57 protein-coding genes and 2 tRNA genes (2 of these 59 cut by a window edge) are annotated in these 54,650 nt (G+C 73.4%); 41 read left to right on the forward strand and 18 right to left on the reverse strand.

The genetic code is table 11. The features are described from left to right. The 12 genes from ACIBPC_RS03635 to ACIBPC_RS03690 form a co-directional block, all read left to right on the forward strand. A protein-coding gene (locus ACIBPC_RS03635; protein WP_362956079.1) for an AMP-binding protein crosses the window boundary here: on the forward strand, positions 1-1,053 show its 3' portion. 261 nt of this gene lie to the left of the window's left edge; 1,053 of the gene's 1,314 nt are visible here — the last part of the coding sequence; the start codon falls outside the window, past its left edge; the stop codon is at positions 1,051-1,053. Beyond that, the gene (locus tag ACIBPC_RS03640) at positions 1,050-2,792 is read left to right on the forward strand and encodes a prenyltransferase/squalene oxidase repeat-containing protein (RefSeq protein ID WP_398841002.1); all 1,743 of its coding nucleotides are present in this window, start codon (positions 1,050-1,052) and stop codon (positions 2,790-2,792) included. The genes ACIBPC_RS03635 and ACIBPC_RS03640 overlap by 4 nt, the downstream gene beginning before the upstream one ends. A 10-nt stretch (positions 2,793-2,802) precedes the next feature. Then, entirely contained in the window at positions 2,803-3,240 is a 438-nt protein-coding gene (locus ACIBPC_RS03645; RefSeq protein ID WP_362956084.1) for a hypothetical protein, read from the forward strand. Beyond that, a complete protein-coding gene (locus tag ACIBPC_RS03650) occupies positions 3,237-3,530 on the forward strand; it encodes an acyl carrier protein (RefSeq protein ID WP_398841004.1) in 294 nt (97 codons plus the stop codon). The genes ACIBPC_RS03645 and ACIBPC_RS03650 overlap by 4 nt, the downstream gene beginning before the upstream one ends. After that, positions 3,527-4,570 carry a class I adenylate-forming enzyme family protein gene (locus ACIBPC_RS03655; protein ID WP_362956090.1) on the forward strand — a complete coding sequence of 348 codons (1,044 nt, stop codon included), beginning with the start codon at positions 3,527-3,529 and terminating at the stop codon, positions 4,568-4,570. Before ACIBPC_RS03650 ends, ACIBPC_RS03655 begins: the two co-directional genes overlap by 4 nt. Next, the gene (locus ACIBPC_RS03660) at positions 4,560-6,062 is read left to right on the forward strand and encodes an aromatic amino acid lyase (protein WP_398841007.1); all 1,503 of its coding nucleotides are present in this window, start codon (positions 4,560-4,562) and stop codon (positions 6,060-6,062) included. The genes ACIBPC_RS03655 and ACIBPC_RS03660 overlap by 11 nt, the downstream gene beginning before the upstream one ends. Then, the gene (locus ACIBPC_RS03665) at positions 6,059-7,108 is read left to right on the forward strand and encodes a 3-deoxy-7-phosphoheptulonate synthase (protein WP_398841009.1); all 1,050 of its coding nucleotides are present in this window, start codon (positions 6,059-6,061) and stop codon (positions 7,106-7,108) included. Before ACIBPC_RS03660 ends, ACIBPC_RS03665 begins: the two co-directional genes overlap by 4 nt. Position 7,109: 1 nt before the next feature. Continuing rightward, positions 7,110-8,396 carry an MFS transporter gene (locus tag ACIBPC_RS03670; protein ID WP_362956098.1) on the forward strand — a complete coding sequence of 429 codons (1,287 nt, stop codon included), beginning with the start codon at positions 7,110-7,112 and terminating at the stop codon, positions 8,394-8,396. Between the two features lie 50 nt (positions 8,397-8,446). After that, positions 8,447-9,814, forward strand: a complete 1,368-nt coding sequence (locus tag ACIBPC_RS03675; RefSeq protein WP_398841011.1) for an acetyl-CoA carboxylase biotin carboxylase subunit family protein — start codon at positions 8,447-8,449, stop codon at positions 9,812-9,814. Beyond that, complete coding sequence (locus ACIBPC_RS03680) at positions 9,808-10,500, forward strand: MBL fold metallo-hydrolase (protein ID WP_398841013.1); 693 nt, start codon at positions 9,808-9,810, stop codon at positions 10,498-10,500. The genes ACIBPC_RS03675 and ACIBPC_RS03680 overlap by 7 nt, the downstream gene beginning before the upstream one ends. Before the next feature lie 620 nt (positions 10,501-11,120). After that, the gene (locus tag ACIBPC_RS03685) at positions 11,121-12,254 is read left to right on the forward strand and encodes a hypothetical protein (protein ID WP_362956110.1); all 1,134 of its coding nucleotides are present in this window, start codon (positions 11,121-11,123) and stop codon (positions 12,252-12,254) included. 112 nt (positions 12,255-12,366) lie between these two features. After that, entirely contained in the window at positions 12,367-13,311 is a 945-nt protein-coding gene (locus ACIBPC_RS03690) for a helix-turn-helix domain-containing protein (protein WP_398841014.1), read from the forward strand. Positions 13,312-13,465: 154 nt separating this feature from the next. Here ACIBPC_RS03690 and ACIBPC_RS03695 read toward each other — a convergent pair. Further along, positions 13,466-13,539 (reverse strand) — tRNA-Ile (locus ACIBPC_RS03695). Positions 13,540-13,739: 200 nt separating this feature from the next. Continuing rightward, positions 13,740-13,812: transfer RNA gene (locus ACIBPC_RS03700), tRNA-Asn, on the reverse strand. A gap of 175 nt (positions 13,813-13,987) precedes the next feature. On the opposite strand from ACIBPC_RS03700, the gene ACIBPC_RS03705 reads away from it, so the two are divergent. From ACIBPC_RS03705 to ACIBPC_RS03730, 6 genes are all read left to right on the forward strand, one after another. Beyond that, a complete protein-coding gene (locus ACIBPC_RS03705; protein ID WP_362956257.1) occupies positions 13,988-14,266 on the forward strand; it encodes a hypothetical protein in 279 nt (92 codons plus the stop codon). Between the two features lie 159 nt (positions 14,267-14,425). Next, on the forward strand, positions 14,426-15,271 hold the full coding sequence (locus tag ACIBPC_RS03710) for an SMP-30/gluconolactonase/LRE family protein (protein ID WP_398841016.1): 846 nt from the start codon (positions 14,426-14,428) through the stop codon (positions 15,269-15,271). An 80-nt stretch (positions 15,272-15,351) separates the two neighbouring features. Continuing rightward, the gene (locus ACIBPC_RS03715; protein WP_398841018.1) at positions 15,352-16,404 is read left to right on the forward strand and encodes an NADP-dependent oxidoreductase; all 1,053 of its coding nucleotides are present in this window, start codon (positions 15,352-15,354) and stop codon (positions 16,402-16,404) included. An 83-nt stretch (positions 16,405-16,487) separates the two neighbouring features. Continuing rightward, a complete protein-coding gene (locus ACIBPC_RS03720; RefSeq protein ID WP_362956264.1) occupies positions 16,488-18,047 on the forward strand; it encodes an alpha-N-arabinofuranosidase in 1,560 nt (519 codons plus the stop codon). Between the two features lie 171 nt (positions 18,048-18,218). Continuing rightward, complete coding sequence (locus tag ACIBPC_RS03725; protein ID WP_398841019.1) at positions 18,219-19,955, forward strand: PHP domain-containing protein; 1,737 nt, start codon at positions 18,219-18,221, stop codon at positions 19,953-19,955. After that, positions 19,952-20,479: a hypothetical protein gene (locus ACIBPC_RS03730; RefSeq protein WP_398841020.1), complete on the forward strand. Its 528-nt coding sequence runs from the start codon at positions 19,952-19,954 to the stop codon at positions 20,477-20,479. The genes ACIBPC_RS03725 and ACIBPC_RS03730 overlap by 4 nt, the downstream gene beginning before the upstream one ends. A 19-nt stretch (positions 20,480-20,498) precedes the next feature. Here ACIBPC_RS03730 and ACIBPC_RS03735 read toward each other — a convergent pair whose 3' ends face one another. The 3 genes from ACIBPC_RS03735 to ACIBPC_RS03745 all read right to left on the reverse strand — a co-directional run bounded on the left by ACIBPC_RS03735 (position 20,499) and on the right by ACIBPC_RS03745 (position 23,934). Further along, positions 20,499-21,626 carry an ABC transporter substrate-binding protein gene (locus tag ACIBPC_RS03735; protein ID WP_398841022.1) on the reverse strand — a complete coding sequence of 376 codons (1,128 nt, stop codon included), beginning with the start codon at positions 21,624-21,626 and terminating at the stop codon, positions 20,499-20,501. 183 nt (positions 21,627-21,809) lie between these two features. Continuing rightward, positions 21,810-22,886 carry an aldose epimerase family protein gene (locus ACIBPC_RS03740; RefSeq protein ID WP_398841023.1) on the reverse strand — a complete coding sequence of 359 codons (1,077 nt, stop codon included), beginning with the start codon at positions 22,884-22,886 and terminating at the stop codon, positions 21,810-21,812. Between the two features lie 163 nt (positions 22,887-23,049). Further along, positions 23,050-23,934: a GDSL-type esterase/lipase family protein gene (locus tag ACIBPC_RS03745; RefSeq protein WP_398841024.1), complete on the reverse strand. Its 885-nt coding sequence runs from the start codon at positions 23,932-23,934 to the stop codon at positions 23,050-23,052. Positions 23,935-24,258: 324 nt separating this feature from the next. Between ACIBPC_RS03745 and ACIBPC_RS03750 the strand changes: the two genes are divergently transcribed. After that, complete coding sequence (locus ACIBPC_RS03750) at positions 24,259-24,753, forward strand: DUF3145 domain-containing protein (protein ID WP_398841025.1); 495 nt, start codon at positions 24,259-24,261, stop codon at positions 24,751-24,753. 27 nt (positions 24,754-24,780) lie between these two features. After that, positions 24,781-25,659 carry an NAD(P)-dependent oxidoreductase gene (locus tag ACIBPC_RS03755; protein WP_398841027.1) on the forward strand — a complete coding sequence of 293 codons (879 nt, stop codon included), beginning with the start codon at positions 24,781-24,783 and terminating at the stop codon, positions 25,657-25,659. A 7-nt stretch (positions 25,660-25,666) separates the two neighbouring features. Here ACIBPC_RS03755 and ACIBPC_RS03760 read toward each other — a convergent pair whose 3' ends face one another. Continuing rightward, positions 25,667-27,202: an alpha/beta fold hydrolase gene (locus ACIBPC_RS03760; RefSeq protein WP_398841029.1), complete on the reverse strand. Its 1,536-nt coding sequence runs from the start codon at positions 27,200-27,202 to the stop codon at positions 25,667-25,669. 80 nt (positions 27,203-27,282) lie between these two features. Beyond that, positions 27,283-28,737 (reverse strand): PLP-dependent aminotransferase family protein, encoded by a 1,455-nt coding sequence (locus tag ACIBPC_RS03765; RefSeq protein WP_398841030.1) that lies wholly within the window; start codon positions 28,735-28,737, stop codon positions 27,283-27,285. 82 nt (positions 28,738-28,819) lie between these two features. Here ACIBPC_RS03765 and ACIBPC_RS03770 point away from each other — a divergent pair, with 82 nt between their 5' ends. Next, on the forward strand, positions 28,820-29,479 hold the full coding sequence (locus ACIBPC_RS03770) for a hypothetical protein (RefSeq protein WP_362956496.1): 660 nt from the start codon (positions 28,820-28,822) through the stop codon (positions 29,477-29,479). On the opposite strand, the gene ACIBPC_RS03775 is transcribed toward ACIBPC_RS03770, so the two are convergent. After that, positions 29,457-30,056 (reverse strand): TetR/AcrR family transcriptional regulator, encoded by a 600-nt coding sequence (locus ACIBPC_RS03775; protein ID WP_362956291.1) that lies wholly within the window; start codon positions 30,054-30,056, stop codon positions 29,457-29,459. The two genes, ACIBPC_RS03770 and ACIBPC_RS03775, sit on opposite strands and share 23 nt — an antisense overlap. Before the next feature lie 65 nt (positions 30,057-30,121). On the opposite strand from ACIBPC_RS03775, the gene ACIBPC_RS03780 reads away from it, so the two are divergent. Both ACIBPC_RS03780 and ACIBPC_RS03785 read left to right on the forward strand, forming a co-directional pair. Then, on the forward strand, positions 30,122-31,066 hold the full coding sequence (locus ACIBPC_RS03780; RefSeq protein WP_362956294.1) for a beta-ketoacyl-ACP synthase III: 945 nt from the start codon (positions 30,122-30,124) through the stop codon (positions 31,064-31,066). Positions 31,067-31,123: 57 nt separating this feature from the next. After that, positions 31,124-31,318 carry a hypothetical protein gene (locus ACIBPC_RS03785; RefSeq protein ID WP_398841032.1) on the forward strand — a complete coding sequence of 65 codons (195 nt, stop codon included), beginning with the start codon at positions 31,124-31,126 and terminating at the stop codon, positions 31,316-31,318. A 91-nt stretch (positions 31,319-31,409) separates the two neighbouring features. On the opposite strand, the gene fabF is transcribed toward ACIBPC_RS03785, so the two are convergent. From fabF to ACIBPC_RS03810, 5 genes are all read right to left on the reverse strand, one after another. After that, the gene (gene fabF / locus ACIBPC_RS03790; protein WP_362956300.1) at positions 31,410-32,672 is read right to left on the reverse strand and encodes a beta-ketoacyl-ACP synthase II; all 1,263 of its coding nucleotides are present in this window, start codon (positions 32,670-32,672) and stop codon (positions 31,410-31,412) included. Between the two features lie 107 nt (positions 32,673-32,779). Continuing rightward, a complete protein-coding gene (locus tag ACIBPC_RS03795) occupies positions 32,780-33,025 on the reverse strand; it encodes an acyl carrier protein (RefSeq protein WP_362956303.1) in 246 nt (81 codons plus the stop codon). A 69-nt stretch (positions 33,026-33,094) separates the two neighbouring features. Then, positions 33,095-34,129 (reverse strand): ketoacyl-ACP synthase III, encoded by a 1,035-nt coding sequence (locus ACIBPC_RS03800; protein WP_398841035.1) that lies wholly within the window; start codon positions 34,127-34,129, stop codon positions 33,095-33,097. A gap of 1 nt (position 34,130) precedes the next feature. Then, positions 34,131-35,081: an ACP S-malonyltransferase gene (locus ACIBPC_RS03805; protein ID WP_362956309.1), complete on the reverse strand. Its 951-nt coding sequence runs from the start codon at positions 35,079-35,081 to the stop codon at positions 34,131-34,133. Positions 35,082-35,169: 88 nt separating this feature from the next. Next, positions 35,170-36,366 carry a PucR family transcriptional regulator gene (locus tag ACIBPC_RS03810; RefSeq protein ID WP_398841036.1) on the reverse strand — a complete coding sequence of 399 codons (1,197 nt, stop codon included), beginning with the start codon at positions 36,364-36,366 and terminating at the stop codon, positions 35,170-35,172. A 167-nt stretch (positions 36,367-36,533) separates the two neighbouring features. On the opposite strand from ACIBPC_RS03810, the gene ACIBPC_RS03815 reads away from it, so the two are divergent. Next, on the forward strand, positions 36,534-37,208 hold the full coding sequence (locus tag ACIBPC_RS03815) for a pirin family protein (RefSeq protein ID WP_398841038.1): 675 nt from the start codon (positions 36,534-36,536) through the stop codon (positions 37,206-37,208). Positions 37,209-37,349: 141 nt separating this feature from the next. After that, positions 37,350-37,973, forward strand: coding sequence for an SAM-dependent methyltransferase (locus ACIBPC_RS03820; RefSeq protein WP_398841040.1), 624 nt, complete (start codon positions 37,350-37,352; stop codon positions 37,971-37,973). On the opposite strand, the gene ACIBPC_RS03825 is transcribed toward ACIBPC_RS03820, so the two are convergent. Then, complete coding sequence (locus ACIBPC_RS03825) at positions 37,970-38,902, reverse strand: NADP-dependent oxidoreductase (RefSeq protein ID WP_398841042.1); 933 nt, start codon at positions 38,900-38,902, stop codon at positions 37,970-37,972. The two genes, ACIBPC_RS03820 and ACIBPC_RS03825, sit on opposite strands and share 4 nt — an antisense overlap. 103 nt (positions 38,903-39,005) lie before the next feature. On the opposite strand from ACIBPC_RS03825, the gene ACIBPC_RS03830 reads away from it, so the two are divergent. Both ACIBPC_RS03830 and ACIBPC_RS03835 read left to right on the forward strand, forming a co-directional pair. Then, a complete protein-coding gene (locus tag ACIBPC_RS03830; protein ID WP_398841044.1) occupies positions 39,006-39,404 on the forward strand; it encodes a winged helix-turn-helix transcriptional regulator in 399 nt (132 codons plus the stop codon). A 104-nt stretch (positions 39,405-39,508) separates the two neighbouring features. Continuing rightward, entirely contained in the window at positions 39,509-40,927 is a 1,419-nt protein-coding gene (locus ACIBPC_RS03835) for a nucleobase:cation symporter-2 family protein (protein ID WP_398841045.1), read from the forward strand. 70 nt (positions 40,928-40,997) lie between these two features. On the opposite strand, the gene ACIBPC_RS03840 is transcribed toward ACIBPC_RS03835, so the two are convergent. Both ACIBPC_RS03840 and ACIBPC_RS03845 read right to left on the reverse strand, forming a co-directional pair. Continuing rightward, on the reverse strand, positions 40,998-41,282 hold the full coding sequence (locus tag ACIBPC_RS03840) for a hypothetical protein (protein WP_398841046.1): 285 nt from the start codon (positions 41,280-41,282) through the stop codon (positions 40,998-41,000). Positions 41,283-41,633: 351 nt separating this feature from the next. Continuing rightward, complete coding sequence (locus ACIBPC_RS03845; RefSeq protein WP_398841048.1) at positions 41,634-42,005, reverse strand: ATP-binding protein; 372 nt, start codon at positions 42,003-42,005, stop codon at positions 41,634-41,636. 236 nt (positions 42,006-42,241) lie between these two features. Between ACIBPC_RS03845 and ACIBPC_RS03850 the strand changes: the two genes are divergently transcribed. The 10 genes from ACIBPC_RS03850 to ACIBPC_RS03895 all read left to right on the forward strand — a co-directional run bounded on the left by ACIBPC_RS03850 (position 42,242) and on the right by ACIBPC_RS03895 (position 48,759). Continuing rightward, positions 42,242-43,075: a helix-turn-helix domain-containing protein gene (locus tag ACIBPC_RS03850; RefSeq protein ID WP_398841049.1), complete on the forward strand. Its 834-nt coding sequence runs from the start codon at positions 42,242-42,244 to the stop codon at positions 43,073-43,075. After that, on the forward strand, positions 43,072-43,275 hold the full coding sequence (locus ACIBPC_RS03855) for a DUF397 domain-containing protein (RefSeq protein ID WP_398841050.1): 204 nt from the start codon (positions 43,072-43,074) through the stop codon (positions 43,273-43,275). Before ACIBPC_RS03850 ends, ACIBPC_RS03855 begins: the two co-directional genes overlap by 4 nt. 317 nt (positions 43,276-43,592) lie before the next feature. Further along, on the forward strand, positions 43,593-43,973 hold the full coding sequence (locus ACIBPC_RS03860; RefSeq protein WP_398841052.1) for a hypothetical protein: 381 nt from the start codon (positions 43,593-43,595) through the stop codon (positions 43,971-43,973). Then, entirely contained in the window at positions 43,970-44,218 is a 249-nt protein-coding gene (locus tag ACIBPC_RS03865) for a type II toxin-antitoxin system RelE/ParE family toxin (protein ID WP_398841054.1), read from the forward strand. Before ACIBPC_RS03860 ends, ACIBPC_RS03865 begins: the two co-directional genes overlap by 4 nt. Before the next feature lie 127 nt (positions 44,219-44,345). Beyond that, positions 44,346-44,867 (forward strand): DUF6879 family protein, encoded by a 522-nt coding sequence (locus ACIBPC_RS03870; protein WP_398841055.1) that lies wholly within the window; start codon positions 44,346-44,348, stop codon positions 44,865-44,867. 500 nt (positions 44,868-45,367) lie between these two features. Beyond that, the gene (locus ACIBPC_RS03875; RefSeq protein WP_398841056.1) at positions 45,368-45,892 is read left to right on the forward strand and encodes a DUF6879 family protein; all 525 of its coding nucleotides are present in this window, start codon (positions 45,368-45,370) and stop codon (positions 45,890-45,892) included. A 16-nt stretch (positions 45,893-45,908) separates the two neighbouring features. Continuing rightward, positions 45,909-46,757, forward strand: coding sequence for a helix-turn-helix domain-containing protein (locus ACIBPC_RS03880; RefSeq protein WP_398841057.1), 849 nt, complete (start codon positions 45,909-45,911; stop codon positions 46,755-46,757). 245 nt (positions 46,758-47,002) lie between these two features. Beyond that, positions 47,003-47,245 (forward strand): DUF397 domain-containing protein, encoded by a 243-nt coding sequence (locus ACIBPC_RS03885; protein ID WP_362956353.1) that lies wholly within the window; start codon positions 47,003-47,005, stop codon positions 47,243-47,245. A gap of 298 nt (positions 47,246-47,543) precedes the next feature. Further along, complete coding sequence (locus ACIBPC_RS03890) at positions 47,544-47,831, forward strand: hypothetical protein (protein ID WP_362956356.1); 288 nt, start codon at positions 47,544-47,546, stop codon at positions 47,829-47,831. Between the two features lie 25 nt (positions 47,832-47,856). Beyond that, the gene (locus tag ACIBPC_RS03895) at positions 47,857-48,759 is read left to right on the forward strand and encodes a JmjC domain-containing protein (protein WP_362956359.1); all 903 of its coding nucleotides are present in this window, start codon (positions 47,857-47,859) and stop codon (positions 48,757-48,759) included. Between the two features lie 397 nt (positions 48,760-49,156). On the opposite strand, the gene ACIBPC_RS03900 is transcribed toward ACIBPC_RS03895, so the two are convergent. Further along, the gene (locus ACIBPC_RS03900) at positions 49,157-49,657 is read right to left on the reverse strand and encodes a GNAT family N-acetyltransferase (protein ID WP_398841763.1); all 501 of its coding nucleotides are present in this window, start codon (positions 49,655-49,657) and stop codon (positions 49,157-49,159) included. A gap of 347 nt (positions 49,658-50,004) precedes the next feature. Between ACIBPC_RS03900 and ACIBPC_RS03905 the strand changes: the two genes are divergently transcribed. The 4 genes from ACIBPC_RS03905 (at position 50,005) to ACIBPC_RS03920 (ending at position 53,886) form a co-directional block, all read left to right on the forward strand. Beyond that, positions 50,005-50,547 carry a PadR family transcriptional regulator gene (locus ACIBPC_RS03905; RefSeq protein ID WP_398841059.1) on the forward strand — a complete coding sequence of 181 codons (543 nt, stop codon included), beginning with the start codon at positions 50,005-50,007 and terminating at the stop codon, positions 50,545-50,547. Beyond that, positions 50,544-51,338: an ABC transporter ATP-binding protein gene (locus tag ACIBPC_RS03910; RefSeq protein ID WP_398841060.1), complete on the forward strand. Its 795-nt coding sequence runs from the start codon at positions 50,544-50,546 to the stop codon at positions 51,336-51,338. Before ACIBPC_RS03905 ends, ACIBPC_RS03910 begins: the two co-directional genes overlap by 4 nt. A gap of 2 nt (positions 51,339-51,340) precedes the next feature. After that, on the forward strand, positions 51,341-53,119 hold the full coding sequence (locus ACIBPC_RS03915; RefSeq protein ID WP_398841061.1) for an FtsX-like permease family protein: 1,779 nt from the start codon (positions 51,341-51,343) through the stop codon (positions 53,117-53,119). Between the two features lie 161 nt (positions 53,120-53,280). Beyond that, the gene (locus ACIBPC_RS03920) at positions 53,281-53,886 is read left to right on the forward strand and encodes a hypothetical protein (RefSeq protein WP_398841063.1); all 606 of its coding nucleotides are present in this window, start codon (positions 53,281-53,283) and stop codon (positions 53,884-53,886) included. Positions 53,887-53,929: 43 nt separating this feature from the next. On the opposite strand, the gene ACIBPC_RS03925 is transcribed toward ACIBPC_RS03920, so the two are convergent. Then, positions 53,930-54,650: the 3' portion of a hypothetical protein gene (locus ACIBPC_RS03925; protein WP_398841065.1), read on the reverse strand. The gene runs 272 nt beyond the window's last position; the window shows 721 of its 993 coding nt (coding positions 273-993); its start codon lies beyond the right edge, outside the window — the gene reads right to left on this strand; the stop codon is at positions 53,930-53,932.

A 54,650-nucleotide genomic window follows, 5' to 3' on the forward strand; every position in this document is an offset into this window, starting at 1 on the left:
AAGTACTACGAGACCACCGGCACCACGGGCACCGCGACCCCCACCCCGCGGCTGGCCGAGGACATCCTGTGGAACGCGGTCTCCGTCGCGTACGCCTGGCGCGAGCCGCTCGGCCCGGAGCCCAGGGTGCTGAGCCTGCTGCCCTCGGACATCGTCCCGGTCGGCGACCTGGTCGCCTCCGTCTGCGAGTACCTGGGCGTGCCGCACACCAGGGCCTACCCGTTCGCCACCGGCATCAGCGACTGGGACCGCCTCGTCGGGCTGCTCACCGCGCTGCGCCCCACCACGCTCTTCGTGGCGCCGGGCGTGGCCCTCCAGACGACCCGCCTGCTCGCGCAGCGCGGCCTGCTGGAGGAGGCAGGCGCCTCGGTGCGCACCCTGATGCTGCTGGGCGAGGTCAGCGTGCCCGCCATGCGGGAACGCCTGGGGCACCGGTGGGGCGCCAAGGCCCTGGACGCCAGCTACGGGAGCACCGAGACCGGGACGCTGGCCGCCGCCTGCCCGGCCGACGGGATGCACCTGCTGGCCGGCGCCGTCTACGCCGAACTGGCCGACGCCGACGGTCGGGTGACCCCGCTGCGCCCCGGCGCCGCGGGCCGCCTGGTGGTGACGCCGCTCAACCTGCACGCCCGCCCCCTGCTGCGCTACGACACCGGCGACGAGGTGGTGGTCGGCGAGGGCTGCGCCTGCGGGCTGGGCACGCCGACACTCACCGTGGCCGGCCGGGCCACCGACGGGCTGCGGATCGGCGACGGGACGCTCACGCCCCGGCTGGTGGAGGAGATCGTCTACGGCGAGAGCACCGCCACCGGCTACGTGCTGGAGGTGGACCGGGCGGCCGGCCGCCTGCGCGTGCTGCTGGAGCGCGAGGTCGGCGCCGAGCGGGACGCCGAGGAACGGGTGTCCGCCGCCGTCGCCGCCGCCTTCGCCCGTCGCGCCGGCATCGACGCCACGCGGGTGCTCTTCGTCAACACCCTGCCGCAGGGCACCAAGAGCGGCGGGGCGCACAAGAGCTGGAAGCGCTCCAACATCCGCTTCGTGGAGGACCGGTGACCGCCCCCGCGCGGACCGCTCCCGGCACCGCGGTGCCCGTCCTGGCCGCCCCCGACCTGTGGTGCACCTACGCCGCCGTCAGGACCCTGGCCTGGCTGGGCCGCGCCGGACGGACCCCGCACCGCGCGGCGACCGCCGCGTACGTGCGCGGACGGCGCAACGCCGACGGCGGCTTCGCCTGGAGCCGCGGCATGCCCTCCGACGCGTGGGCCACGTTCTACTGCGCGGCCACCCTGGCCGACCTCGCCGAGCCGCTGCCCGAGCCGGAGCGCACCGCCGCCTGGGTGCGGAGCACTTGGTCGGGCGAGGCGTACGCGATGACCCCGGGGCAGCGGCCCGACGTCTGGGCCACGCACTTCGCCGCCCGCACCGCCGTGGAACTGTGCGGCGAGGACGTGCCCGACCGCGCCCGGCTGCTGGCCTGGCTCCGGCGGCTCCAGACCCCGGCCGGCGGCCTGAGCTGGTCCCCCGGGCACGCCGACGCCGGGGACGCCGACGTGCGCGCCTGCTTCTACGGAGTGGCGGTCTGGCGCGCCCTGGACTCCCTGGAACGCGCGGCCCCGCCGTGGGACGTGCCCGCCCTGACCGGGTGGCTGCGCGAACGGCAGGGCCCCGAAGGCGGGTTCACCTTCGGCCCAGGCGCCACCGTGCCCTGCCTGTGGGCCACCTACCGGGCCACCGGCGCGCTGGACGCGCTCGGCGGGCGGCCGGCCGCCCCGTTCGTCCCGTGGGTGCTCGGGCAGCGGCTCGACGACGGCGCGTTCACCCGGTGGCCCGGGTACCCGGTCGCCGACGTGTGGGCCTCGTTCAGCGCGGTCGGCGCGCTGCGCACCGAGGGGGAGGTGCCCGCCGGGACCGCCGAGGCCGTCGAGCGGCGGCTGGCCCGGTTCGCCTGCCCCGGAGGGGGCTTCACCTACCGCGAGCCGACCGCGGCGGCCGACGCGCTGACCACGGCCGCCGCCGCACTCTCCGCCGACCCGGACGACCCCCGCCTCCCGGAGCTGCGCGGGTGGCTGGAGGGCTGCCGGCTGCCCAACGAGGACGGCGTGATGTACATGCCGGGCCGGGGCGCGGAGGTCCGCTGCACGCTGTGGGCCCTCGCCGCCGGGGCCTTCCGCGACGACCCGGCCGCCACCGCGGCGATCGGCGCCTGGCTGACCCGGTTGCAGAACCCGGACGGCGGCTTCGGCTACTGGCACGGGCGCGGCTCCGACCTGGTCTCGACCGCCTCGGCCGTGGAGATCGGCCGCCTGGTCGGCCGGACCGGTCCACCCCTGGACCTGCGGGCACTGGGCGCGTTCGTCGACAGCTGCGACCGCGCCCAGGACGGGCAGGAGGGGCAGGAGGGACACGGCAACGTCCCCGGCGGCCCGGCCACCCTGCGCTCCGGCCTCCAGGCCGCCCGCGTCCTCGCGTTCCTCGGCCGCGCCGACCGCGCCGCCGCCGCCCGCGCCCTGGACCGCCACCGGGTGCGCGGCGGCGGCTGGGCCAACCAGGGCAACCGCCTGCCCGACCTGCTGTCCACCTACGAGGCGGTGGCCACCGCCGACCGCCTCGGCATCGCGGTGGACCCCGGCCACGTCCGCGCGTTCCTCGACCGCACCGGAGAGCGACAGGGCGTCCGCTGGTCGCCGTTGGCCCCCGCCACCGACGACCCGCTGGCCCTGTGCCTGCACCGCCTGCTGCGCCGGCGCCTCGCCGACCCGGCCGCCACCCCGCCCGCCCTGAGCCTGTCCTGAGAGCGCCCCCATGCCGACCATCACGATCGACACCCCCGCCCTGCCCGTCCCGCGCCGCCGGGCCGTCGCCGTCCGCCTCACCCGCTGGCTGGCAGGCCACGGCGTGGCCCCGGCCCATGTCGTGGTGCGCTTCGTGGACACCCCGCAGCACAGCGCGTTCAGCGGCGGGATGTCCCTGGACGCGCTGCCGCACGGCGACAGCCCGGTGCGCCACGCCTCCGTCGTCTGCTGCGTCGGACCCGACAGGGACGAGACGTTCCGCGAGGGCCTGGCCCGCGAGGTGTCCGAAGCGCTCGGTGCCACCGGGCAGACCCCTTTCCTGTACGTCGAGTTCCGCCCGACCGCGCCCAGCCACGTCTACGTGGCCCGCGGCGGCCCGCTCCAGCGGGCCGACCACGCCGCCGCCCGCCCCGGCGGGGCCTTCGAGAAGGAGTCATCGCAGCGATGAGCGAGCCGAGCACACTCCCCACGCTCACCCTGGTCCGGGAGGTGCTGCGCCCCCGGCTGGGCGAACCGGTCACCACCATGGACCCCGACCTGGACCTCGCCGAGGCGTTCGGCGACGCCTACGACAGCCTCACCGCCATGGAGTGCGTGACGGCGATCGAGACGCACTTCGGCATCGAGGTGGACTTCGTCGCGCACGACGTGCGCCACTGGTTCGCCACGCTGGGGCGCATCGCCCGGTTCGTCACCGACGCGCTGGAGGACCAGGCACGCCTGGGGAGCACCCGGTGAGTCACGGGTCCCCGGACGGCGCGTACCTGTCCTTCGCCACCTCGGGCCAGTCCGGCACCCCCGTCGTGTGGCGGCGCACCGCCGCCCAACTGCACGCCGAGGCCGAGCTGATGGTCCGCACGGTGGCCGGCGGGGCGGAACTCGTCCTCAACTACGCGCCGACCCGGCACCTCTACGGGCGGATCTTCGGGGAGGAGCTTCCGCGGCGCCTCGGGGTGCCCGTCCGGCAGCTGGCGGACGAACCGCTCAGCCCGCCGGACATCCCGCCCGGCTCCCGTGTCCTGGTCGTGTGCCTGCCCTCCACCTGGGAGCTGCTGCGGCGCACCGCCGAGCGGCTGCGGGCCGCCACCGTGACCGCCGTGCACAGCACGGCCCCGCCGCCCGACGCGGCGCGACGGGTCGCCGACGCCCTGTCCGGCAGCACGTTCCGGGCGGTGCAGATCCTCGGCTCCACGGAGACCGGCGGCGTGGCGCACCGGCCCCTCGCCCCCCGTTCCGAAGTCCCGGTGCCCTGGCGGCTGTTCCCCGACTACACGCTGGTCCCCACCGGCGTTCCCGGGGCCGAGCAGCCGCTGCGGGTGGCCGGTCCCCGGCTGGCCCGCCGCGGCGACGAGCCGCCGCCGACCGCGCTCACCCTGGACGACCTGGTGCGGCCGCTGGACGAGCGCACCTTCGAACTCCTGGGGCGCGGCACGCGGATGATCAAGGTCAACGGGCGCCGGGTGCACCTCGCGCGCGTCGAGGACGCGGTGCGCGCCGCCTTCCCGCACGCGGACGTGGTCTGCGTGCCGCGGCACGACCCGCTGCGCGCCGAGCACTACGACCTGTACTACGCGTCCGGCCCGGTCGAGGTCCCGGCGGCCGAGGTGCGCCGGGCGGTGGGCGCCCTGCCCGGTGTGCCGGTGCCGCGCGAGGTCCGCCGGGTCGCCGAGATCCCCAGGAGCGCGGCGGGCAAGGTGCGGATCGACCGGCTGCCGTCCGGCCGGACGGGCGGGGCGGTCGCCGGGGGAGGCGGAGGTGTCGTCGGCCGTGCTCACTGAGACCGCTCCCGCCGCCCTCGCCGAACTGCTCGCCGAGGCGGGCTGGCACAGCACCGTGGCGCTGACCGGCGACCAGCGGCAGGCGGTCGCCGGGGCCCGCGCGCTGCTGGACCAGGCCGTGGCCCGGCAGCCCGTGTACGGGGTGAGCCGCGGCTTCGGACCGCTCGCCGACCACCCGGCCGACCCCGACCCGGCCGTCCAGGGCACCGCGCTGATCGACCATCTCAGCGTGGGCCAGGGCATGCCGCTGCCCGCCACCGAGACCCGGCTGATGGTGTGGCTGCGGCTGCGCGGCATGGCGCTGGGGCACTCCGGCGTCGAGCCGTCGGTCTGGGACGCGCTGGCCGCCCAGTGGAACGCCGGGTTCACCCCGGTCGTCCCCCGTGACGGCAGTCTCAGCGCCAGCGGCGACCTGGTGCCGCTCGCCCACGCGGCCAGGGCCGCCGCCGGGGACGGCGAGGTGTGGCTGCACGCCGCGGACGGCTGGCGGCGCGAGCCGGCCGCGCGGGCACTGGCCAGGCGCGGGCTGGCCCCGGTCCGCTGGGAGGCGCGGTCGGCGCTTGCCTTCGTCAACGGCACCTCGGCCGCGCTGGCCAGGGCGCTGGTCAACCACGCCCGGCTGACTGGCCTGGCCCACGCCGCCGCCGCGGCCACCGGCAGGCTGGCCGCGCTGCTGGGCTGCGACCCGGTGCCGTTCGCCGACGCCCTGGGCGCCGTCCGCGGCCACCCGGGGCACCGGACGGCCGCCGCGCTGATCCGCGCGCAACTTCCCGAGGACGTGCCCGCCGCGACCGGCCGTCCGTTCCAGGAGCCCTACTCGCTGCGCTGCGCACCGCAGGTCATCGGCGCGGTCCTGGACCAACTGCGCCTCCAGGAGCAGGTGCTGCTCACCGAGGCGGAGGGCTGTACGGACAACCCCGTGCTCGTGGACGGCCACCTGTACCACGGCGGCAACTTCCACGCCGCGCCCCTCGCGCTGGCCACCGAGCAGCACGCCGTCTGCGTGCACCAGCTCGCCTACCTGATGGAACGCCAACTGGCGCTCTGCCTCGACCCGCGGCGCAACGGCGGGCTGCCGCCGATGCTGGCGGGCCGCCCCGGGCGTGACAGCGGGCTGGCCGGCGTCCAGATCGGCGCCACCTCGCACCTCGCCGCCATCCGGCAGCGCTCCTACCCCGCCTCCTGCACCCCCGTGCCCACCAACCTCGGCAACCAGGACCACGTGCCGATGGCGCTCAACGGCGCCAACACGGTCGCGGAGACCCTCGACATGGCCTGGTGGGTGGCCTCCTCCCTCTGCCACGCCCTCGCCCGGATCGGGCAGCTGGCGCCGCGCCCGGCCCGCACCGGCCTGTGGGGGCGCCTGGCCGGCCTCAGCCCGGACCTCGGCCGGGACCGGCCGATGGCGGACGCCGTGACCGCGCTGGCCGCGCGGCTGGAGGAGGAGTTCGTCCCCGGCGCCGCCCGTTCCCCCGAAGGAGGCGACCGATGACCGGACGCGCCTCCGCGCTTCCCGTGCCCGGGGGCCGGGCGGGCGGTACCGCCGTCACCGAGGCCGTCGCCCGGCTGCGGACCCGCCCGCCGCTGGTCTCCGCCGAGTCCTGCCACGCCCTGCAACGCGAACTGTCCACGGCCGCCGCGGGACTGGCCGTCGTCGTGCAGACGGGCGACCCGGCCGAGCCGCTTCCCGGGACCGGGCCGGGACCGGCCCGTGCCCGGGTGGAACTGCTCGCCGCGGTCGCCGACGCGGTCGAGTCGGCCGCCGGGGTCCCCGCCGTCCGGATCGGGTACCTCACCGGCCGGCCCCCCGGCCCCGGCTCCGGCCCCGCGGACGTCTCCGCCTACTACGACCGGGCGGCGGCGGCCCTGGAGACCCTGCAACTCACCGACTACCTGCCGGTCTTCGACGCCGCCGACGGCCTCTGCCTCACCTACGCGGGCCACCGGCCGCTGCTGCCGCACCACGAGCACGCCCTGGTCCGCGAGGACGACCGGCGCGGCGGCCGGTACGGCTCCTCGGCGCACCTGTTCAGGATCGGCGAGCACGACCTGGCCGCCGACGGACCCCTCCTCGCGTTCGCCGAGGCGGTCACGAACCCGGTGGCCGTCGAGATCGGCGCGGACACCACCGCCCCCGGGGTCGCCGCGCTGATCACCCGGCTCGCCGAGGGGCACCCGCCCGGCAGGCTCTCCCTGCTGGTCGGCCCCGGCTCCCGCGCCACCGACCGACTCCCGCGACTGCTCCGCGAGTTGGGCGAACCGGCGGGCCGCGCCCTGTGGCTGTCCGATCCCGGTCGCGGCGGCACCCGCCGCGACCGGCCCACCCGCCTGGTCCCCGACCTGGTCGCGGAAGTACGCGCCTGCGCCTCCGTGCTCGACGACCACGGGCTGCCGTTCGGCGGACTCCACCTGGAGGCCGTCCCTGAGCCCCGCGCCGGGGACCGCGCCCTCCGGCTCGATCCCGCGCAGGCCCTGGCCGTCGCCCGCGCCGCCGCTGACCGCCGCCCCGCCCCGTCCGCCCTCGTGGAAGGCCGCTGACGTGCTGACCTCCCCGGAACCCCCCACCGAAGCCCCGGCCGAAGCCCGCCCGGCCGGACTCTGGCGGCACCGCGACTTCCTGCTCTACTGGCTGGGCCAGACCGTCTCCCGCGGCGGCACCCAGGTCGCCGAACTGGTGCTCCCCCTGGCCGCGATCTACCTCTTCGAGGCGTCCGCGGGGCAGCTCGGCGCCCTCAACGCCATCGCCTTCGCCCCCTACCTGCTGGTGACCCTGCTCGCCGGCGTCTGGATCGACCGCTCCACCAAGCGCGGCATCCTCGCCATCGCCGAGCTCGGCCGCCTCGTCGCCCTCGGCGGCGTCGCCCTGCTCACCGCCTTCGGCGCCCTGGAGCTGTACCACCTCTTCCTGGTCGCCGCCGTCATGGGCGTGTGCGCCGTGCTCTTCGACGTCTCGGGCACCGCCTACCTGCCCACCCTCGTCGAACGGGAGCAACTCCTCGACGGCAACAGCAGACTCCAGGGCTCCATCGTCGTCACCCAGGCCGGCGGGCCCGCCCTCGGCGGCGTGCTGGTCTCGCTGGCCGGTGCCCCCGCCGTCCTGGGGGCCTGCCTGATCAGCCCGCTGGTCTCGCTCGGCGCGCTGTTCGGCATCCGCCGCCGCGAGGAGCCGCCGGAACGCGCGGAACGCCGCCACATGTTCGCCGAGATCGGGGAGTCGTTCCGGTTCATCGCCCGGGACCGGTACCTGCGCTTCCTGGTCGTCCGGTCCGGCGTCAACAACCTCTTCTTCATGGCCAGGAACACCATCCTGCCGCTGTTCGTGCTCAACGTCCTCGGAATGAGCAGCGCCCTGCTCGGCCTGGTCCTGGCCGCGGGCGCCGTGGGCGCGCTGACCGGCGCCGCCCTGGCCAAGCGGCTTGCCCTGCGGCTCGGGCCCGGCCGCGTGATCGCCGTCGGCTACGGAGGCGCCTCGCTCGCCCAGGTCGTCCTGCCGCTCACCGGCGGCCCCACCCCGGTGGCCCTGGCCATGCTGCTGGCCATGTTCTTCGTCAGCGGCACGCTGATGACCATCGGCAACACCAACGTCGCCACCTTCCAGCAGATGGTCATCCCCCGGCGCACGCTCGGCAGGGTGGTCGCCGGGATGCGGACCGTCTCCTGGGGCACCATGCCGCTGGGCGCGCTGCTGGGCGGCTACCTCGGCACCGTCATCGGCATCAGGGAGACGCTGTTCCTCACCGCCACCGGCTTCTGCCTGTCCGCGCTGTGGATCGCGTTCTCGCCCATCGCCCGGCTGCGGACCATGCCCGAACCCCCCGAGGACTGACCGCCGGGCCCGCCGACGCCCCCCGACCCCCCCTCATCACAGGAGAGACGGTGCAGCACACCCACGCAACCACCGGGCAGGAGGCGTTCCTCCTCACCGGAGCCTTCCGGGTCATCTGCCGCAACCCCCGCTTCGTCACCGAGCCCGCCCGCCGCGGCCTGCGCGTCCTGGTGCTCACCCCCGAGTCCTCCCGGCCGCTGGCCGCCCTCGCCGCGGCCAGGTCTCCCGAGGTCACCGGGCTGATCAGCGAGGTACGCCACGTCTCCGGCGCCATGGACAGGGAAGCCTCCTTCAACGCCGACGTGTTCGCCACCCTCCAGGAGTGGCGCGCCCGTTACCGCATCGTCGGTGCCTACGCCATGGAGGAGGCGCTGGTCGAACCCACCGGCCTGATCTGCGACGCGCTGGGACTGCCGGGGCCCGGCCTGCGGGCCAGCCGCGTCTGCCGCAGCAAGTACCTCCAGCGCGCCTACGCCGACGCGCTGGGCCCCCGCTCCCTCACCGTGCCCCCGGGCCGCCGCGCGGAACTCGACCTCGCCGCGCTGACCTACCCCGTGGTGGTCAAACCCGCCGCGCGGCACGCCAGTTCCGGCGTGTCCGCCTGCGCCACCGCCGCGGAGGCGGACCTGGCCCTGCGCGCCTATCCCGAGCACGAGACCGCCCTCGTCGAACAGCAGGTGATCGGCGAGGAGTTCTCCGTCGAGTCCCTGGTCCAGGACGGCGAGATCCGCTTCTCCTCCGTGACCGGCAAGGAGACCACCGAGGACGGCGCCAGGACCTTCGTCGAACTGGCCCACTCCGTCCCCGCCGGGGACCGGCACATCGGCGGCGTCGACGTCACCCGCGCCGTCACCGAGGCCAACCGCCAGGTCCTCGCGGCACTGGCCTTCGAGAACGGCGTGGCCCACTCCGAATGGCGCGTCACCGACCGCGGCGAGCCGCACCTCATGGAGATAGCGTCCCGCACCCCGGGGGACGGACTCACCGCCCTCTACCACCTCGCCTGCGGCCGACCGCTGGAGGACGAGATCGTCCGCGTCGCCCTCGGCGAGCCGGCCGCCTTCCCCGCCCCGCGCCGCCTGGCACGGCAGGTCTACCTGGAGCACCCGCCGGGAGTGCTGCGCGACGTGCTCCTCGACTGGCCCGGCGTCCGGGTCCGGTGGGTGGGCGAGGGCGACCTGTGGCCCGCGCCGCGCCCCGGTGAGCCGGGCGACGGCCCCGTGCTGCGCGCCGTGCTGGCGCTGCGCGAAGCCGGCCGTCGGCTCGGCCCGTTGCGCTCCTCCGACGACCGGGCCGTCACCTTCCTCATCGACGCCGACACCCCCGCGGAGCTGGACGCCCTGGAGAAGCGGGTCCGCGCCGCGATCACCCTGCGCGTCGATCCCGACGGCACCGTCCCGGGGGAGGACGGATGCTGATCCGCACCGTGACCGCCGACGCCTGGGGCACCAAGTGCTACTACGTGGCCACGGGGCCGGGCCGGGAGTGCGTCATCGTGGACCCCGGCATGGGCGTCACCGACCGGCTGCGCACCGCCGTCGACTCCCTCGGCCTGCGCCCCAGGGCGGTCCTGCTCACCCACGGGCACCTGGACCACACCCACTCGGCCGCGGCGGTGTCGGCGGCCTTCCGGATACCCGTCTACCTGCACCCAGGCGACCACCACATGCTGGTCGATCCGATCCCCGCGCTCGGCTCCGAGTTCGGGCCGCAGTTCGAGCGACTGCTCGGCCCGCGCTGGACCTGGCAGGAGCCGGCCGACGTGCGCCCCCTGGCGGGCGGCACCGTGCTGGAGCTGGCCGGTATGGAACTGGGCGTGGACCACACGCCGGGGCACACCCCGGGCTCCGTCATGTTCGACCTCCCGGGCGACGCCACCGTCCGCTCCTACTGCCTGGTCGGCGACGTCGTGTACGCGGGCAGCATCGGCCGCACCGACATGCCCGGCGGCAGCCGCGCCCACACCCTCGCCTCGCTGCGCGGTCTGATGGCCAAACGCGACGACACCGTGCTGCTCACGGGGCACGAGGAGGACAGCACCGTGGGCGCGGAACGGACCGGCAACCCGTTCTTCCGCCGGGCGGCGGAGGGCCGCACGGACTGACCGCGGCGGGGGACCGGCCGGGCCCACGACGGAGGAGGAGACCGTTCAGGCTGTCGACGCTGTCCGCTCGGCGGACGTCGCCGAGGCGGTCGTGGGCACGGACGGGGAAGCCGTGCCGGAAGGCTGGGACCGTCCCGGCCTGGCTGAGCGGGCAGCGGCACCGGCTGGTGCGCGTGGTCGCCGCCGCCGACCCCGTACCGTCGCCGTCGCGGACGCGGGCGCGCCCGTGCCCCAGGCCACCGTGACGATCACCGACACCGGCCACGGCAGGGGGGCGCTGCCCGCACAGACGGACGGCCGCCGCATACCCCGCCGGAACGGCTCGGGCAACACCCGTATCCGGACGTCCCGGTGGCCCCGGTGGACGGCCGACGCACCCCGACTCCCCGACCTGCGCGTACCCGCGCGGGAGCACCGGCACCGGCGGCGGCCGGGGGGCGGACCGAAATTTCGGAGCGGACGACTTCGGTCCGCGCGTTGCCCGGAGCACTCGCGGTGCGCTGTCATCCCTTGGCAGAGGACAACGGAGGACATGTCCTCGGGCCAACGAGCACCTTCCCCCGTCGACGAGGAGTCGCACCGTGCGTGTGTCATGGAGAAGGAACCGGCGCGCAGGAGTCGTGCTGGCCACCGCCCTGTCGGTGAGCGCGCTGTTCGTACCCGCCGCCCTGTCCGCTCAGGCCGCCGAAGCCCCCGCCCCGGCCGCGGCGTCCGCGGCGGACCGGTCGATCGACCAGCGCCCCCTGGTCCGGGCCGCCGAGAGCATCCGCGCCGCGGTCGAGCGCGACGCGAGCCCCGGTTACGCCGGGATCGTGCTGGGCGAGGAGGACGTCACCCTGTGGTGGAAGGGAGAGGTCCCGGCGTCCGTGCGGGCGGCGGCGGACAGGGCGGCCGACCGGGGGGTCGTGGTGCGGATACGCGGCGCCGCGCACTCGGAGGCCGAGCTGCGGGCCGCCGCCGGCGAACTCCAGGCGTGGCTCGACGCCAACCCCGGCAGCGGGTACCACGGCGTGAAGAGCCCCGGGGACGGCAGCGGCCTGGTGCTCGCCGCGTACCCGGACCGCGCCGGTCGGTCCGCCGCGGGCCTCACGGCGCTTGAGGCGCGGGTCGACGTCCCGCTCGAGGTCGTGCACGAGAAGCCGATGAGGGACGTCTCCCGCCAGGACGACTCACCGCCGTGGTCGGGCGGCGCGCGGACGTGGAACCAGACGGCGAGCACGCTGTGCACCTCCGGATTCGGCGTCCGCGACGCCTCCAACCGCCGCTACATACTCACCGCCGAGCACTGCGGGCAGGTGGGGCACCGGATCGCCGACGGCCAGGGCGAGTTCATCGGCAACGTCAGCGCGGGCCACGACGACCACGACATCGGTCTGATTCCCGCCAACAGCGGCAACCGCATGTACGTCGGCGGGGGCAACAGCAACACCGTCGCCAATGTTGTCGGATGGGGCCACGTCTTCGTGGGCCAGTATCTGTGCCAGGCAGGCGTGACCAGCGCCGAGGCCACCGGGGCACCGGTGTGCAACCTGAGAGTCATCTTCTTCTGGCAGGACCAGGAGGACCTCGTCGAGGCCGAACAGGTCCAGGGCCAGACGGCCGCGCGCGGCGGTGACAGCGGCGGGTCCGTGTACTCGTCGAACGGCTCGGGAGGCGCCGTCGCCAACGGCACGGTCACCCGGGCGGGCGGCAACCGCCTCGGGTTCCAGGACTTCGCCACGGCCAACCGCGACTTCGGGGTCACCATTCCCTAGTGCTGTGCTCGGGGCCGCTGTCCGGTGCGGCTGCGAGTGGCCGCACCGGACGGTAACATCGGCTGACTGTTCGAATGGTTCCGACTGATCGAACGTGGACGCGGGTGACGCCTTGACTCGATCCGAGAACGCCGAGAAGCCCCTTATCGCCGCGCAGTTGCGGACCGGACCGTTCGACGTGGCGCTCAAGACGGCCATCAAACGCCGCGGTCTGACGCTGGAACGGCTGCGCGTCCACCTCGCCCGCCGGGGTGTCCGGGTCGGCCTGTCCAGCCTGAGCAACTGGCAGAACGGACACAGCCGCCCGGAGACGGCCGCCTCCCTGCGGGCGGTGCGGGCACTGGAGGAGATCCTCGCCCTGCCCCCCGGTTCCCTGCTCCGCCTGCTCGGGACGGTCGACGGCGGCTCCCGCGCCGGGCCGGGACGCCGCGGGGCCTTCGACGACCTGGCCCCGGTCGCGGAACTGCTCGACACGGTCCCGGGGTCCCGGGCCCGCGACGTCGAGGTGGTCGGCACCCAGCACAAGGTCACCGTCGGCCCCTGCCGCCGGACCACGTCGCTGTGGACGCGCACCACGGTGCGCGCGCTGCGCGACGGCGTGGACCGGCACGTCGTGCGCTACTACGGCAACCTGTCCTGCGTACCGGCCGGCGTGCGGCTGCGCCCGCTGGGCAACTGCCGGCTGGGCCGGTTCGTCCCGCACCCCACCGCGCCCGTGCTGGTCTACGAGCTGCTGTTCGACCACGTCCTGGAAGCCGGCGGCACCTGGGTGTTCGAGAGCGAGCTGTCCGACCCGACCGCGGGGGTCACCACGGAGTTCGCCCACGGGTTCCGGTACCCGGCCGAGCAGTACCTGCTGGAAGTGCGGTTCCACCCCAGCGCCCCACCCGCCGCCTGCTACTCCTTCGCCCAGCGCGACCTGAACGACGAGCGGCACAACACCGGGGCCCTCATGCTCAACACCCACCACACGGTGCACCTGGTCGCTTCCGGCGTCAGCTCCGGCGTACTGGGCATCAAATGGAAGTGGCCCTCCGGCCCCGCACCGAGCCGGTGAGGGCACCTCGGCCCCCGTACACTGCGTGTCCGCCGGCCCGGCCAAGACTCTTCCGGTTCTGCTCCGTACGCGCGGCCGTCGTGCGGCGCGCCACCCACGGTCTCCGTGGGATATCGGCAGGGCTTCGCCTCTCCAGGTCAGCAGCTTTTCTGGGTGGGGCGGGTGGGACTCGAACCCACGGCCGACGGATTATGAGTCCGCTGCTCTAACCGGCTGAGCTACCGCCCCGTGACGGCGTGCCGCGTACATCTGTACGCGCCGTCTGCCGCAGCATAGCTGCTCATACGATCTCCCGCCCGGGGCGGGGTGCTTCGTACACAGCAAGGGACTGCGGGCACGGGGTGATCGGTTCCCGTAGTTCGGGGAGAGATGCGTGAAAACAGCAGAAGGGCCCCGGAAGGGGCCCTTTGGCGTAACTCTCGATGATGCTCCCCCGACTGGACTCGAACCAGTAACCTGCCGGTTAACAGCCGGCTGCTCTGCCAATTGAGCTACAGGGGACTGCGCCGCTCGGGTCCGTCGCCTCCCGTGGTCGGGTGCCGCCCTCGCTGCGCCGCTTACATTAGCGCATCCGCGGGGGTGCTTCGAAATCGGTATCCGGGACATCCGGTTGCCGAGGGCGCGGCACTCCGCGCGCGGATCAACCAGGGCAGAACCAGTGAAAAGGGGAGCGATCATGCGCAAGCTGACATTCATCGCCGGTGCGGCGGTCGGGTACGTGCTCGGGGCGCGCGCCGGGCGTGAGCGGTACGAGCAGCTGCGGCTCGCCGCGCGCCGCCTGGCCGAGAACCCGGCGGTGCGCAACAGCGTGGACTCCGCCGCGCAGACCGGGCGGCAGGCTGCGGCCCGTGCCGCCGGTGCGGTGGCCGACCGGGCGGGCGACCGGCTGCCGGGGCCCGTCAGCAGCAAGCTGCGGGCGGTCGGCGAGCACCGGGCCGCGCAGTCGCACGGCTGACGCGGGCGTGCGGCGGGACGCCGGGCCGCCCGGGGACGGGGTGGTCCGGCCGTTGCACGCCATGACGGGGGTCACTACCGTGTCGCGGGTGGCGGCCCGGCGCACCTCTCCCGGAGCGGCTCGGCCGCTCGCGGCCGGGACGGGTGTAGGGAAGAGGGCATGATCGAAATCGCGGTGGCCGCCCACGCCGAGCTGGGCGAGGCACCGGTCTGGGACCCGGTGGCACGGCGCCTGGTCTGGGTGGACGTCCTCACCTCTCGCGTCCACCTCTTCGACCCGGCCACCGGCAGGCAGGCCGTGCTCGACACCGGGCAGCACGTCGGCGCCGCCAGGCCGCGCGAGGGCGGCGGCCTGGTCGTGAACCTGCGGGACGGCGTGGGTCTCTACGACGCGTCCGGCGGCTTCTCCTGGCTGGTCGAGGACCCCGTTCCCGGCAGGCGGGGCAGCGGCGCGGCCGTCGCGCCCGACGGCACGCTGTGGGCGGGGACCGCGCGCTACGACGAGGAGAAGGGCGGCGGCACGCTCGCCCGCGTCGCGCCGGACGGCACCGCCGAGACGGTCGTGCCGGACGCCACCGTCAGCGGCGGCATCGGCTGGAGCCCGGACGGCGCGCTGATGTACTGGACCGACACCGCGACCCACCGCATCGACGTCTTCACCGTCACCGAGGACGGGCGTGTGCGCGACCGCAGGCCGCTCGTGGACACCGCCGAGTTCACCGGCTCGCCCGACGGGATGACGGTCGACGCGGACGGCTGCGTGTGGGCCGCGTTCAGGAACGGCGGCGCCGTCCACCGCTTCACCCCCGAGGGCGCGCTCGACCTCACCGTGGAGGTGCCCGCCTCGCGCCCGACCGCGTGCGCGTTCGGCGGCCCCGACCTGACGGACCTCTACATCACCACCGCGAGCACGGGCCTCCCGCCGGGCGCCGAGCCGGCCGCCGGGTCGGTGCTGGTGCTGCCGGGCGCGGGCGTCGGCCTGCCGGCGACGCCGTTCGGCGGCTGAGCGGCTGAGCGGCACGCGGCGGCCGGGTCATGATGGGTGAACCAGCGTTCACCCGTCCCGCTCACGGCCGGAGGCCCGACATGCCCGCCACCCCGCCCGCCACCGCCCGCGCCTGGCACCTCGTCGCCCGCCCGCACGGCTGGCCCGCGCAGGAGGACTTCGCCCTGCGCGACCTCCCCGTCCAGCCGCCGGGCCCGGGGGAACTGCTCGTCAGGAACCTCTTCATGTCCGTCGACCCGGCCATGCGCGGCCGGATGAACGACGTCAAGTCGTACGCGCCCCCGTTCCGCCTCGGCGAGCCCATGAGCGGCGGCGCGGTCGGCGAGGTCGTCACCTCGGAGGACCCGGACTTCTCGCCGGGCGACCGCGTCCTGCACCAGCTCGGCTGGCGTGAGTACGCCACGCTGCCCGCCCGGCAGGCCACCCGGATCGACGCCGTCGAGGGCGTGTCGCTCAGCGCGTACCTCGGCGTCCTCGGCATGACGGGCCTGACCGCGTACGCGGGCCTGCTGGAGACCGGCGGACTGCGCGAGGGCGACCGGGTGTTCATCTCGGGCGCGGCGGGCGCGGTCGGCAGCCAGGCCGGGCAGATCGCCCGGCTGAAGGGCGCCGCCCGCGTCATCGGCAGCGCGGGCTCGGACGAGAAGGTGCGGACGCTGCTGGACGAGTACGGCTTCGACGCCGCGTTCAACTACCGGAACGGGCCGGTCGCCGAGCAGCTCGCGCAGGCCGCCCCCGAGGGCATCGACCTGTACTTCGACAACGTGGGCGGGGACCACCTGGAGGCCGCCATCGGGGCGCTGACGGTCCACGGCCGCGCCGTCGTGTGCGGGATGATCTCGCAGTACAACGCCACCGAGCCCCCGGCGGCGCCGCGCAACCTCGCGCAGATCATCGGCAAGCGGCTGCGGATCGAGGGCATGCTCGTGCTCGACCACCAGGCGCTGCGCCCGCGGTTCGCCGAGGAGGTGGGCGGCTGGCTGCGGTCGGGGGCGCTGGTCGCGCGGGAGACGCGGGTGGACGGGATCGACAGGGCCGTGGACGCGTTCCTCGGCATGCTGCGCGGCGAGAACACCGGGAAGATGGTCGTCGCGCTGCAGCCCTCGCCCCCTGCTGATCGTGACGCTCGGTAAGTCATACCGGTGAACGGGAACGATGCGTGCTCGGCGGGTCGTTCCCCCTGCGTTCCACGTCCGCCGCACCACCAGAGGCCCGTATGAACGCCGTACCCCAGCCGTCGTCCGCCGCTCCGTCCGCCGCCACCGGGGCGGCGCGGTTCACCGTCGATCCCGCCTTCGCCGTCTCGCCCGTGGACCCGCGCCTGTTCGGGTCCTTCGTCGAACACCTCGGCCGCTGCGTCTACACCGGCATCCACGAGCCGGGCCACCCCACCGCCGACGAGGCCGGGCTGCGCACCGACGTGCTCGACCTCATACGGGAGCTGGGGGTGACCGTCATCCGCTACCCGGGGGGCAACTTCGTCTCCGGCTACCAGTGGGAGGACGGCACCGGGCCGGTGGAGGAGCGGCCGAGGCGGCTCGACCTGGCCTGGCGGTCCACGGAGTCCAACCGGTTCGGGATCGGCGAGTTCATGGACTTCGTCCGCAAGGCCGGGAGCACGCCGATGATGGCGCTCAACCTCGGCACCAGGGGCGTCGCCGACGCCCTCGCCCTCCAGGAGTACGCGAACCACCCGGGCGGCACCGAGCTGTCCGACCGCCGCGCGGCGCACGGCGACACCGAGCCGTACGGCATACGGCTGTGGTGCCTGGGCAACGAGATGGACGGCCCCTGGCAGACCGGCCACAAGACCGCCGACGAGTACGGCAGGCTCGCCGCCGAGACGGCGCGCGCCATGCGGCAGCTCGACCCGGACGTCGAACTGGTCGCCTGCGGCAGCTCCTCGCAGGAGATGGAGACCTTCGCCGCCTGGGAGGCGACCGTCCTCGCGCACTGCCACGACCTCGTGGACCACATCTCGCTGCACGCCTACTACCAGGAGCGGGACGGCGACCGCGACTCGTTCCTCGCCTCGGCCGTGGACACCGAGTCGTTCATCGAGAACGTGGTGGCGACCTGCGACCACGTCGCCGCCCGGCTGAAGTCGGACAAGCGGATCACCCTGTCCTTCGACGAGTGGAACGTCTGGTACCAGGACGGCAGCGCGCCGACGCTGTCCGGCGAGGGCAAGCCCGAGGACTGGGCCGAGGCGCCGCGCCTGCTGGAGGACAACTACAGCGTCACCGACGCCGTCGTCTTCGGCTCGCTGCTCATCGCGCTGCTGCGGCACGCCGACCGGGTGAAGGTGGCCTGCCTCGCGCAGCTCGTCAACGTGATCGCGCCCATCGCCACCGAGCCGGGCGGACCGGCGTGGCGGCAGACCACGTTCCACCCCTTCGCCCAGGCGTCCCGGTACGGGCGGGGCACCGTGCTGGACGTCCGCGTGGACGGCCCGAGGCACACGACGCGGCGCTTCGGCGAGGTCGATCTGCTGCACGCCACGGCCGTGCGGGACGAGGAGACGGGCGCCGTCACCCTCTTCGCCGTCAACCGGCACCAGCACGACGCGCTCCCGCTGGAGGTCACCCTGCGCGCCCTCGGGCTCGGCGAGGTCGTGGAGCACAGCGTCCTCGCCGACGCCGACCCCGACGCCAGGAACACCCTGGCCGACCCCGACCGCGTGACGCCCCACGCGGCGACCGGTACCACGTTCACGGACGGCGTGCTGCGGGCGACGCTCGAACCGCTGTCCTGGAACGTCATACGCCTGGCCTGACGGCGCCCCCGGCCGGTACCGGCCCCTGGGACGGACGCTTTCCGGCCACAGGGGCGGTATCCGGTCAGGCGATCGGCGGCTTCCGGACCGGTGCGCAACACCCTCCGTTCACATGGCGCGAACAGGCTGCGTGCGGCACAAGTTCAGCCATGAACCACCGGGGAGCGCGCCATGGGGCACGGACACCACCACCACGGACACGACCACCACCACCACGACCACGACCACCCGCACGGTCACGCGCACGGCGACGGCGCCGAGGCCGGTCCGCTGCCCGCCGCGTTCGACCTCGACGTGCCGGACACCGAGCTGTCGCCCGACCAGCTGTCCCGCCGCGGCATGCTGCGCCGCGCCGGGCTGCTCGGCGCCGGTGTCGCGGGCGCGAGCGTCCTCACCGGCACGGCCGCCGGGGCGGCCTCCGCCCACGGCCGCGGCAACGGCGGCAACGGCGGCGGGAACCGCCTGCTGTGGCTCGCGGGCGACCACCACATCCACACCCAGTACAGCCCCGACGGCCAGTACCGCGTCGTGGACCAGGTCGGCAACGGCACCCGCTTCGGCCTCGACTGGATGGTCATCACCGACCACGGCAGCGCCACGCACAACCGCATCGGCGTCGAGAAGGTCAACCCCGACATCAAGCGCGCCCGCGACCAGTACAAGGACACTCTCGTCTTCCAGGGCCTGGAGTGGAACATCCCGGCCGCCGAGCACGGCACCGTCTTCGTCCACCCGGGCGACAACGAGGTCAGCGTCCTCAAGCAGTTCGAGGCGGGCTACGACGGCAGCGTCAACAACGCGACCGCCTCCACCCCCGCCAACGAGGCCCTCGCCATCTCGGGCCTCGACTTCCTCGCCCAGCAGGTCAGGCGCCGCAAGGTCAAGGACGCCCTGATGCTGGCCAACCACCCCGCCCGCCAGGGCGTGGACTCCCCGCACGAGATCCGCGGCTGGCGCGACGCCCAGCCGGACATCGCCGTCGGCTTCGAGGGCGCGCCGGGACACCAGGCGTCCGGCATCCCCGCCCCGCACGGCCCCGGCGGCGGCCGCGGCGCGTACAGCGGCAGCCCCGGCGCCAACTCGTTCCCCGGCTACCCGGCCGAGAGCTACCGCACCTGGGGCGGCTTCGACTGGATGACGGCCACCGTCGGCGGCCTGTGGGACAGCCTGCTGTCCGAGGGCAAGCCCTGGTGGATCACCGCCAACTCCGACTCGCACGTGGTGTACGCCGACACCTCTACCCGCCCGGACGACTCGGACTTCGACCGCGACGGCTTCCACGGCGCCCCCGTCTACCGGGGCAGCGGCCTCAACCTCACGGCGGGCGACTACTGGCCCGGCCAGTACAGCCGCACGCACGTCGGCGCGTACGGCTTCTCGTACGCCGCCGTCATGCAGGGCATCCGCGAGGGCCGCGTGTGGGTGGACCACGGCGGCCTGATCTCCGGCCTCAAGGCCGAGCTGCGCTCCGGCAGCCGCTCGGCGACGCTCGGCGGCACGCTGCACGTCCGGCGCGGCTCCGACGTCGAGCTGAGCGTCGAGATAGCCCTGGCCAACGGCCCGAACGCCGCCCAGTTCCTGCCGCGTCTCGCCCGCGTCGACGTCATCCGCGGCCTCGTCACCGGCCGTGCCAGGGACCGCGACACGTTCCACGCGCCGGAGACCAAGGTCGCCAAGTCGTGGGAGGTGGACGAGACGCGCGGCACCGTCCGCTTCACGTACCGCCTCGGTCGCGTGGACCGCCCGGGCTACGTGCGCCTGCGCGGCACGGACGGCAACCGCGTCCAGACCGGTCTGAACGGCGCCGCCGTCGACCCTGCGGGCCCGGCCCTCGACGTCCTCGGCGACGCCGACCCGTGGCTCGACCTGTGGTTCTACTCCAACCCGATCTGGGTCGTCACCGAGTGACCGCCGCCGGCCTCACCGGCGGGATCACCACCCTCCAGCGGGCCGACCACCTGCTGCGCCGGCTGGCGGAACGGCTCCCGCTGCCGGCCGGCGCGTTCGCCACCACGCACCTGGTGCGCGACCCGGACCCCGGCGTCGCCCTCGCCCTGGTGCTCCCCGGCCCCGGCCCCCTCCCCGGCACGCTCGCCGGGGCGGCGGCCGGGGAGGGGCTCGCGGTGGTCACCGGCACGCCGTGGCTCGCCGACGCGGAGCGCCGCGCGGCGGGCAGGGCGGTGGTCTTCCCCGGCTCGGAGGCGCTGCCGGACAGCCTCACCCTGGCCGACCTGTACGCGACCACCGCGGTGGGACGCGCCGAGGTCCTGGGCGGGACCGTCCCCGACCCGGGGGCGTACCTCGACACGTGCGGCCACGTACGCCCGCAGTGGGAGGGCGGGGAACTGCTGCTGCGGCTGATGCCGTCGCGGGGCGGGCGGTACGTGCCGTTCGAGATCCCCGACCCCCACCCCTGCTGCGGCGGCCACTGACGCCCCGGCCGGGGCGCGGTCAGGCGGCGGTGCCCTGTCTGCCCCGCCGGTCGGTGTGCAGGACGCGGAAGCGGTCGGGGGCCGCCGGGTCCCGGTCGGCGATCTGGACCGGCGCCCCGGCCCACTGCCACACGCCGGTGCCGGGCGTGCGCGAGAACGTGATCCGCCCGCGCGTGCCCGCGACCTCGACGCCGGGCCAGGACACACCGCCGGGCGCACGCAGCGCGGCGGCGAGGACGGCGGCCGTGTCGTACCCCTCGAAGGCGACGAAGGACGGCGCCTCGCCGAGACGCGCGCGCAGGTCGCGCCGGACGCGTTCGCCCAGCGGCGTGAGGCGCGCGGGGAGGTAGCGCAGGAACGGGACACCGGCGCCGTCCCCGCCCAGCGACGTCGCCCAGCAGGGGAACTCCGGCTGCCCGGCCGGGGCGCCGATCGTCAGCGCGGCCAGCCGCCGGTCGCCCCGCACGGCCCGCACGACCGACACCGCGGGCTCCGGGTGGCCGGCCAGGAGGAGGAGCGCGGTCGCGCGCCGCCTGACCAGCTCGTCGCACACGGCGGCGGGCGTGAGCGCGTCCATGTCCAGTTCGTCGACGGTGCCGCCGCGCGGCGCGAGGTGCTCCCGCAGGACGCGGGCGCCCGCCGCCCAGTACACGCTCCGCTGGGCCGCGACCGCGACGCGCCGGTGGCCCGCGCCGAGGAGGAAGTCCGCGTAGACCCGCCAGCCGCGCGACTGCGGCGGGCTCAGGCGGGCGACCCGTTCCACCGGCTGCTCGGCGAGCGCGTCGAGGACGGCGGACGAGCACAGGAACGGCAGGCCGAGGGCGTCGGCCCTGGCCGCGACGGAGCGGGCGGTGACGCTGTGGTACTCCCCGGCCAGAGCGGCCACGCCCAGGTCCGCCAGCGCGTCCACGGCCGCCACGGCGCGCCGCGGGTCGGCCGCCGTGTCGCGGACGGCCAGCGCGAGCGGCCGGCCGCCGATCCCGCCGGTCAGGTTGGCCTCGCGGACGCCCAGTTCGAGACCGGCCAGCAGGTGCCGCCCCGCCTCGGTCCAGCCGGGCCGGCTGAGGGGCACGAGCGCGCCGATGCGGACGGACGCCCCCTCGGGTGACGTCGCGGCGGGCCGTCGCGGTGGCGGTGGCGTGTCCATGCGTGAAGTCCCCCCGTGTGACGAAGCGTTCGCGGCGGGCCCGGGCACGCGACACGTCCCCGGGGACCACACCCGTCATTGCACCCACTGCCGCCCCCGGAGGCAACCCCCCGTCAGGACGCCGTACCGGGGCACGCGCCGCGTGCGGTGGACACGGACGGATGAATTCTCCGGCGGGCGGGGTCAGCGCACGGCGAAGGCGTACACCGTCGAGGACGTGTAGGTCTCCCCTGGACGGAGCACCGTGCTGGGGAACGCCGGGTGGTTCGGCGAGTCGGGGAAGTGCTGCGTCTCCAGGCACAGCGCGTCGCCCTGCCGGTACGTGCGCCCCGAGGGTCCGGTCAGCGTGCCGTCCAGGAAGTTGCCGCTGTAGAACTGGAGCGCGGGCTCGGTCGTGGCGACGGTCATGAGGCGGCCCGACGCCGGGTCGTACAGCGTCGCGGCGTGCTCGGGGGCGGCGGTGACGCCCTTGTCGAGCACGAAGTTGTGGTCGTACCCCTGGGCGCGCAGCAGCTGCGGGTGGGCCGTGCGCAGGTCGCGGCCGACCGGCTTCGCCCGCCGGAAGTCGAACGGGGTGTCCGCGACCGGCGCGATCTCGCCCGTCGGGATCAGCGTCCCGTCCACCGGCGTGTAGTGCGCGGCGGCCAGGCCGAGCCGGTGGTCGCCGATGCCGCCGCCGCCCTCGCCGCCGAGGTTGAAGTACAGGTGGTTGGTCAGGTTCACGACGGTCGGCGCGTCGGTGGTGGCGCGGTAGTCGATGCGCAGCTCGCCCGCCTCGCCGAGCAGGTAGTCCACCTCCACGGCCAGGGCGCCGGGGAAGCCCTGGTCGCCGTCCGGGCTGGTCAGACGCAGCGTCAGCCCGTGGGCGCCGGACGGCTCTGCGTGCCAGACGCGCCGGTCCCAGCCGTCGTCGCCGCCGTGCAGGGTGTTCGGCCCGTCGTTGACCGGCAGCCGGTGCTCGGTGCCGTCGAGGGTGAAGCGGCCCCGCGCGACGCGGTTGCCGTAGCGGCCGATCAGCGCGCCGAAGTACGGGGAGTCCGTCGTGTACGGCGCGAGCGTGTCGAAGCCGAGCGACACGTTGGCGGGGTGCCCGGCGCGGTCCGGGCGCTCCAGCGTCTGCACGATGCCGCCGTAGCTGAGCACCTTCAGCACGGTGCCGCCGCGCGCCAGGGTCCAGCGGTGCACCTCGGTGCCGTCGGCCAGCCGGCCGAACACCTCGCGCCGCGGGGCGCTGCCGGGGTCGTCGGGGGTCGTGGGCATGGGGCGCTGCTCCTTCGGGGGGCGCGGGATGGCGGGGTGGACGGGGAGTGTCACGCGCGGTGCTCCGACCGTAGCGTCCCTGCCCCCGGCCCCTGGAGGCGGCCCCGGGGCGACGGCCGTCAGCGGGTGGGCGTAGCGTTGCGCCACCGCGTCCGTGCCCGGATCACTCCGCCGTGACCTGCGCGTACGCCAGCGCCGCCAGCTCGGCCTGCCCCTCGCGGCTGGGGTGGAACCAGTCCCAGTCGCTCAGGTGGTCGGGCGTGAACGCGAAGTCGAAGACGGCGCCCCCGTCGTAGCGGCACAGGTCGTCGGCGGCGCAGACCTCCTCCAGCACGGTGTTGTACTCCCGCACCCGCTCCCGTACCTCCTCGCGCCGCTCGCCCGCCGCCGCCTCGTCCTCCCCGGCGCCGTCCAGCATCGTCGGGCAGATGTCGGCCAGCCGCCACACGGCGCGCGCCATCATCGAGCCGCTGCCCTCCGTCCACAGGCGCAGCAGGTCGGGGACGCTCGACATGTAGACCTGCGTCTCCGGCAGCCGCTCGCGGATGAGGTCCATCGACTCCTCCAGGTCGGCCCGGAAGGCGTCCGGCGCGGTCATGGCGGCGAGGTCGGGGGCGCAGGCGTCGTTCGCGCCGATGAGGACGGTGATCAGCTCCGGCTCGTACGCCACCGCCTCGCGGACCTGGGCGGGCAGGTCGGCGGCCCGCGCGCCGGTCTCGGCGAGGTTCCAGGCGCGGCCGGTGAGCGCGTCCTCGCCGCCGCCGAGCAGCTGCCGCGCCAGGCTGGCCACCCCGGAGTCGGTGCCCGTCGCCCAGGACACCTCGGGGCAGTCGGAGAGGACGGAGCAGGCGTCGAACGCGCGGGTGATGGAGTCGCCGACGGCCGCCACCGAGCCGGGCCGCGTGTCCCAGACGGGACCCTGCCGCGCCGCCTCGTCGGGTGAAGGGCCGTCCTCGGGCGCCGGGGCGCCGGACGAGGTGCAGGCGGCCAGCGCCAGGGCCCCGGCGACGGCCAGTGTGACGGCGTGCGGGCGGCGGCTGACCTGCATACGGGTACCTCGGTGTCGTGGTGAGGGGGCGAACCGGTGATGGCGGGGCGGCGAGTGTGCCGCCGGAGGGTAGCTTGGTCCTGGCAGTGGCGGGTGTGGTGCGCGCTGCGTGGCGGGTGTCTCGACAAGAGTAAAAGATGACTGCCCGTCACCGGTGGACACTGCCGGACACTGGTGGGCCGATCCGCCCGTATCGGCCGGAAGACGTAGCAATGGTGTGGAGGCGGTCGTGCGTGGTACCGGGAGCGTCGGGGGGCGCCCTGGACGCACGCACGGCGCGGAGGGTCCGGCGACGGGCACAGGTACGCGAAAGTGGAGGTTCCGGTGACGACACGTGGTGTTCTGTTTGTGCACTCCGCCCCCCGCGCGCTGTGTCCGCACATCGAGTGGGCCGTCGCGGGAGTCCTGGGCACGCGGGTCGGCCTCGACTGGACCCGCCAGCCCGCGTCCCCCGGCACCTGGCGCGCCGAGCTGTCCTGGCAGGGCGAGAGCGCCACCGCGTCCAAGCTGGCCTCGGCGCTGCGCGGCTGGCACATGCTGCGCTTCGAGGTCACCGCCGAGCCCTGCCCCACGGCCGAGGGCGAGCGGTACAGCTGCACGCCCCAGCTCGGCATCTACCACGCCGTCACCGGCATCCACGGCGACATCATGATCCCCGAGGACCGGCTGCGCGCCGCCGCCGCCAGGTCGGCGCGCGGCGAGAGCGACCTGCACGCCGAGGTCGCCAAGCTCCTCGGCAAGCCGTGGGACGACGAGCTGGAGCCGTTCCGGCACGCGGGTGAGGGCGCGCCGGTCCGCTGGCTCCACCAGGTGGTGTGACGGGGCGGGACGGCCTAACGTGCGCGCATGAGCGCACACCTCTCCGTCACCGTCCTCGGCACCGGGATCATGGGCGCCGCCATGGCCCGCAACCTGTGCCGCGCCGGATGCGACGTCACCGTCTGGAACCGCACCCGCGCCAAGGCCGAGCCGCTGGCCGACGCGGGCGCCCGTGTCGCGGACAGCCCGGCCGACGCCGTACGGGACGCGGACGTCGTCCTCACCATGCTGTTCGACGGCGACGCCACGCTCGACGCCATGCGGCGGGCCGCCGGGTCCTTCGCGCCTGACGCGGTGTGGATGCAGAGCACGACGACGGGCCCGGCCGGGCTCGAACCGCTGGTCGCGTTCGCCCGCGAGGAGGGCCTCGTCCTCGTGGACGCGCCGGTGCTGGGGACCAGGCAGCCCGCCGAGGACGGCAAGCTCGTCGTCCTGGCGGCCGGGCCCGACGCGGCGCGCGGGCGCCTGGCCCCCGTGCTGTCCGCCGTGGGCGCCCGTACGGTGTGGGCCGGTACGGAGCCCGGCGCCGCGTCGCGGCTCAAACTGGTCTGCAACAGCTGGGTGTTCGCCCTCACCCACGGCGCCGCCGAGGCCCTGACGCTCGCCGAGGGCCTGGGCCTCGACCCGCGCCTCTTCCTCGACGCCGTGGAGGGCGGCCCGATGGACGTCGCCTACCTGCGGCTGAAGACGGCGGCGATGCTGTCGGGCGACCTGGCGCCCAGCTTCCAGGTGGACACGGCCGCGAAGGACAGCCGCCTGATCGTCGCCGCCGCCGAGTCCGCCGGGGTGCGGCTCGACCTGGCGCGCGGCGGCGCCGACCGGTTCCGCCGGGCCGCCGAGCAGGGGCACGGGGGCGAGGACATCGCCGCCACCTACTACGCGAGCCACGACGAGCCGAAGGGCTGAGCGCGTCCTACACCGCGCGGCAGGACGGGTCGTGCGCGGGCAGCCGCCCGGTGCGCAGGTACGTGGTGACGCGCGTGTCCACGCAGGCGTTGCCGTACTCGCCGTACAGGCCGTGCTGGCGGGCGCCCGTCACGGTCAGCAGCCGGGAGCTGGGCCACCGCTCGCGCAGCGCCTCGGCGGCCGGGTGGATGGTGCGCGGGTCGCCGGTGGCGCTGACGAGCAGGGCGGGCGTGTCGTTGTCGAGCACGGTCGGCGCCTCGGCGGGGCGGCCCCAGAACTCGCAGGGGGTGATGTTCTCCGCCAGCGGCCCGGCCAGCGGGAACCGTGCGCGGGACGCCTCGACGTCGCGCCAGTAGCTCGCGGTGCCCTGCCGCTGTGCCGCGTCGCCGCACAGGATCGCCGCCATCTGGCTGGACGAGGCGGAACCGGCGTCCGTCAGCAGGAACGCCAGCTGCCCCGCGAGCGCCTCGGACGGCTCCACTGGCTCACCGTCCGCCGCGCGCGCCAGTACGCCCACGATCGCGGCGAGGTCGGCGCGGCGTTCGTCCAGGTCGCTGCCGAGGCCGCCGATCAGGAGGGCGGGCAGCATGTGCTCGTCCAGCGTGAACGTGTCGCCGATCCGCAGCGGCTCGCGCGCGGCGGCGTCGAGGATGTGGTCGACCGTCGCCAGGACTTCGCGGCGTGTGCCGCCGAGGCCGTACGCGCGGTCGCGGTCGGCGGTCCAGGACGCCCAGGCGCGCAGGGCCGCCTCGTTGGCCTCCTCGGCGCCGCGCAGGAGGTTGGGCTGGTAGCGGGCGGCGTCGCTGACGCTGTCGAGGACCATGCGGTCGGTGCGGCCGGGGAAGAGCTGGCTGTAGACCTGGCCGAGGTAGCCGCCGTACGAGTAGCCGAGGTAGGAGAGGCGGTCGGCGCCGAGCGCGGCGCGGATGACGTCCATGTCGCGGGCGGTGTTGCGCGTCGTGACGTACGGGAGCACGTCGCCGTTGGTGCGTGCGCAGCGCTCGGCCATGTCGCGCGCGGCGGCGACCTCCTCGCGGTACGCGGCCAGGTCGGACCCGGCGGAGCGCATGAACGCCGAGCCGTGGTCCCAGCCGCAGTCCAGCGGGGTGCTGCGGCCGACGAAGCGCGGGTCCATGCCGATCAGGTCGAAGCGGTCGGCGGTGTCGCCCATCACCTCGGACTTGGTGACCGGCATGTGGAGGCTGACCCCGGCGGGGCCGCCGTCGTTGAGCAGCAGCGGGCCGACGTGGTGGGCGGTGTCGGCGCCCCGCAGGCGGGAGATGGCGACGGTGATCGTCCGGCCGCCGGGGTCGCCGTAGTCGAGCGGCACGGTGAGGTCGGCGCAGTCGGCGCCGGCGGCGTCGAGTGCCTGCCCGGTGTCGTCGTCGGGGCCGAGGGCGCACGGGTGCCAGTCGATGCGCTGGTGGTGGAACCGCGCGAGGGGGTCGTGGTGGCCGGGGGTGGCGCTGGCGGTGGCCGTCGCGGTGATGGCGAGGGCCGCCGAGCACGCCGCAAATGCTCTGATCCGTAGGGAGGTTGGCATGACCGCACGCTAGGCGCGGCGTACGCCCCCGCACACGCCAGGCAGCGCCAGGAACGGGGTGGGGCTGTCCCCCGTATGCGTCAGGCGATCCAGTGGGGCGGGCGGGGCGCGGGGTGGCGCGTACGGTCGTCGGCGAGCGCGGCGGCCAGGCGCCGTACGGCCTCCCGCAGCGTGTCCGGCGGCAGCGTGTACGGGATGCGCAGCCGCTGCTCGAACACCCCCGGGTCGGTGCCGAAGTACGCCCCGCCCTCGATCCGCACCCCGTACTCCCGCGCCCGCCCGGCCAGGGCCGAGGCGACCGGCTCGCCGAGGTCCACCCACAGCGCCAGCCCGCCGGGCGGCGTGCGCCACCGCCACCCCGGCACGTGGGCGGCCAGCGCCGCCGTCAGCGCGGCGCGCCGCTCGCGGGCCAGGGCGAGGCGGGACGGCAGCGGGTCGTCCGTATCGGTGAGCAGGTCGAGGGCGAGCAGCTGGTCGAGCACGGGGCCGCCCATGTCCGTGGCGACGCGCTGCCCGGCGAGTTCGGTGACGAGCCGCGCGGGCGCGCGCAGCCAGCCGACGCGCAGCCCGGCCCAGTGGGTCTTGCTCAGCGAGCCGACCGTGACGACCTGCGCGCCCCCGCCCGGCGCGGCGTGCGCGGCGAACGGCGCGGGCGGCGGGACGTCCAGCGCCAGTTCGGTCAGCGTCTCGTCGGCGACCAGCCATGTCCCGGACCGCGCGGCGGCGCGCAGGACGCGGGCGCGCGTCGCGTCCGGCATGAGCCGGCCGGTCGGGTTGTGGAAGTCGGGGATCAGGTAGGCGAGCGAGGGGACGGCCTCGCGCAGCGTGGACTCGGTGATCTCCGCGTCCCAGCCCTCGTCGGTGACCGGGACGGGCACGGTCCGCAGCCGCGCGCGGCGCAGGGCGTCGAGGGCGTTGGGGTATGTCGGGTTCTCGGTCAGGACGCGGTCGCCTGGCCGGGCGAGCAGGCCGAGGACCAGCGACAGCGCGTGCTGCGCGCCGGACGTCACGAGGATCTGCTCGGGGACGGTGGCGAGTCCGCGCCGGGTGAAGCGCTCGGCGATCGCGGCGCGCAGCGGGGCGAGGCCGTACGGGTGGTAGCCGGGGGTGCGGGTGTGCTCGGCCAGGTGGGACGTGACGCGGGCGAGCGCGTCGGTGAGGAGGCGTTCCGGCGGTTCGGGCGCGGCCCTCGCCAGGTCGATCGCGCGGTCCTCGGCGCCGAGGAGCCGGGCGACGCCGCGCGGGGCGTGGTCGGCGGGCAGGTCGGTCCAGGTGCCCGCGCCCCGGCGGCTGCGGGCGAAGCCGGACGCGCGCAGCAGGTCGTAGACGGCGGTGACGGTGGCGCGGCTGGCGCCGAGGGCGGCGGCGAGGTCGCGTTCGGCGGGGAGGCGGACGTGGAGGGCGATCCGGCCGTCCAGGATCAGGGCGCTGATGGCCCGCGCGAGGGAGCGGTACGCGGGGCGCGCCGCCGCCGCGTCGGACAGCAGGGCCGCCAGTTGTGGTCCGCCGAGCGTGCCACCGGTGCGCGTCACCATGCCACTCCTCCCGTATTGGCCCGTTGTTCCAGGCCGCCGACTGTACAGACTGCCGCAGGTGGCACGGTACGAGGAGGCGGACATGGGACGGGAGCGGACGGCGCTCGGGTACGTACGGCTGGGTGAGCGGCCGGTGCGGCGGCTGGCGCAGCTGCTCGCGGGCCTGGCGCTCTACGGCTTCAGCCTGTCGCTGCTGCTGCGCGCGGCGCTCGGCGCGAACCCGTGGAGCGTGCTCTACGAGGGGCTGGCGCTGCGGACGCCGCTCAGCTTCGGGACGATCAGCGCGGTCGTCGGCGTCCTCGTCCTGCTGCTGTGGATACCGCTGCGGCAGCGCCCGACGCTCGGCACGGTCGCCAACATCGCGGTGCTCGCCGTCACCTCCGACCTCGGGCTCGCGCTGGTCCCGGCGGACCTCGGCCTCGGGGCGCGGGCGTGCCTGCTGGCGGGCGGCGTCGTGCTGAACGGATTCGCGGTCGCCGTGTACGTCGGCGCGCGGTTCGGGCCCGGGCCGCGCGACGGGCTGATGACCGGCGCGGCGGCGGCGACCGGGCGGTCCGTGCGGCGCGTGCGGACGCTGATCGAGGTGGCGGTGCTGGCCGCCGGGTGGCTGCTGGGCGGGAGCGTGGGCGTGGGCACGGTGCTGTACGCGCTGGCGGTGGGGCCGGTCGTCCAGTTCTTCCTGCCGTGGTGCGCCTACCGGAGCGCGGGGGAGCGGGCGGTCACGGCGCCAGCAGGCGGCTGACGGCGCGGCGGGCGCGGGCGGCGGCGGCCTTGTCCCCGTTCAGCTGGATCGTGTGGTTGAGGCTCATCATGACGCCGTACAGCTCGAAGACCAGCTGCGCGGCGTCCGTCCCCTGCGGCAGGCCGCCGTCGCGGACCGCCGCGCGGATCTCGGCGGTCAGCCGCTCGCCCCACGCGCGGAACTGCCGCTTCAGCAGCGTGTGCACGGGCCCGCCGCGCCCGTCGTACTCGAAGGTGGCGCTCACGAACAGGCAGCCGCCGGGGAACACCTCGCGTTCCAGGTAGGAGATCCACGCGGCGCAGACGGCCCGCAGGCGGGGGAGCCCGGGGGCGGCGGGCGCGGCGGGCTCCCAGACCTCCGTGTTGAAGACGGCCGCGGCGCGGCGCAGCGCGGCGATCTGGAGGGCCTCCTTGGTGCCGAAGTGGCCGAGCAGGCCCGACTTGCTGAGGCCGAGGTCGGCGGCGAGGCGGCCGATCGTCAGCCCTTCGAGGCCTTCGAGCGACGCGAGGTCCACGCTGCGGTCGATGATCCGGTCACGGGTGCGGGCGGCCTCGGCGGCCGAGCGGCGCGGACTCATGCCGTCAACTATAAGTGCCCCGCCGGGCTTTAGCGTCCGACCGGTCGGTCGCTATAGTGCTCCCCATGACGCGCATCACCGCCCTGGGCCACCACCAGCCGCAGCACGTGCTCACCAACGACGACCTCGCCGCGACGGTCGACACGAACGACGCCTGGATACGCCAGCGCACCGGCATCGCCACCCGCCGCATCGCGCGCGACGAGACCGTCACCGACCTCGCCGCCACCGCCGCGGGCAAGGCCCTCGCCTCCTCGGGCCTCGACCCCGCCGACATCGGGCTCGTCACCGTCGCCACGTGCAGCGCCATGGAACGGGTGCCGTCCATCGCCGCGCAGGTCGCCCGCCGCCTCGGCATCCCGTCGCCCGTCGCGTTCGACCTCAACAACGGCTGCGCCGGCTTCACCACGGCCCTCGCCACCGCCGACCACTCCGTGCGCGCGGGCGCCGCGCGGCACGCGCTGGTCATCGGCGCGGAGAAGATGTCCGACGTCGTGGACTGGACCGACCGCTCCACCTGCATCCTGCTCGGCGACGGCGCGGGCGCGGCCGTGATCAGCGCCGACGACGCCGCGGACGGCACCGACGGCATCGGCCCCGTCGTATGGGGCTCCGACCCCACGCGCGGCGACACCGTCCTCCTCAACGACGCCTGGCAGCCCCACTTCACCCAGCAGGGGCAGGCCGTCTTCCGCTGGGCCACCACCGAACTGGCCCCCAAGGCGCGCGCCGCCTGCGAACGCGCCGGAGTCGCCCCCGCCGACCTCGGCGGCGTCGTCACCCACCAGGCCAACCTGCGGATCGTCGAGTCCCTGGTCCGCCAGCTCGGCGCGCCGGACGCCGTCGTCGCCACGGACGTCACCGAGTCGGGCAACACGTCGGCCGCCTCCGTGCCCCTCGCGCTCGCCAAGCTGGTCGAACGCCGCGAGATCCCGTCCGGCGCGCCCGTGCTGCTCTTCGCCTTCGGCGGCGGCCTCTCCTGGGCGGGCCAGGTGATCCGCTGCCCGTGACCGCCCCCGGGGCAGCACACCTGGCACGTGACCGGCGGATCGGGGTATCCGCCGGTCATGAAGCCTTGGTGGGGTTGGACAGCTCTGTCGGTCGTCCTCGGCCTCGCGGTGAGCGTCGTCAGGACCGCGGCCACCGACGGGTCGTGGGGCTGGGACGTGGTGCTCCGCGGCCTGGTGGTGGCGCTCTTCTTCCTGCTGCTGCTCCCGCTCGCGGCGCGTTCGCGGCGTCGCGCGCGGCAGCGGCACGGGTGACCCGCGGACGGCAAGCGGACGGCCCGCTCCGTCCCGCTGGGCGCGCAGCGGGGGGAGTGGGCCGTCCGCAGTCTTTCGGGGGGCGGCGGTGTCAGACCGTCCGCAGGGCCAGCACCACGTTGTGGCCGCCGAAGCCGAACGAGTTGTTGATCGCCGCGATCGTGCCGCTCGGCAGCGGCCGCGCCTCGCCCCGGACGACGTCGGCGTCCACCTCGGGGTCCAGCTCGTCCAGGTTGATCGTCGGCGGCGCCAGCCGGTGGTGCAGCGCCAGGACGGTCGCGACCGTCTCGACGCCGCCCGCGCCGCCCAGGAGGTGGCCGGTCATCGACTTCGTCGCGGAGATCGCCACGTGGTCCAGGTCCTCGCCGAGGACACGGCGCAGCGCCTTGACCTCCGCGACATCACCCTGGGGGGTGGACGTCGCGTGCGCGTTCAGGTGGACGACCTGCTCCGGCTTGAGGTCGCTGGCGTCCAGCAGGTTCTGGAGGGCCGCCGCGATGCCGCGGCCGGTCGGCTCGGGCTGCGCGATGTGGTGCGCGTCGCCGGACAGGCCCTGCCCGAGGATCTCGCAGTACACCCGCGCGCCGCGCCGCGCCGCGTGCTCGGCGGACTCCAGCACGACCACGCCCGCGCCCTCGCCGAGGACGAAGCCGTCACGGCCCTTGTCGTACGGCCGGGACGCGCCCTGCGGGTCGTCGTTGTTCTTGGACAGCGCCATCATGTTGGCGAACGCGGCGATCGGCAGCGGGTGGATCGCCGCCTCCGTGCCGCCCGCCACCACGATGTCCGCGCGGCCGGTGCGGATCATCTCGACCGCGTAGCCGACCGCCTCGGCGCCCGAGGCGCACGCGCTGACCGGCGCGTGGGCGCCCGCCTGCGCGTTGATCTCCAGGCCGACGTTGGCCGCCGGGCTGTTGGGCATCAGCATGGGCACCGTGTGCGGCGACACCCTGCGGGCGCCCTTCTCCTTCAGCACGTCGTACTGGTCGAGGAGGGTCGTCACGCCGCCGATGCCGGACGCGACGACGGCGCCGAGCCGCGTCGGGTCCACCGTCTCGTCGTCACCGGCGCGCGCCGTGAAACCGGCGTCCGCCCACGCCTCCCTGGTCGCCAGCAGCGCGAACTGCGCCGAGCGGTCCAGCTTGCGCGCCACGGGCCTCGGCAGGTGCTCCAGCGGCTCGACCGCGACACGCGCCGCGATCTTCACCGGCAGGTCCTGCGCCCACTCCTCCGTCAGGACACCGGCGCCGGAGCGTCCGGCGACCATGCCCTCCCACGTCGTCGCGCTGTCGCCACCCAGCGGTGTGGTGGCGCCGACACCGGTGACAACCACCGTTCGATTGGTCGCGTTCACGGTAATTCGTTCTCCGCCAGTCGGGGATGATCGCAGCGCCACCCCGCGCGGGTGGCGACAGCGCTTGCGTGTGAGCCGTCACGGACGTGCCGCGACGGGAGAACCGCTCAGCTCTGGTGGTCGGTGATGTAACCGACCGCGTCGCCGACGGTCTTGAGGCCCTTGACGTCGTCGTCCGGGATCTTGACGCCGAAGCGCTCCTCGGCGGCGACGACGACCTCGACCATGGACAGCGAGTCGACGTCGAGGTCGTCGGTGAACGACTTCTCCTCGGTCACCTCGTCGTTCGGGATGCCGGCGATCTCGTTGACGATCTCGGCGAGACCCTCGAGGATCTCTTCCCTGCTAGCCATTGCGGCGCTCCTTCACTGTGTTGCGGTGGGGTACCGCGTTGTGTGGTGATCCGCGGGGCGCGGATCTGCTCAAGGGAGGGTAACGACAGTGGCGGCGTACACCAGACCCGCCCCGAAGCCGATGACGAGTGCGGTGTCACCGCTCTTCGCCTGCCCGGTCGCCAGCATGCGCTCCATCGCGAGCGGGATGGAGGCGGCCGACGTGTTGCCGGTGGTCTCGATGTCGCGGGCGACCGCGACGTGCGAGGGGAGGCCGAGCGTCTTCACCATCGAGTCGATGATCCGCATGTTGGCCTGATGCGGTATGAAGACGTCCAGCTCGTCCGCGGTGATCCCGGCCGCGTCCAGGGCCTGCTGCGCGACCTTCGCCATCTCGAAGACGGCCCAGCGGAAGACCGTCTGCCCCTCCTGGCGCAGCGCCGGGAACTTGACGTTCCCCTCGGCGTCGACGGGCAGTTCGTCGATGTTCCCGATCGTGAACCGGTCCCAGGGCACCGTCTGCGCGATGACCCCGGCCTTGTCGCCCTCGGAGCCCCACACCGTCGGGCCCATCGCGGGGACGTCGGACGGGCCGAGGACGACCGCGCCCGCGCCGTCGCCGAACAGGAAGGCCGTCGAGCGGTCCTCCTTGTCGGTCAGGTCGGACAGCCGCTCGACGCCGACGACCAGCACGTACGTCGCGCTGCCCTCGACGACGAGGCCCTTGCCGACCGTCAGCCCGTAGCCGAAGCCGGCACAGGCGGCGGAGATGTCGAACGCGGCGGGCTTGCCCGCGCCGAGGCGGTGCGCGATCTCGGTGGCGACCGAGGGGGTCTGCATGAAGTGCGAGACGGTCGAGATGACGACCGCGTCGATCTGCTCGGCGGTGATCCCGGCGTCCGCGATCGCCTTGCCGGACGCGGCGAGCGCCATCTCGGCGACGGTCTCGTCCTCGCCGGCCCAGTGCCGGGTCACGATGCCGGACCGCGACCTGATCCACTCGTCGGAGGAGTCGATGTGCTTGAGGATCTCCTCGTTCGGCACCACGCGGACCGGCCGGTAGCCGCCCACGCCCATGATCCGGGCGTGGGGCGCGCCGCGGCTCGGCTTGAGTTTGGCGGACATGTCAGGACTCCTCTTCGGCGGCGGTCGCGGTGTGCTCCGCGATCAGCTCGCGGGCCGCGGCCAGGTTGTCCGGGGACTTGACGGCCAGCTGCGCGACGCCCTTCAGGTTGCGCTTGGCCAGTCCTGCGAGCGTGCCTCCGGGGCACAGCTCGATCAGCGCCGTGACGCCGAGCCGCTGGAACGTCTCCGAGCACAGGTCCCAGCGGACCGGGTTCGACACCTGCGTGACGAGGCGCCGCACGACCTCCTGGCCGTCGCCGACGACCTGGCCGTCGGCGTTGGAGACGAACGGGACCCCCGGGGCGGCGACGGTGACGTCCTCGGCGGCGGCGGCCATGGCCTTCACGGCCGGTGCCATGTGGTGCGTGTGGAAGGCGCCCGCCACCTTGAGCGGTATGACGCGCGACTTCTCGGGTTTGTCGGCCGCGAGCGCGGCCAGCTGCTCCAGGGTGCCCGCGGCGACGATCTGCCCGCCGCCGTTGTTGTTGGCGGCCGTCAGGCCGTGCTGGGCGAGCTTCGCCGCGACCTCGTCCGGGTCGCCGCCGAGGACGGCGGACATCCCGGTGTCGGTCACGGCCGCCGCCTCCGCCATGGCGGTCGAGCGGCTGCGGACCAGCGCCATCGTGCCGGTCTCGGTCAGCACGCCGGCTATGGCGGCGGCCGGCAGCTCGCCGACGCTGTGCCCGGCGACCGCGCCGAGCCCGGCCGCGCCGGCGAAGCCGTCGCCGAGCAGCTCGCGCGCCGACAGCAGCGCGCCGGCCACCAGCAGCGGCTGGGCCACGGCGGTGTCGCGGATCGCGTCCGCGTCGGCCTCCGTGCCGTAGTGGACGAGGTCGATGCCCGCGACGTCCGACCAGGCGCGCAGCCGGTCGGTGACACCGGGGAGTTCGAGCCAGGGACTGAGGAAGCCAGGCGTCTGGGAACCCTGGCCGGGAGCGACGAGTACGAGCACGCTCTCACTCTCTCCCGGCCATGGGGTGCACCGCCGGTGGCGACGAGAACCAAGAACGGTCAAGGGATTTGTAGAACTCGAACAAACGTCATGAGGAGTGCTTCTCGTCGGCGAGTCGGCCCAGCATGAGCGCGACGCGGAGAGTGAAGGCCGACCTGACGTCGGACGGCGGCCAGCCGGTGACGTCCGTCACACGCCTGAGGCGGTAGCGAACGGTGTTGGGGTGCACGAAGAGCATCCGCGCCGCGCCCTCCAGGCTGCTGGCCTGCTCCAGGTAGACACTCAGCGTCTCCAGCAGCGCCGAGCCCGCCTCCTGCAGCGGTCTGTAGATCTCCTCCACCAGCAGCGTCCTGGCGGCCGGGTCGCCCGCCATCGCGCGCTCCGGCAGCAGGTCGTCCGCGAGCACGGGGCGCGGCGCGTCCGGCCAGGCGGCGCACGCCCGCAGCCCGGCCGCCGCCGCCTGCGCGGAACGCGTCGCCTCCAGCAGGTCGCCCACCACCGGGCCCGCCACGACCGGGCCGGACGCGAACGGCCCGATCAGCGCCTTCGCCGCCTGCACCGGGTCGTCGCTGCCCCCCGCGATCACCACAAGGCGCTTGCCCAGCACACCCGTCAGGACCTGCAGCTTCGCGTACCTGGCGGCGCGGCGGATCGCCTCCACCGTCAGCTCGCTGTCGCCGTTCGGCGCGCTGCCCAGGACGACCGTCACATGGTCGGGCGAACTCCAGCCGAGGGCCGCCGCCCGCGACAGGTCGCTCTCGTCCGCCTCGCCCGACACCACCGCGTTCACCACGAGCGACTCCAGGCGCGCGTCCCACGCGCCGCGCGCCTCGGCGGCCTGCGCGTACACCTGCGCGGTCGCGAACGCGATCTCCCGCGCGTACACGAGCAGCGCGCTGCGCAGCGACATCTCGCCGCCCGGCGGCGCCAGCTCGTCCACGGCGGATTCCATGACCTCGATGGTGGTGCGCACCATCTCGACGGTCTGCCGCAGCGTGATGGCGCGCGTCAGTTCGCGCGGCGCCGTGCCGAACACGTCGGTGCTGATCGCCTGCGGCGTGTCCGGGTGGCGGTACCACTCGGTGAACGCGGCGATACCGGCCTGCGCGACCAGCCCGATCCACGAGCGGTTCTCCGGCGGCATCGCGCGGTACCAGGACAACTGCTCGTCCATGCGCGCGATCGCGGCGGCGGCGAGCTTCCCGGAGGACTGCTCAAGACGGCGCACGGTCGCGGCGTGCGCTTCCTTCTCATCGGCATCGGACACGGGACCAGCCTGCCTCATTTCTCCGTGGCCCATACCCGGCGGGGGTGACAAGGGGGAGGAACGGCAGGGATTCCGTGGTCCTCCGCCCCTCCGGGGAAGCCGTCCGGGCGGCTTCGCTCCCGGCGTACGCGGCCGCCCGGCCGGGGTCCGGGACGCGGCGCGCCCCGGTCGGTACGGTGGAACGCATGCTTCAGGTGACGCTGGCCGGCGACCGCTACCGGGGCGGCGACGCGTCCGCCGGGACCGACACCCGGCACGCCTTCTCCTTCGGCGCCTTCTACGACCCGGACAACATCCGCTTCGGCCCGCTGACCGCGTGCAACGAGGAACGGCTCGCGCCCGGCGCCGGATTCGCGCCCCACCCGCACCGCGACCTGGAGATCGTCAGCTGGGTCATGGAGGGCGAGCTGACGCACGAGGACGGCGAAGGGCGCACCACCGTCGTCCGCCCCGGCGACGTCCAGCGCCTCACCACGGGCGCCGGGGTCACGCACGGCGAACGGAACGCGGGCGCCGCGCCGCTGCGCTTCCTGCAGATGTGGCTGGTCCCCGACGAGCCGGGCGGCGCGCCGGAGTACGAGGTGGTGCGCGGCATCGCGGACGGCACCCCGTACGCCCTGCCGCGCACGGCGGCCGTGCTGCACGTACGGCGGCTGCGCGACGGCGCCCGTACCGCCGTGCCCGCCGCGCCCCGCGTGTACGCGCATGTGCTGCGCGGCGCGGTGCGGCTGGGCGGGCACGACGCGGAGCCCCTGCGCGCGGGCGACGCGCTGCGCCTGACGGACGGCGGCGAACTCGCCGTGCGCGCCGAGGGGGAGACGGAGCTGCTGATGTGGGAACTGGGTGGCGACGGCTGGTGACCGGGCGGGTCCGCTTCGACGGCGACGTCGCCACGTACTACGCCGCCTTCCGGCGCGGCTACCCGGACGCGCTGCTCGACCTCGGCTGCGGCACCGGCCAGTTGGCCCTGCCGCTGGCCCGCGGGGCGCGCGGTCGTCGGGATGGACCCGGAGCCCGACATGCTGCGGCTCGCGGCCCGCGAGGGCGCGCGGCGCGGTCTGACCAACGTGACGTGGGTCCTGGGCGCGGACCGCGACGTCCCGGCGCTCGGCGCGCTGCTCGGCGACGGTGCGTCCCCGCCGCTCGCGGTGACCGTCATCGGCGCGGCGCTGCACTGGATGCGGCACGACGAGCTGTTCCCCGTACTGCGGTCCCTGACGCGCCCCGGTGGCGCGGTCGCCGTACTGTCGGCCGGTGCGCCGCTGTGGCTGCACGACACGGACTGGTCGCGGGCGCTGCGGGCGTTCCTCCAGGACCACTTCGGCCGCGAGCTGCGCGCCACCTGCGGGACGGACGCGGCTGATCTCGCGCGCTACGAGCGCTCGTTCCACGCGGCGGGCTTTGCGTCCGTGACGCTGCACGAGCATCCGTACGGCGACAGCCTCACGTTCGACCGACTGATCGGCGGCCTGTGGTCCGCGTTCCCACCCGCCGAACTGCCCGCTCCCGCCGACCGCCCCGCGTTCGCCGCCCGCCTGCGCGCGGCACTCCCCGGCGGCGACACGTACCGCGAACCGGTACACGCCACCGCCCTCGTCGCCACCGTCCCCCGGGCGGCGGGCTAGGGCGTCAGCACGATCTTGCCCCGCACCCGGCCGGTCTCGCTGAGTTCGTGCGCCTTGGCCGCGTCCGCGAGCGGCAGGACGTGATCGACGGCGACCCGCAGGCCGCCGCGTTCCACCAGGCCGGTGATCTCCTCCAGCTCGGCGCCCGACGGGACGAACCCGGCCTCGGCGAACCGCAGTCCGCGCGCCTCGGCCAGCTCCCGCACGGCGCCCCGGTCGGGCCCGGTGCCGCGCACGTCGACGAGGATCCCGCCCGGGGAGAGGGTGTCCAGCGACCGGGGCCCGTAGTCGCCGCTGACCGGGTCGAGGACCACGTCGACGCCGCGGACGGCCGCCGCGAAGTCGGTGGCGGTGTAGTCCACGAGTTCGTCCGCGCCCAGACCGCGCAGGAACGCGTGCCCGTCCCGCCGCGCGGTGCCGACGACGTACGCGCCGCGCGCCTTGGCGATCTGCACGGCGAGATGGCCGACCCCGCCGGCCGCCGCGTGGACGAGCACCCGCTGCCCGGCGCCGACGGCGGCGACCCGTACGAGCGCCCGCCAGGCGGTCAGCGCCGCGACCGGCAGCGCGGCGGCGTGCGTGGGGCCGGTGCCCGCCGGGGCGGCGGCGAGCGCGTCCACCGGCGCGACGGCGTACTCGGCGTACGAGCCCCGGGGCGGGAACGCGCAGCCGTACACCTCGTCGCCCGGCCGGAACCGCGTCACCCGCTCGCCGACCGCCGCGACCGTGCCCGCCACGTCGACGCCCAGCGTGAACGGCGGCTCGCCGACCCGCCGCACCAGTCCCGCACGGATCTTCCAGTCGGCCGGGTTCACCCCGGCGGCGCGGACGCGCACCAGCGCCTCGTCCGGGCCCGGCGCCGGGACGTCCGCCTCGACGGCCGCCAGGACCTCCGGGCCGCCGAAGCGGCGTTGGCTGATCGCACGCATGCGGGTGATCACAGGGCACTCTCCTCGGGAAGGTCGTGATCACCATGCTCACCAGTGCGCTTTCCCTTGTGAAGTAGGCACCTTCTTGATACCCAGGTACCTCATGGAAACCACTACGGACGTCCTCCACCGCCGCGACTGCCCCTCGCGCACCGTCGTCGAGCTGCTGGCCAACAAGTGGGTGCTGTACGTCCTGGGGGCGCTCCGCCGCCACGACCGGCCGCTGCGCTTCAGCGAACTGCGGCGCCTCCTCGACGGCATTACACAGAAGGTGCTCACCCAGACCCTGCGCGCGCTGGAACGGGACGGCCTGGTGAAGCGGACGGTCTACCCGACCGTCCCCCCGCGCGTGGAGTACGGGCTCACCGCGCTCGGCGTCGAGGCCGGGGCACTGACCAGCGCCATCTCCGCATGGTCCGTGGCGCACGCCCCGCAGATCCTGGAGGCCCGCCAGGACTTCGACACCCAGGCCGCCATGCCGCCCCGCCCCGTGTCCCCCTGACACCGGACACCCCGACACGGCGCCGAAACGCCCGCGACATCAACAAAATGTGTACGCGCCCTACGGTCACGGCCAACGTCCGCAACGACGCCGGAGGAGCGCCGATGTCCGAAGCGCCGGATCACGCCGTACACCACCCCGTCCACCCCGTGGACGAACGCCTGCCGCCCGCGCAGCTCGCGGCGTTCGGGCTGCAGCACGTCCTCGCCATGTACGCGGGCGCCGTCGCCGTCCCGCTGATCGTCGGCGGCTCGCTCGGCCTGCCGCCCGACGACCTCGCGTACCTCATCACCGCCGACCTGCTCATCTGCGGCGTCGCGACGCTGCTCCAGTGCGTCGGCTGGTGGCGGCTCGGCGTGCGGCTGCCGATCATGCAGGGCTGCACGTTCGCCGCCGTCACGCCCATGGTCCTCATCGGGCAGGACGGCGGGCTGCCCGCGATCTACGGGGCCGTGATCGTCACGGGCCTCGCGATCATCCTGCTGGCGCCGCTGTTCGGGCGGCTGCTGCGCTTTTTTCCGCCGCTGGTCACGGGCACGGTGATCCTGGTCATCGGCCTGAGCCTGCTGCCGGTGGCGGGGGAGTGGTCGGCGGGCGGGGTCGGGGCCGACGACTTCGGTGACCCGGACAACCTCGCCCTGGCGGCCGGGGTGCTGGCCGCCGTGCTGCTGCTCCAGCGGTACGCGCCGCCGTTCGTCGCGCGGGTCGCCGTCCTCGCGGGCATCGTGCTCGGCACGCTGGTCGCGATACCCCTCGGGTTCACGGACTTCGACGCGGTGGGGGACGCCGACTGGGCCGGGATCAGCACCCCGTTCCACTTCGGCGCGCCCGAATTCCAACTGGGCGCCGTGCTCTCCCTCTTGGTCGTCGGCCTGGTCACCATGACCGAGACGACAGGGGACTTCATCGCGGTCGGCGAGCTGACCGGTCGTGAGGTGACGCCCCGGCGGCTGGCGGACGGGCTGCGGGCTGACGGCGTGTCGACGCTGCTCGGCGGGGTGTTCAACACGTTCCCCTACACCGCGTTCGCGCAGAACGTGGGCCTCGTCGGGATGACGCGCGTACGCAGCCGGTGGGTCGTCGCGACGGCGGGCGGCATCCTCGTGGTGCTCGGCCTGCTGCCCAAGCTGGGCGCGGTGGTCGCGGCGATCCCGGCGCCGGTGCTGGGCGGCGCGGGGCTGGTGATGTTCGGGACGGTCGCGGCGAGCGGCATCAGGACGCTCGGCGCGGTGGACTTCGACGACAGCCGGAACCTGACGATCGTGGCCGTCTCGGTGGCCGTCGGCATGCTCCCGGTCGGCGTCCCGGAGATCTACGCGGAGTTCCCCGACTGGTTCCAGACGGTCATGAACAGCGGCATCAGCGCGTCCTGCGTCACGGCCCTCGCCCTCAACCTCCTCTTCCACCACCTGCCTTTGCGCGGCCGGTCAGGGAACGGTGCGCTGCTCGCTGGCGGCGGGTCGCTCGGGGGCGGGTTGGGTGGTGTCGGGCAGGGGCCACAGGACGCGCAGCAGGACCGCTAAGGCCAGCGCTATGAGGAGGGCGAGGAGGGTCGGCCGCCCCGGCCAGGTCCGTTCCACGGGGGACTCCGTCTCAGTCGTCGGGATCGGTGAAGATGCGGAAGGCAAGCTCCGCCTCGCCGGGGAGGGCGGCGCGCCGGGCGGCGGCCAGGCCGGTGGCGGCGTCCGCCGGGTCGGGCGCGGCCAGGTCGAAGTCCTCGGGCGGCTCACCGAGGGTGATCAGCGCGCGCCGGTAGAACGCCCACCAGCGCCGGTCCGCCCCGACGAGCAGCCGCCGGGCGGCACCGGCGGGGCCGAGCCCGGCCACCGCACCCGCCGCCGTCCCCAACACCCCGGCCACCACCAGCCCACGCACCACACCGCCTCCAGGTCCGTTGTCCGCCCGCCGGTATGACGGGCTCCTCACCCTGCTCCACCACCCCGCGCCACCGCCGCCCCAACAGCGAACGCGGCGCACGGCACCACCACTGACGACGACGCGGCACCTCCCCCGGCGCCACATACAGCCCATCCCCACCCGGACCCGGCTCAGCCAACTCCCGGTAGTCCGCGACCACCCCGCGCAACCGCTCCACACACCGCCCACACCCGTACAACGGCGCCTCGGCAGGCGGATCAGCCGTGGACACGACTCCCAGCCGCATCACCAACCCGACCCGATGCCCACACCACAGCCAACACGCCCCGACGACCCACTCGTTGCCATCGCTCACGCGGCGCCCCGCAGGCCGAGGTCCAGCACGAACCACACCGCCTTGCCCCCGGCCTGGGAGGAGCACCCGACGTCCCGGCACATCATCCGCAGCATCCACAGGCCGCGCCCGCTCTCGGCGTCCCAGGCGGGCTCCATGAGCACGGGCAGCAGCGACGACCGGTCCTCCACCCGCACGGTCACCCACTCACCGTCCGGCACCACCGACAAACGGCAGTGCGGATTCGCCACGTGCCGCACCACGTTGGCGAGCAGCTCACTCAGCCCCAACCGGGCCACCTCCACCGCCGCGTCCGAAGCCCCCCACGCCCGCAACACCAACGCAACCGTCCGCCGCCACGTCTCAATCCCCCTCGCATCGGCCAGCAAGTCCCACGCGTACTAGCACTTGGCCTGTTCAGGCCGCATGAGGGCCGTCATCACACCACCTCCTGGGGTCAGGGCACATCACGTCGCACGGATGTCCGGGAAGCAACACGCCGTCGCTTGCGGGTGGTTGCTTCGTTGGTCAGCATGCAGCGATGAGGGCACCGAATGCAATCGCGCGTCAACCCGCAATTGCTTTTTGACGTGAGAGTGCACCCGTTGGTGGCAGACTGGTGGGCATGACGACTGCAAGCCCGGTAGTCCGGCGCCGCCGACTCGGCCTTGACCTGAAGCGCCTGCGCGAGGGCGCCAACCTCAAGGGGAACGAGGCGTCACGCGCTCTGAAGTGGTCGCCGTCCAAGCTGTCCCGCCTCGAAGCGGGCAGGACGGTTCCCACGCCCGGCGACGTGACGCAACTCCTCGACCTCTACGGCGTGACCGACCCCGAAGAACGGGACCGGCTCGCGAAACTCACCCGCGAGGCACGCAAGAAGGGCTGGTGGCAGCTCTACAGCGACATCCCATACTCGACGTACATCGGCCTGGAGTCCGCAGCCGAGTCGATGCTGACCTTCCAGACCGTCGTGCCGGGTCTGTTCCAGACGAGCCGATACGCCGAGGAGATCAACCGGGCCACCGATCCGGGGCTCTCGGAAGAATCGCTGGAACAGCGCCTCGACGTCCGAATGGAACGCCAGCAGGTACTCACGGGGTCGAACCCGCTGGTGATGCGGGCCGTGCTCGACGAGTCAGCGCTGCGCAGGCGAGTCGGCGGGGCGGAGGTGATGCGCGACCAACTCGACCGCCTGCTGGAACTGTCGCAACTGCCGAATGTACTGCTCCAGGTCATTCCCTTTTCGTCGGGCGCGCACCCTGGGACACTGGCAGGACCGTTCGTCGTCCTTCAATTTCCGGACAGCGAAGACCCCGATGTGGCCTACGTCGAGGCCAACAGTGACCCGTACCCGGACGACGCGCAACGGTACACGCTGCTGTTCGATAACCTCAGAGGCAGCGCTGTCAGCGTCACGCAGACGCAGGCGATGATCCGGAGCATGAAGAAGGAACTATGAACACCGAAGAGGCCGGGGGCGTCAACCTCACCCGTGTGGTCTGGCGTGCATCACGCCGCAGCCAGGCCAACGGCGACTGCGTCGAGGTCGCGGACGGCATTCCCGGCGTCGTTCCGGTGCGGGACAGCAAGAACCCCGCCCCCACCCTCCTGGTGCCCGGCGCGGCCTGGACGACGTTCGTGGATCACCTCAAGCACTGAGGACGACACCCCCGCAGAAGAGGAGCCTCACCACCGCCCCCCACGGCACAGGTCAGGCTTCTCCTTCACCCCGGCCCCCTCCACCTCTCCGGCCGAGTCACCACAATCGGTGTGACGACACAACGGCAACGGCAACTGCCTTGAAGTAGCTCGGTACGCGCTTCCGGCCCGATAGCGGCCTTTACCGAGTGGACCAGGAACGCCCGGCCCGCCTGACAGCCACCCGTCCGGGGCCGTCCAGCGGTCCCGGACAGCGCTACGCCGCGTCCGGAGCCGCAATTGTCCGCATGCGCAGCGTCATGCAAGGGTTACCCCTCATGGACCCAGCGCAGTTCGATGGTTATGTCCGCCGTGGCTCGGTGGACACCCTCTCGGTGGCGGATGCGGCCCGCCAACTGGAGGCTGTGACCCGCTACGTCGCCCAGGACCGGGAAGTCCTTGCCGAGCGGGAGAAGCGGGGTGACCCGCCGGCCCTGGACGGGGAGAAAGCGCTGGTCTTCGCCTACGAGGCGCATTCCCTGTCTCTGACCGACGCCTCGGGCGAGACGGTCGCCGTCCTCGTCTCCCCGGCCGTCCTGGAAGTCCTGGAAGACGCCGTCGGCCTGCTCCAGGGCGAACTGGAACGCCATCGCGGTACCGCCGCCCCGTCGACCACCGAGGAACTCCGTGACGAGCTGAAGGGCCGGATGACCTCATGAGCCAGATCCAATGGGAGCCCGCTGCGAAGCGGGCACTGGCGCGGTTCGGCAAGGACGACGCAGCCGTTGTCGATCAGGTCCTCGACAGCGTCAACGCGCTCTCCCACAACCCCCGGCCCTCCGGCGCGCTGGACTGCGGCGGTGGCAATCACCGCATCCACGTCGGACGTTACCGGGTCTGGTACACGCTCAAGCAGGAGAAACCTGTGGTCATCGCCATCGACCTTGTCGGCCGCCTCCAGTGATCCGCCTTCGGGGAGAGGGCGGACGGCGTGACAGCGGTGGTCTGCGTGCGGGTCAGCTCTCTGCCCGAGGCCGAGAGCATCGTCCGGCATCTGTACCGCATGGCCGAGATCATCAGGAAGGCACTCGATGACGCCGAAGGTTCCCAGCTTCGAGACGTTGCTCGACTCCGCGCGTGTCTCAGCCCTGCACCTGGAAATGCGGGACACTTACGCCGTCGCCGAGGAAGCCGACGACCTGGCCCTGTGGCGATCGGGCAAGTGGAGCCTGGAAGACGGCCGTCGCACGCTCGGCGACTGGCTCGCCCTCGTCCGGCGGACGGTTGGGCGAGGAGTGGACGTACGCCGCGCACGCATCGTCTCGCAGCCCGTCTCGGAGTACATCCGCTACGAACACGCTCTGACCCCGCTAAACCTCGAAGCCGGTGAGGGCGTGCGCTGGCTACCTCGCCGCGAGGCCCTCGGCATCGCCCTGTCGGCAAACGACTTCTGGCTCATCGACGCCACCTTGGTCCGCTTCAACCACTTCACCGGCGAAGGCGAGGCGGCCGAACCCGAGATGAACGAGTCCCCCTCCGTCGCGCGCCTGTGCGCCACGGCCTTCGACGAGGTATGGGAGCGGGGAATCGTGCATCACGAATTCGCCATCTGAACGAGCCTCCTCCGCACCCCGAGTGCGCAACCTGCGGCTGTCCAACGGTCCCGGCTGCTCACCGCAGCCGTACGACACAGATTCCGTGCGTCACATTGCCAATTTTCTCCAGCAAATTGGTCATTTCCGCCTTCGGGCCGAGTGGCGCCGGGCCCCGCCTCACACGCAGTACGGACACCGGACCCGCTCGCAGGACAGCGTGGCGGAAAGGCTCTCTTGACGTGGTGGACCACGAGAGGCGAAGGTCGTGGAATCTCGTAGAACTCGCCGCAGGCTGGAGGAAGCCATGGCATTACGGTTCATTGCTAAAGACCCGAACACTGACGGTGCGAACTGCCCCACGGTGTGGGTGGACGAGGAGCGACAGGAACTGGTGTTCCAGGGCTGGAAGGCGAAGGGGGAGGCTCGGGCCGACTGTCTGACAACCGGTCCGATCCCGGACAGCGAAGAGGTCGTACGGCTGCCCATGAGGATGGTGGCCGCCATTCGGGAGGCATGTGATGTGGCGGACCGCTCCACCCTTCGGTGAGTTGCTGGCGGGATGCAGGCGGTCGGCTCTGCATCTCGAAATGCGTGACCATTACGACGACCCGGACGAGGCCCCGAGGGTCGAGGCGTGGAAGTCCGGGTACCGGCCGGACCCCGCCGACCGTGCGACGTGGTGGCGGCCGTGGCTGGACCTCGTGGCCGAGACAGTGGGCAGGGGAGTGGAGATCCGCCGGGCGCGCATCGTCTCGGAGCCGGTCAGCGAGTACACCCGGTACCTCTACGACGGGACGTTCACCAACATCGCGGCCGGTGAGCAGATCCGGTGGCTGCCTCGCAAGAAGGCGTCCGCCCTCGCGTTGCCGGGCAACGACTTCTGGCTGTTCGACGGACGCCTGGTCCGCTTCGGGTACTTCTCGGGCGAAGGCACCTACCTCGGGGACGAGGTGACCGACGAGCCGGCGATTGCCGAACTCTGCGCGACGGCCTTCGAGAGCGTGTGGAACGAGGCCGTGCCCCACGCGGACTACACCGTCTGACCGGACTCTGCGAAACATGTCAGGTGTTCCCCCGTCGAGTGTCCAGGCTGCTCGGAAGGCGGTCGCTGATCGGCTACGTGAGATCCGCCGGGACGCGAATCTCGCAGCCAAGGACATCGCCGACCGCACCGGTTGGTACAAGTCCAAGGTCTCGCGCCTTGAGAACGCCGTCACGCCGCCGTCCGACGATGACATTCGTGCATGGTGCCGCGCGTGCCGGGCCGACGGGATGGCCGCAGATCTCATCGCGGCCTCCCGGTCGGCCGAGAACCTGTACGTAGAGTGGCGTCGGCTGCAACGCACTGGGCTGCGTCGATTGCAGGACTCCTACGTCCCCCTGTTCGAACGGACGCAGACGTTCAGGGTCTACTGCTCCAATGTGATCCCAGGGCTGCTCCAGACGGAGGGGTACGCCACCGCGCTCCTCAGCTCGATCGCCACATTCCGCAGGACTCCCTCAGACGTGTCTTCTGCGGTCGCCGCGCGTATCGCGCGTTCACGGATCATCCGTGACGGCAGCCGCCGTTTCGCGCTGCTTGTCGAAGAAGCGGTCCTACGGCACCGAGTCGGCGGTGCCGAGACCATGGCTGGCCAACTCGGCTTTCTGCTGGGCGTCATGGCTCTCCCCTCCGTGTCGTTGGGCGTGATCCCCTTCTCTGCTGATCGGCAGATGTGGATGATCGAGACATTTAACATCTATGACGCGCGGCAGGCGCAGTCGGAGACTCTGACCGCTCAGGTGAACATCACATCTCCCTCGGAGATCGCGCAGTATCTGCAAGCGTTCGGCGAGTTTTCGAAACTGGCAGTGTACGGGGCGGGGGCCCGTTCCTTGATCACTTCGGCGATCGACGCTTTGGAGTGAACCACATGGAACTCTGTAGAACTTGCTTGGAATGAGGCTCTTCTCGTCTTTAGCGTGGTGTGCGTGCGGGTGACGCGAGGACACGGTGCGTCGCCGACCCCGCGACGTCACGATTTCCTCCCGAGCTGTACCGGGACAGTGAATCTCCTTTCGTCAGCTGCTGCATGACGCAGACCAAGGCGGAAGGTTTGGCATCACGGCACGGAGAACGCATCTCCGTATTCACTGCACGAGAGGACCATTCCATGCAGCAGAATCTCTACGCCTTGCCTGCCCTGAACAGCTCCGACTTCGCCAATTTCTGCGGCGGAAACCTTCAGAGCGAGCACGAGTCGTGCATCGACATCGCGGCCCTTCCCGGTGTCGAGGAGGCGTACGCGGTCCGGGACTCCAAGCCCGAAGGCGCCGGTCTTGAACTGCGGTTCACCGGTCGGGAGGTGGACGACTTCGCCCTCGGCTGGGCGAGGCAGCGAGGGCTCGTGCGGTAGGCGGCGGACTCGCGTCGACGCACGGAACCATCACGGCCGCCCCGCACTCGTGGGGCGGCCCCCACCGCAGAAAGCGCACATGAACTGGTCAGGTCACTGGCACGGATTCGGACCATGGATCGGTCCCCTGGAAGCGTATGCGAAGGAAGGCGGGCGGCGGCCCCCGCACCCGAACGGGCCTCCCACCGTCACAGATCCCGGGGACAAGAGGCAGCAGGCAGTCCTCGACCGGTACCGCGAAGCCGCTGCCGAATTCGCGACGGGCAACGTCCCGCCGACCATGCCCGGCCACTGGCTCATGAAGCAGAACCAGGCGTCGTCCGACCGCACGTGGAGCGATGTGGGCTTCGCGCTGGCCTGGCTGGAGAAGTCCTACCGCTCCAACCCGCCGTTCGAACGGCCCGGCAGGGAAGCCCCGTACGCCGACCTCGCCGCGAAACTGGACTACGCCGCCGACGTGCTCCCCCGTGGCGTGGACGTGAGCTGGGTCTACTACCTGCCCTCCAAGAGCCTGATCTCCTTCTCCGTCGTCTGCTGCCCCAACCACTTCCACCCCGCAGTCGAATGCCCGGCGCCGCCGTCGTAGCGGCCTTTCAGAAAGGGCGACCCGCGTGTCCCTGGACCTCTTCCTTCCCGAGGCCGGCGTCACCGACCTCCTGACGACATGGCCGGACGAGCCGCATGTCTACGACCGGGGCAAGACGCCTCTCGACCAGCACCTCACGGCCGCCTCACTCCGCGAGTACGTCAGCACCGGATGCATACCCGCGGAAGAGATCGCCGCCATCAAGGCCCCGAACCCCTCCATCAGTCAGAACGCGTTCAAGACCAACGGCAGGACCGACGCGGACAAGCTCCGGACCCTCCACGACAACGGCTTCACGCTGCGGCTCGGCAACCTCCAACGCGTCGTGCCCTTCCTCGCCCAGGCGTCACGCGGCATCCAGGAGCAGACCGGCTACTCGAACTACATCCACGCCTTCATGACCCCGTGCGGTGGGCAAGGACTCCGCCACCACTGGGACCAGCAGATGGCCGTGATCGTCCAACTCCAGGGCCAGAAGCGCTGGCAGCTCTGGCGGCCCCCTGTCGAGGCACCTATGCGCGAGTACAACGAATCCTTCCGGGTCTGGAAGGACGACTACGTGGAACGGTGGACGGCCGCGGGACCTGATCTGGACATCGATCTCGGGGCAGGCCAGTGCATGCTTCTGCCACGTGGCTGGGTGCACAATCCGAGCGTGCGGGAGGGCGCCGAGGCAAGCGTCCACCTCACGGTCGCCATCCGCGAACGCACACCCATGTGGCTCGCCGAGAAGCTGACGGCCTCCGCGATCGAAGATCCCGCCTTCCGGCGTCTCCTCCTTCCGAACGTGCTGCTCGGCGAGGAACTCGCGACCGTGAGCGACGAGGTACGCCACATGCTCATCGCGCACCTGCAAGCCATCGATGCCCCAGCCATGGCACGCCTTCTCCGTGCGGCTGCGTTGAAGGAACTGGAGTACACGACGTGAGGCTCTGCTCGGTCGGTGATGAACCGGCCACGCCGCCTGGCTGGCCTTGGCTGTGGGGCACTGCCAGTGGTTAGCTGATGTGCTCACAGGTACGGAAGAGACCGATCATGAAGCGACTGGTCGCCCGGGTCTGACGGCTCATCCGGGGCCCTTGCAATGGCGGGTCCTGTGGTTCGCGCCTGCCAAGTCCATGGTCGGCGTCACCGGGGTCGTGTGAACGACGCCGGGCAAGTGCTGTTGCTCAAGGGCCGCCCAGCGAGATCAGGGACCACGCGGACGATGCGGCGGCGCGAGCGCTGCTGTGGAAAGCCCGCGACGTACTCGCGCGGGCGTGTGCAATCAGGAGCAATCCGGTGGGCGCCCGCACCGCGTGCCTCCTGGCCCCGTACTTCGCGGGTCACCGTTTCGGGTCGGTGGGCAGTGGTTTCGCGGCTCCGGTCGCCGGGTCGGTCGGAGCCGTTGAAGAGACTGGTGCCGTGATCATCATCAGCTTCCCTGGTTCGGACACGGCTGAGAAGCCGGCGTGAGCGTAGACCTCGTGGGCGTCCACCGTGGAGAGCATCAGCCGCTTCAGCCGGTAGGGCTCCAGTGCCGCCACGACCGACTCGGCCAGCCAGGTGCCGATGCCCTGGCCGCGTGCCTCGCGGGCGACGTAGACGTCGCACAGCCAGCCGAAGGTGGCGTAGTCCGTGACGACCCGGGCGAAGGCGAGTTGCCCGGCGGTGTCCGGTGTGTAGACACCGAAGACGAGCGAGTGCTCGATCGAGCGCGCCACGGTCTCGCGGCTCCGGCCCAGGGCCCAGAAGGCATCCGTGGAAAGCCAGTGGTGCACGCGGTCGAGGTCGATGCGCGCGGGGTCGGTGTCGAGGGTCAGGCCGTCGGCCCTGGTCGTGATCACGGCGCTCGATCCTATGGCGCCGGCCCCGAGGGCGGTGCCCGCGCTGCCGGGGTGCTGTTCAGGCCTGTGGCCGGCGAGTTCGAGTGACTTCGATGCCGAGGGAGTCCAGGAGGTGGGCGGGTCGGTGACGTCGCCGACCCGCGGGGTGAGTTCGCCGAGGTGGTGAAGGATCCTCTGGCCGGTGGCGCGGGCGGCGGCCATGGTGACGAGGTCCCGGAGGCCGCGGCCGCAGCGGTCGAGCGAGGGGACGAACAAGCGTGGTTGGCAGGGGAGTTCACGGGGGCCGGTTTGACGCCGCTCTTGGCTAACCGCTATTCATTGAGTGGCGCAGAGGAGGGTGGTGGTCCGTGCAGGACGTGGTGCTGGCGCTGCTGACCAAGGAGCCATCGCACGGGTACGACCTGCGCAAGCGGTTGGCGGCGGCGCTCGGCCCGTTGGGGGAGTCGCTGAACGCGGGGCAGGTCTATGTGACGCTCACCCGGCTCGAAAAGGCGGGCCTGGTCGTCCAGGAGCGTGAGGACGCGCCGGTGCGTGGCCCACGGCGCAAGGTGTACGCGCTGACCGCCGCCGGGCGGGAGCGGGTCGCCGCGTGGATGACCGAGGACGTCGGGCCCAGAGCGGACGTGCCGGAGTTCCACCTGAAGCTGGTGGCCGCCGCCGAGTCGGGCATGGCGGAGCCGCTCGCGCTCGTCGCGGCCCGGCGCCGCGAGCTGAGGCGCGGCCTCTCCGAGGCTCAGCACGCCCTCCTCACCCACGACACGGACTCGGAGGCCGGGCTGCTCCTGGAGGGCGTGGCGCTCCGGTTGCAAGCCGATCTGCGCTGGTTGGAGGCATGCGAGCGGACCTGGTCCGCCCGCGCCCCGCACGGGAAAGGCGGAGGGAACGGATGACGACACGAGGCACCCGGCGGGCCGGAGGGCGGACCCGTCGCGGAGACACCCGGAACGAAGGCGCGGGTCCGGTGCTGCGCGCCGTCGGCCTGTCGCGGGTCTACGGGCAGGGCGCGAGCACGGTCGTGGCCGTCGATCGGGTCGACCTCGACATACCTGCCGGGCAGACGCTGGCCGTGACCGGTCCCAGCGGCTGCGGCAAGTCGACGCTGCTGCATCTGCTGGGCGGCCTCGACCGGCCCGACGAAGGTGAGGTGTGGCTCGGCGGGCAGCGTATCGACCTGCTCGGCGAACGCGCGCTCGCCCGTCTGCGGCGCCGTGCCGTCGGCTTCGTGCACCAGGACTTCCACCTGATGGACGAGCTGAGCGCGGCCGAGAACGTCGAGCTGCCCGCCCTGCTCGCCGGTGACCCGCCGCGTACCGCCCGCCGTCGCGCCGCCGCACTTCTCGACCGCGTCGGGCTCGCGGACCGGGCCGGGCACCTGCCGTCCCAGCTGTCCGGCGGCCAGCGGCAGCGGGTCGCCATCGCCCGCGCCCTGGTGAACGAGCCGCTCGTGGTCCTCGCCGACGAGCCCACCGGGAACCTCGACACAGCCGCGACCCATGACGTCCTCCGCCTCTTCGCCGACCTGCGGGCCACCGGACAGACCCTCGTACTCGTCACCCATGACGAACGCGTCGCCGCCACCGCGGGCCGGGTCGTCTCCCTCCGTGACGGGGCATCGGCCGAGGACACACCGCTGGCCGCGGGGGGCTCGCGGCTCGGCGCGCTCCTCGGCTGGGAGGAGTGACCATGGGCCGTCTGCTGCTGATCTGGCGGCTCATCGCACGGGACATGCGGCGCCGCCCCGGCGAGGCCGTCATGTTCCTGGTCGCCGTCACCGCCGCCACCACGTCGCTGACCCTGGGAATGGCAGCCGACAACGCCGTGGCCAGCGGGTACATGAAGACCCGCGAGGCCACCGCCGGACCCGACATCACGGCCATCACCACCGCCACGGACCCCTCCGCCCTCGCCGGACGCATCGCCGACGCCCCCGGTGTGGAGACGCTCGCCGACCCGATCCCCGGGTTCTCCACCACGGTCCGCGCCAACGGGCGGACGGAGAACACCGCGGTCGAAGGGCGCGAGCGCACCGTGTCCGCCGTGGACCGGCCGCTCGTCACCTCCGGCACGTGGGTGCGCAGGGGCGGCGCGGTGGTCGAACGCGGCTTCGCCCAGGCGCTCGATGTACGTGTCGGCGACCGTGTCACCATCGGCGGGCGCGACTACCCGGTCGTCGGTACGGCCGTCAGCGCGGCCACCGGGGTGTATCCGTTCGGCAACTGGGCCACGGGCCCGGGGCCTTCCGACGGCGGCGGCCGGATCTGGCTCACCACCGACGACGCCCGTGCGGCAGCCGGCGACGAGCCCCTCCTGTACCTGCTCAACATCAGACTGTCCGACCCCGCCGCGGCACAGAGCTGGGCGCGCACCGTCTTCACCGACGACCTCAGGGGCCAGGACTGGGTCACCCCCCGTCCCTGGCAGCTCTTCATCGAAGCGGACACGCATGTGCTGAGGTCCGTCCGCCCCACCCTGGTCATCGGCGGGGGCCTGCTCGCCGCGGCAGCGCTCGTCACCGTCGCGTCACTGGCCGCCGTGCGCGCCCCGCGTGACCACCGGCGCGCGGGTCTTCTCAAGGCCGTCGGTGCCACGCCCCGTACCGTGGCCGTGCTGCTGCTCACGCAGTACCTGCTTCTCACTGTCGTGGCCGCCGCTGCCGGAGTCACCGTGGGATGTGTGACCGCGCCCGCGCTGGCCGACCCCAGCGCCGGGCTGCTCAACACGGTCGGCCCGCCGACCACTGCCATCGTCGTGGCCGCGACCGTGCTCGCCGTACTGGTGGCCCTGATCGGCACGCTCGGCCCCGTCCTGCGCACCGTGCGCTCCAGCACCGTCGACGCCCTGGCCGATCCGGCCCACCTGATCACGTACCGCCCCCGGCTGACGGCCATGACGGCCTATCTGCCCACGCCGCCCCTGATCGGCGTACGACTGATCGCCCGCCGTCCCGGCCGCGCGGTCCTGAGCGCCGTCGGCACGGCCGCCACGACGGTCATGGTGACCGCGCTCCTCACCTACCGGGTGTCGCTCAAGGCGGAAGCCGCCCTGGGAACGTCCACGTTCGAGGAGATCCGCAACGCCCTGACGGGCCAGGTGATGCTGGGTGTCACGGTCGCGATTCTGGCGCTGTCCGTGCTCAACACCGTCTACGTCAGCTGGAGCACCGCGGTGCAGGCCCGGCGCGCCCTCGCTGTCGCTCGCACCCTCGGCGCCACCCCCGGCCAGGTCATCGTGGCGCTCTGCACCGCGCAACTGCTGCCCGCCGTCGGGGGGATCGCGGTGGGCGTCCCGATCGGGATCGGCCTGTTCGCGCTGTTCAGCGCGGTCGTGGTGATCCCACCGGCAAGCTGGCTCGCGGCTGCCGCACCGGCCGTACTCCTCGCCGTAGCGGCACTGGCCGCCTTGCCCGCCTGGCTCCACACCCGCCACCCTGCCGGGCGGATCCTCAACGCCGAACCATCCTGACGTGGCTTCCCCACCGGCGCCGACGATCAGTCCTCGTCCTCACCACCCTCGGCGTCGTCCGGGTAGCGGGTGTTCCACAGGACCACCCGGGCATGTCGCCGAGCCGGTTCTTGCGAGGGCGCCCGGCGAGGACGCTGCTGGGGCCTTGGACAATGCTTGTCATGAACGATGCCTTCACGCTCCTTCGGCGAGCGACTGATCTGCTCCCCGAGGGCGCCCGGGCCGAGAACGGTGTGACGGTTGACGACGTGCGCGACTATCAACGGCACCGGGAGTGGGGGTTGGTCCTCGACCTCCTGATGGAGATCGCGGACGAGCAGCCGGTTCCCTTGCGATTCTGGTCGCTGCTCAAGGACGCAGCCCGCCAGATGATGCTGGAGCACAGCGCCGACTGGTGCGAGTGGCGGGCCTGGGAGATGCAGCACGGCACCATCCGGGCCAGGCTGAGCCTGCTGAGCACGAAGGACGGCGGACGTCAGACCGCCTTCACCGGGCAGGGGCAGCTGCGGCCGCTCTGGGACATCGGCAACCGGGCGCCCGATGGCGGGCAGGCAGTGAACGTCGCGCGAATGTGGGTGGAAGGTGCGCCCGGCCTGGCACCGGGAGAAAGCGCGACGGTCCGTCTGGCGCCGCTCAGCCCCGAACAGTGGCGTCATGTGCAGCCTGGCGACATGATCACCATGCACGAGGGCGGGCCGGTTGTCGGCACGGCCGTGATCGTCGAGGTGACACCGCCTTCCGTCACTGGGCGCGGGGCAGATCTGTAGGCGCGATCTGCAGGGTATCCGAGGCGCTCGGGGGGTTTGCAGGTCAGTCCGTCCTGGTCGAGTTGCGACCGCAGATGGGAAGATGACCGGCATGACGATCAACAGAAAGGCCCATGCCGCGTAGGCGGCCTGGGCGCGTCCGGGCGGAGTTGCCGCGCCGACGCCGGGTGCATGACGACATCACGGCCATCCGTGGCCTCTCCTCGGCAGCACTCGCCGAGGTTCGACGGATCGAACGCCGGAAGAAGTACCTGTGGCCGGGCTCGATCGGGTCGGCGATGGCGCGCTGGCGGAGCTTCGTCCACCAGCCGAATCGACGGTTGTGGGAGTACGAGAGCGGTGGCTGCACGGAGTGGGCCTGTTGCGGTGACCCGTGGCAGGCCCGCGAATTCCTCGAAGCAGTGATGCTGGCGATGTCCCGCCGCCGGTCGCGCGAACTCCGCAGCCTCGTCGAGGTTTTGGACCGACGGTACTGATGCGAGGTGGTGGCACCGCTGTCACTGCTCGGCATCAAGACGTCGGTCGAGTGGCGCTTGGTGTCGTCGGTGAAGACCGCGGTGGCTCGGTGGAGCTGTTCGAGGAGCTGGATAAGGGTTGGGGCTTCCGGTTCGAATTGGTCGAACCATGACGCCGTGGTGGATCGGTGGACCTGTCCGCTCTGATCGATCGCGAAGAGGATGCCTCCGCCGTCACCGCCGAACACGATGCCGGTGCGATCGTGGGTCAGGCGGACTGGTCCGTACTCGGTGAGGTGGTCGAGCACC

Origin of the sequence: Streptomyces sp. NPDC049879 (genome assembly GCF_044461265.1) — a bacterium.
In the GTDB taxonomy this organism is placed as follows: domain Bacteria; phylum Actinomycetota; class Actinomycetes; order Streptomycetales; family Streptomycetaceae; genus Streptomyces.

Excerpts from the sequence above, each read along its gene's own strand:
- ACIBPC_RS03720 (WP_362956264.1), top strand. The coding sequence starts at position 16,488 with ATGAACGCCGTACCCCAGCCGTCGTCCGCCGCTCCGTCCGCCGCCACC.
- ACIBPC_RS03820 (WP_398841040.1), top strand. The coding sequence starts at position 37,350 with ATGGACCCGGAGCCCGACATGCTGCGGCTCGCGGCCCGCGAGGGCGCG.
- ACIBPC_RS03680 (WP_398841013.1), top strand. The coding sequence starts at position 9,808 with ATGCTGATCCGCACCGTGACCGCCGACGCCTGGGGCACCAAGTGCTAC.
- ACIBPC_RS03885 (WP_362956353.1), top strand. The coding sequence starts at position 47,003 with ATGCAGCAGAATCTCTACGCCTTGCCTGCCCTGAACAGCTCCGACTTC.
- ACIBPC_RS03825 (WP_398841042.1), bottom strand. The coding sequence starts at position 38,902 with ATGCGTGCGATCAGCCAACGCCGCTTCGGCGGCCCGGAGGTCCTGGCG.
- ACIBPC_RS03745 (WP_398841024.1), bottom strand. The coding sequence starts at position 23,934 with ATGCAGGTCAGCCGCCGCCCGCACGCCGTCACACTGGCCGTCGCCGGG.
- ACIBPC_RS03880 (WP_398841057.1), top strand. The coding sequence starts at position 45,909 with ATGTCAGGTGTTCCCCCGTCGAGTGTCCAGGCTGCTCGGAAGGCGGTC.
- ACIBPC_RS03915 (WP_398841061.1), top strand. The coding sequence starts at position 51,341 with ATGGGCCGTCTGCTGCTGATCTGGCGGCTCATCGCACGGGACATGCGG.
- ACIBPC_RS03810 (WP_398841036.1), bottom strand. The coding sequence starts at position 36,366 with ATGAGGCAGGCTGGTCCCGTGTCCGATGCCGATGAGAAGGAAGCGCAC.
- ACIBPC_RS03800 (WP_398841035.1), bottom strand. The coding sequence starts at position 34,129 with ATGTCCGCCAAACTCAAGCCGAGCCGCGGCGCGCCCCACGCCCGGATC.
- ACIBPC_RS03860 (WP_398841052.1), top strand. The coding sequence starts at position 43,593 with ATGGACCCAGCGCAGTTCGATGGTTATGTCCGCCGTGGCTCGGTGGAC.
- ACIBPC_RS03735 (WP_398841022.1), bottom strand. The coding sequence starts at position 21,626 with ATGGACACGCCACCGCCACCGCGACGGCCCGCCGCGACGTCACCCGAG.
- ACIBPC_RS03765 (WP_398841030.1), bottom strand. The coding sequence starts at position 28,737 with ATGGTGACGCGCACCGGTGGCACGCTCGGCGGACCACAACTGGCGGCC.
- ACIBPC_RS03855 (WP_398841050.1), top strand. The coding sequence starts at position 43,072 with ATGAACACCGAAGAGGCCGGGGGCGTCAACCTCACCCGTGTGGTCTGG.
- ACIBPC_RS03910 (WP_398841060.1), top strand. The coding sequence starts at position 50,544 with ATGACGACACGAGGCACCCGGCGGGCCGGAGGGCGGACCCGTCGCGGA.
- ACIBPC_RS03830 (WP_398841044.1), top strand. The coding sequence starts at position 39,006 with ATGGAAACCACTACGGACGTCCTCCACCGCCGCGACTGCCCCTCGCGC.
- ACIBPC_RS03890 (WP_362956356.1), top strand. The coding sequence starts at position 47,544 with ATGAAGCAGAACCAGGCGTCGTCCGACCGCACGTGGAGCGATGTGGGC.
- ACIBPC_RS03740 (WP_398841023.1), bottom strand. The coding sequence starts at position 22,886 with ATGCCCACGACCCCCGACGACCCCGGCAGCGCCCCGCGGCGCGAGGTG.
- ACIBPC_RS03770 (WP_362956496.1), top strand. The coding sequence starts at position 28,820 with ATGGGACGGGAGCGGACGGCGCTCGGGTACGTACGGCTGGGTGAGCGG.
- ACIBPC_RS03710 (WP_398841016.1), top strand. The coding sequence starts at position 14,426 with ATGATCGAAATCGCGGTGGCCGCCCACGCCGAGCTGGGCGAGGCACCG.
- ACIBPC_RS03815 (WP_398841038.1), top strand. The coding sequence starts at position 36,534 with ATGCTTCAGGTGACGCTGGCCGGCGACCGCTACCGGGGCGGCGACGCG.
- ACIBPC_RS03715 (WP_398841018.1), top strand. The coding sequence starts at position 15,352 with ATGCCCGCCACCCCGCCCGCCACCGCCCGCGCCTGGCACCTCGTCGCC.
- ACIBPC_RS03870 (WP_398841055.1), top strand. The coding sequence starts at position 44,346 with ATGACGCCGAAGGTTCCCAGCTTCGAGACGTTGCTCGACTCCGCGCGT.
- ACIBPC_RS03875 (WP_398841056.1), top strand. The coding sequence starts at position 45,368 with ATGTGGCGGACCGCTCCACCCTTCGGTGAGTTGCTGGCGGGATGCAGG.
- ACIBPC_RS03920 (WP_398841063.1), top strand. The coding sequence starts at position 53,281 with ATGAACGATGCCTTCACGCTCCTTCGGCGAGCGACTGATCTGCTCCCC.
- ACIBPC_RS03795 (WP_362956303.1), bottom strand. The coding sequence starts at position 33,025 with ATGGCTAGCAGGGAAGAGATCCTCGAGGGTCTCGCCGAGATCGTCAAC.
- ACIBPC_RS03850 (WP_398841049.1), top strand. The coding sequence starts at position 42,242 with ATGACGACTGCAAGCCCGGTAGTCCGGCGCCGCCGACTCGGCCTTGAC.
- ACIBPC_RS03755 (WP_398841027.1), top strand. The coding sequence starts at position 24,781 with ATGAGCGCACACCTCTCCGTCACCGTCCTCGGCACCGGGATCATGGGC.
- ACIBPC_RS03650 (WP_398841004.1), top strand. The coding sequence starts at position 3,237 with ATGAGCGAGCCGAGCACACTCCCCACGCTCACCCTGGTCCGGGAGGTG.
- ACIBPC_RS03705 (WP_362956257.1), top strand. The coding sequence starts at position 13,988 with ATGCGCAAGCTGACATTCATCGCCGGTGCGGCGGTCGGGTACGTGCTC.
- ACIBPC_RS03785 (WP_398841032.1), top strand. The coding sequence starts at position 31,124 with ATGAAGCCTTGGTGGGGTTGGACAGCTCTGTCGGTCGTCCTCGGCCTC.
- ACIBPC_RS03865 (WP_398841054.1), top strand. The coding sequence starts at position 43,970 with ATGAGCCAGATCCAATGGGAGCCCGCTGCGAAGCGGGCACTGGCGCGG.
- ACIBPC_RS03835 (WP_398841045.1), top strand. The coding sequence starts at position 39,509 with ATGTCCGAAGCGCCGGATCACGCCGTACACCACCCCGTCCACCCCGTG.
- ACIBPC_RS03665 (WP_398841009.1), top strand. The coding sequence starts at position 6,059 with ATGACCGGACGCGCCTCCGCGCTTCCCGTGCCCGGGGGCCGGGCGGGC.
- ACIBPC_RS03775 (WP_362956291.1), bottom strand. The coding sequence starts at position 30,056 with ATGAGTCCGCGCCGCTCGGCCGCCGAGGCCGCCCGCACCCGTGACCGG.
- ACIBPC_RS03725 (WP_398841019.1), top strand. The coding sequence starts at position 18,219 with ATGGGGCACGGACACCACCACCACGGACACGACCACCACCACCACGAC.
- ACIBPC_RS03760 (WP_398841029.1), bottom strand. The coding sequence starts at position 27,202 with ATGCCAACCTCCCTACGGATCAGAGCATTTGCGGCGTGCTCGGCGGCC.
- ACIBPC_RS03780 (WP_362956294.1), top strand. The coding sequence starts at position 30,122 with ATGACGCGCATCACCGCCCTGGGCCACCACCAGCCGCAGCACGTGCTC.
- ACIBPC_RS03645 (WP_362956084.1), top strand. The coding sequence starts at position 2,803 with ATGCCGACCATCACGATCGACACCCCCGCCCTGCCCGTCCCGCGCCGC.